Here is a 47,310-nt window from a genome sequence, read left to right on the forward strand (position 1 = left end):
AACCTCGTCCGGGGGCAGATCCGATCCCCGGGTCGCCGTGCGGCCGGTGCGGAACAGTTCGGCGAAGGTGCCGGGGTCGTGCCCGCGGTACTCGCTCTCGGCGAGCAGCGGTTCGTACTCCGGCGGAATCCGGTCGGGGCCGCTGGTCATGGAGCCGATCGTCAGGGACCGGGGATCGATCATCGCCCAGCACGTCAGGTCGCTGCGCACCGTCCGGCCGACGAGTTCGATGGCACGCTCGTGCACCTGCGTCACGTCGGCGCCGGCAGCGGCGAGCGCCACGACCTCCCGGCCCACCTTCTCCGCCCGGATCTCGAGCATGACCCCAGTATGCGCTGACGGCGGGGCTACCACCCATCCCCGTTTCCGGGGATGGGCCACCGTCCGGGCGCTTCCTAACGTGACAGACATGACCGACAACACCGAACTCTGCAGGATGGGCGAGGGCCGTCGTCTCACCCTGCCCGACGCCACCGTCACGGCCCTGTCCACCGGCGCACACGCCGGCGGGGCGTACGAACTCTTCCTCGTCGAGGCGCCGCGCACCGTGCCGGTGCCCATGCACGCCGAACCGTGGGCCAAGTCGTATCACGTTCTGGGGGGCCGGATCCTGGTCCGTTCCGGAACGGACGTCCACGAACTCGCGGGCGGGGACACGATCACGGTCGCGCCGGGAACGATGAACTCCTTCACCGTCCTGACCGACACCGCGACCTTCCTGCTGATCGCGGCCGGGACGTCGATGAGCGGCTTCTTCGGCGCACTCGACGGCCTCGACCCCGCGCAGGCGCCGGACGAGTCCGCCCGCGCTCTCCGAGCGGTCACCGAGAGGTACGGGGTCGCGCTCGCGGCGGAGGGGGGTGCACCATGATCACCCTCGCCCAGATCGCCGCGTCGGCGGCCGCGGCCGTGCACCTGCTCGCGTTCGTGTGGGAGACGCTGCTGTTCCGGCGGCCGTCGGTCCACGAGGACGTGTTCCGCATTCCCTCCGGCGACGTCGCGGCGGTGCGGATGTGGGCGTTCAACGTCGGCTTCTACAACCTGTTTCTCGGCGCCGGCGCGCTGATGGGGGTGGCCCTGTGGCGGGCCGGCGAGGACACGGTCGGACGCGCACTCGTGCTCTACACGTGTTCGTTCATGTTCCTCGCCGGGATCGCCCTGTTCGTCTCGGACCGTCTGGCCATGAGCCGGCCCCGCGGTGCCGGGCTCGTGGGTGCCGCGGCGCAGTGCGCGCCGGCGCTGATCGCGCTGATCGCGCTGATCGCGCTCGCGACGACCTGATCCGCCTCACGTCCGTGCGGCGACGTACCGCCGCAACGCCGCGTCGCGGTCGGCCGGTGCCCGGCGCGGACAGCTCGTGCACTTGTCGCTGTCGGTCGCGCAATAGATCAGGCAGCAGGAGCTGCGTCGCACGAAACGCCGTCCCGATTCCGGCGAGCCTGGCGCCGCCGTCACGGTCCCGGTCGGCCCCACGTCGACAAAACGCGGTGGCATCAGCGGCGGTACGGACAGCACGGCGGCAAGGGCGCATCCGTCCTCGGCGCGGTGGGCGGCACGCCCGGCGTCGAGAGCGCGATTGGCGATCGAGTCGGACGCGACGGCCCACAGCGCCCGCTCCGAGGCACCCGACACCCCCGCCAGCGGCGAGACGATCGCCGACAGCGCCGGCCCGAGAGCACGCGCGAAGGCCTCGGCCCCGGTCAGCAGGTGCGAGGACCGTACCGCGCCGAGGTAGCCGTCCGGCCGCAGCGTGCAGCGCCACCGGGCCGGGTCGGGGTCGGGGGCGCTGCCGGTGGCCAGGAGCATCGCGACGGGTCCGGCCACGAGTGTCGAACTGGCCGAGTACCACCAGAGCGTGCCGGCGACCCGGGGATCGGGGCAGTTCCATCTGCGCCCGGTGTCGCGGACCCGTTCGGCCAGCCAGTGCGGATCGGTCGTGACCGCACCCGGAACGACGACGGGCCCGAGGTCGACGGTGTGCGCGAAGTCGCCGAGCAGCGCCCGGGCCGCGGCGTAGGCACGCGCCACGGCGTCGGGGTGGCTGTCAGGCATCGGCCGGCCCCCGGACGTCGAGGGTGCGCCGGCCGTCGCGGTCCACACCCACCCGGCCGCGGACACCGAAGACCTCCGCGAGCAGTGCGGGTCGCAGCACGTCCTCCGGAGTTCCTTCGGCGACCACCGACCCGTGGTCCAGCACCGCCATGCGGTCGCAGTATTCGGTCGCCAGCCGCAGGTCGTGCAGCGTCACCAGGACGGCGAGCCCGTCCGAGGCGAGGCTGCGCAGTAGCTCCAGCACGGCCAGCTGGTGACGCAGGTCCAGGTGATTGGTCGGCTCGTCGAGCAGCAGCACCCGGGGTTGCTGGGCCAGGGCCCGGGCGATGGAGACACGTTGGCGCTCTCCCCCGGACAGGGCGAGTACGTCGCGGTCGGCGAGGTGCAGCAGCCCGAGCCGGCCGAGCACGTCCTCGACGACCGCCCGGTCGTCGTCGCCGAACGGCTCGAGCCAGCCGCGTCGGGCGGTGCGTCCCAGCCGCACCGATTCGCGGACGGTCGTCCCGCCGAGCGCGACCGGTTCCTGGACGCCGACCCCGACGAGACGGGCGAGGGAGCGGCGCTTGATGTCGGTGACGTCCCGGTCGTCGACGGTGATCGCGCCGGCCCCGACCGGCACCGCGCGGTAACAGGCACGCAGCAGGGTCGTCTTGCCGCTGCCGTTGGGTCCGACGAGGGCGAGTACCCGGCCCGCCGCCACGTCGAGGTCCACCCCGTCGAGAACGAGGCGTTCGCCCAGCCGGGCACGGACCCCGGTGGCGCGCAGGCAGGTCACAGGGCCCGCCCGTAACTGCGCCACAGCATGACGAGGAAGGCGGGTGCCCCGAGCAGGCCGGTGACGACCCCCACCGGTAGTTCGGTCGAGCTGCTGACCGAGCGGGCGACGACGTCGGCCAGGACCAGCGCGAGTGCTCCGGCCACCGCCGCCACGGGGATCGACCGGACGCTGTTGCGGCCGACGAGGTGACCGGCGACGTGCGGGATCAGCAGTCCGATGAAGCCGACGGTCCCCGAGACCGCCACTGCCGCGGCGGTGAGCAGCGAGACCGCGAGCAGGATCAGGATGCGGAACCGCCGCACGTTCAGTCCCAGCGCGGTCGCCCCGTCGTCGCCGACGAGGAGCAGGTTCAGCTGGCGGCCGCACAGCAGGACGCCGCCGCCGACGACGAGCAGGACCAGTGCGGGCACGGTCAGCATCGACCAGGTCGCATCTCCGAATCCTCCTGCCAGCCAGCGCATCACGGTGCCGAGCTGATGGTCGTCGCCGAGGACCAGCAGGGTGAAGGTGGTCGCCGCGGAGAACACCATCGACATCGCCACGCCGACGAGGACGATCGCGGTGACGGCGTGGGCGCGCACACTGACCGCGACCGCACCGGCCAGCGGGACCAGGGCTCCCAGGAAGGCCGCGAACGGCAGGGTGAAAACACCGAGTGCGCCGCCACCGACACCCAGGACCGTCACGAGCACCACCCCGAACCCGGCACCGGAGGACACGCCCAGCAGATAGGGATCTGCGAGCGGATTGCGGGTCACCGCCTGCGCCACCACGCCGGCGATCGCGAGCGCGGCACCGACGACGGCGGCCGTCAACGCTCGGGGCAGGCGGGAGTCGACGACGATCGCTTCCCGCGCCGCGGTCCACCACGGCGTGAAGGTTCCCGGTGCGAGGCGGTGCACGACGATCGCCCACACGTCGCCGAAGGGGATGTTCACCGTGCCCAGCGACACGGCGCCCGCCAGCGCCAGCACGAGCGCGGCGAGCAGCGGCGGCAGGATCAGCCACAGTGAACGATGTGGCGCGCCCCCGGCACTCTCCCGGACCGCCGGGGCCGGCGCGTGCGGCGACGAGGGGCCGGTCAGGGTGCCGGCGGAGGTCATTGCGCGTCCGGGAACGCGGCCGGGTGCAGTCCGCGGGCGATCGTCGCGACCGAGTCGACCATGCGCGAACTCTCGAAGAAGTCGTCGAGCGGCACGACGACGAAACGGTCGTTACGCACGGCGGGCGTGGTGGCCACGATCGGCTGGTTCTTCAGATAGGCGATCTTGTCCTGAGCGCTGGTCGCGCCGTAGTCGAGTACGACGATCGCCTCGGGCGCACGCTCACCGACGATCTCCCAGCCGGTGGTGAAGTACGGCTTCGGGCCTGCGGCGGTGATGTTGTCGGCGCCGGCGTAGTCGGCGATGAGGTTGCCGATGCCCACGCCACCGACCGAGAGCGGCTCGGCTTCGCCGGAGTCGTAGAAGAAGGTGCGCACGGGTGCGACGCCGGCCTGCTCCAGCCGGGCACGTACCGCGTCGAGTTCGGCGGTGATCGACTCGGTCAGTTCCGCGGCCTGCTCCTCGGCACCGAGCAGAGCGCCGAGCTGGGCGAAGTCGTTCTCCAGCAAGGCGATATCGGAGAACCCGGCACCGCAGTACTCGGAGAACAGGAACGTGTGGATACCCGCCTGCTCGAGCGTGTCCCGACCCCGGCCGGTCTTGTCGTCGAATGCGCTGCGCATCCCGCCGACGACCAGGTCCGGTTCGAGGTCGCGGATCTGCTCGTACGTCGGGTATTCGGCGGCCAGCGACGGGATCGCCCGGAACTGCTCGGCCGTCTCGGGGAGCGGGTCGTCCTTCTCGCCGTACCCCATGCCGACGATGCGGTCCCCCACACCCATCTGGATCAGGGTTTCGGTGACGTGGTCGTTCATCGACACGATCCGCTGCGGAGGCGCGTCGTAGGTGGCGGTACGTCCGCAATTGGTGACCGAGACCGGTTCGTCGAAGGCCGCGGCGGACGGGCCGGCGCCGGTGTCGGCACCACGCGAACAGCCCGTCAGGGCCGCAGTGGCGACGGTGAGGACGGCGAGAGCCGCCGCGGCATCGCGGGCGGGACGGCGGAAGTCGACGGGCATGGGACCTCGTGCTCTGCTCAGGTGGCACGAGGCAGACTCCGGCACGGCAGCGGCCCCGGACAGAGGTCACCGACTACCCTGCTGGACTCCATCTCGTAGACCACGACGAAATACCGGAGTCGCGCACGTCCATGCAGGCGATCGGGCTCACCGTCGGGCGGACGGTCTACCGTTGCGGGTCAGCGCCGGACTCGGACCGGACTTTCCCTGCATGGGCGTCAGCAACGCTGCGGTCATTATGCATGTCGACGATCGGCACGGATCGCAGGGCCGGTCCCGAATGCCCGGGTCCCCGGGACGGCGTCCGAGGCGCCGTCCTGTCGTCCGAGCCGGGTGCTCGAAATTCACCCTCGGTTTCACCCCGTTCGCGGGCCCTCACTCCGGCACCGCGGCAGGCTCCGATGCGTTGCACACGAGGGAGGCTGCCGGACAGGCCGCACTCTCGTGCAGCCGGAGCCGTCGCCCCGGCCCCTCCTCGGAGGGGAACGCGCCGGAACGTCGAATGGGGATGCGGACCGGCGGGGCCGGTCACCGCGCAGGGGGCGGTGGCCGGCGTCCGGGCGCGTGCATGCCTGCTCCACGAAACCCAGAGTTCAAAATGCGGCCATCTGCCGGAGACCCACCGCCGCGACACTGGACGCACAAAGTGTCAACGACGGACGGGGAGACACTGATGTCCGAGAACTTCGCCCACCGAACCGATCCTCTCTTCGCTCTGCCGCCCGCGACGGCGCCCCACCCGATACGCCTCGACGACCCGACCCCGGCCCGCACGACGCCCGGCCTGCGTCCGCGGCTGGGTAGCGTGCTCGGCACCGTGGTCTCCGCGGGGGCCGTCGCCACCATGGTCACCGGCTTCGTCGCGGTCGGTACCGCCGCCACCGTCTCCGGTCTGATCTCGGCGGTGCGGCTCGGTCCCTGAGCGTTCCGGCGAACTTCCTCAGTTGCCGAACTGCACGCTGTCGACGACGACGTCGGACCCGAACAGTTCGCGGGCACGGGTGAGGGCCGCGTGACGCACCTCCGGCTCCGACAGCCTGATGGGCAACGCCAGGGTCAGCAGCGCCGAACGACTGCCGGACCTGGGCTGGGTCCTGACCCGGCACACCCAGTCCACCGTTCCGCCCTCCCGGCGCGACGCCAGCTCGGTACGCGCGACGTCGCGGGCCGAACACGGCAGGGCAGGATCGGTTGTGCGTTCGAGCTCGGCCACGAGGTCCTCGAGACGATCGGTGCGCCACTGACGCAGTCCGGCTACGCGCGTTTCGACGTTCATCTCGGCACCCTTCGACGCCGGACGACCGTCGGTTGCGGTCTCGGGACCACACGGATCCGAGGTCTGCGGCGTCAGCGAAAACTGACTTCTACCGAGACCATCGCGGTGGGAGCCGCCCGCGTTTCACGAGCCCGGCAGCAGACTCCGCAGCGCCGGCAGCAGTTCCCGTTCGGCCCACCGGATGAACGGTTCCTGCCGGTCACCGCCGATCTGGACGAGGGCGACCTCGGTGAACCCCGCCTCGACGAACGGCCGGACCTTGTCGACGTACTCGTCGATGTCGTCGCCGCACGGAAGTTGCGCCCCGACCTGTTCGGGCGTCACGAACTGGGTCGCGGCCGCGAACGAGGACGGTGCGGGCAGATCCGGGTTGACCTTCCAGCCGAGGCCGAACCATCGGAACTGCTCGTGTGCCCGGTGCACAGCCGCGTCCCGGTCGGTGTCGTAGGAGACGGCGATCTGCCCGACTCGTGGTTTGCCCGCTCCCCCCGCTTCGTCGAACATCCGGGTCAGGTCCGGCTCGGGTTCGGTGGCGACCATGAGGTCGGCCTTCTCCCCGGCCAGGAAGCACGACCGCGGACCGGAGACGGCGATCCCGATCGGCACCCTGTCCTCGGGCAGGTCGTACAGGTGCGCGGACTCGACGTCGAAGTAGTCGCCGCGGAAGTTCACGTTCCCCCCGTCGAACAGTGCCGAGATGATCTCCACGGCCTCGGCCAGCATCTCGTGCCGGGTGCCGACGGCGGGCCAGCCCTTGCCGACGACGTGCTCGTTGAGGTTCTCCCCCGCACCCAGCCCGAGGCGGAAGCGGCCCCCGGACAGGATCTGCATCGTCGCCGCCTTCTGCGCCACCACCGCCGGGTGGTAGCGCAGGATCGGGCAGGTCACGTAGGTCATGAGCGGGATCCGCTCGGTGGCCTGCGCCGCGGCGCCGAGGACGGACCACGCGTATCCGGAATGTCCCTGTTCCTCCAGCCACGGGTTGTAGTGGTCGCTGATCACCGAGAAATCGAAGCCGGCCTGCTCCGCCATCTGCACGTCGTGGACGAGGTGGTCGGGCCGGGACTGCTCGCAGAGCATGGTGTAGCCGAAGTCGGTCACTGTTCGTTTCCTCCCGTGGTCGGTGTCGGGCGCCGCGCCGAGGCCGGCGATCCACCGGATACCCAGCGGCCGTCTCGGTACACGACAGTCGGGGAGGAGCTACCGGGATACCGGCTGCGCATCTCGGTAGGCACGCCCGTCCCGTTGCGGCGGCCCGGCCGGGTCGCCGCAACGGGACGTCGCTCCGGGGTCAGACGAGGCAGACCACGAACAGGGGCACTCCGACGACCGGAACGAAGATCAACGGAACACAGACGACACCGAGCGGACCCAGCACCGCCGGCTGCACGAACTCGGCGACGGGGGCGGGTGCGGTGGGCACGGCCGGTGCCGCGGTCGCGGCTCCGGTACCGAGGGCGATCATGGGGGCCATGGCGGTCGCTGCTACAGCCGCACGAAACGTATTCCTGCTCATCATGTTTCTCCTTACGTCTCATGCCGCGACCGGTGTGCGCCGACGGCACGGAGATGGATCGGCTGTGTATCAGAATTGCCGACGAACTCGGCGGCGGCGACGGGGAAAACCCTGCATCCCGGCGACATGTCGCCGCGTCCCGACGTCTCGGTGCCGGACCCCCGCTCCGCTCGATGCCACCTCGTTCGAGCCCCCTGCACACCTCCCCAGCGACGCCGAGCTCGGTGAGCGTCGTCCGGTACAGCTCCCGCGCCTCGTCGCCCGACGCGGTCTCACTCCGGCTTCACGGCCCCTGTCCTGCTCCGGGAGCGGATCGAACAGCGGTGTCCTTCACGGTTCCTTCTCTACTGAGGCGTTGCGGGGCTTCCGATGGAGTTCGTGATTGCCGACCTGGGACGCGGGGTAATCAGGGGTATATGCCCGCGCGCACCGACGCGTCCTACGCCCACATGCTCCGACGTCCGAGGCAGTGCGCGGCGACGACACACAGCAAGTGGGTTCGATCATGAAAATCGCGAAAACCAGAACCAGAGTCGAGGTTGCCGCTGCGGTCGGCGCCGGATACCTGCTGGGACGCACGCGCCAGTTGAAGTTGGCTGTGAAGATCGCCCGAGCGGGCGGGCGGTCCCCCAGTGGGCCTCAGGATCTGCTCGCAGAAGGAGCCGAGTTCCTCGCCTCGTCACCGGAGATCACGAAACTCGGCGACTCGGTTCGGGACGAGCTACTCGACACGGCGGCCGCCACGGTCGAGCCCACCGGCGAGCACGTCGGTTCGCTCCGCGACCGCCTCCGGTCGCGCGGTGCGAACGTCGTCGCCGGCGGCGGGCACCTGGCCGCGGGGGTGAAGAGGATCGGCCGTCGTGGGCATCCTCACCCGCAGCACACCGCGGACTCCACTGTCGGCGAGGAACCGGAGGACGGAAAAGACGAGGACGAGGAAACGCCGCACCACACGAACAAGAGCGAGGACGAGAAACGACCACAGCCGTCCAGGGGCCGGGCACGTTTGCGGCGGATCACGCCCACGCGCTGGACGATGCGTAACCAGCCACCGCCGGCCGAAACCACGCCGAAGGTGGTCGGGACCGAGGGGAACAGGTGACATCCGAACTGTGGTGCCGTCAGGTACTGCCGGGCGCAAGGCCGGCCGCCCCACCTCGTAACGACGCGCCGACAGCGGCGAGCGCGGGCCGCTTGACGCCGGAACCTGGGTGCAGGCGGGCGGGCACCTGGCGCGGCGGACCGGATCCGGGCCGGTCTCACACGCGTGCCGGCAGGGAGCCGAGGCCGCTGACGAACGCCGACAACAGCAGTTCGGGCTCGCCGACCGCGCGGATCCCTGGGTGGGCGGAGAGCAGTTCCTCGAGCATCACCCGCAACTCGGTGCGGGCGAGATGGGCACCGAGGCAGTGGTGGATGTCCTTGGCGCCGAACCCGAGATGTCTGCCGGCGTTCGGGCGGGTGATGTCGAACCGGTCCGGGTCCGTGAATACGGTGGAATCGTGGTTGGCGGACAGGTACCACATCACCACCTTCTCCCCCGCCCGGATGCGGGCGCCGCCGAGTTCGGTGTCGACGGTGGCGGTGCGGCGCATGTACGGCACCGGGCAGGCGTACCGGATCACCTCGTCGATCGCGCCGTCGATGCGGGCGGCGAAATCGGTGCGTAGCAGCCGCAGCTGGTCGGGGTGCGTGCTGAGCAGGTGCAGCGCCCAGGCCAGCGCTTGCCGGGTGGTGTCGAAACCGGCGGTGAGCAGCAAGATGACGAACGAGCCGAACTCGGACGGGGTCAGGGACTGTCCGTCGACGACGGTGGTCATCAACGTCGAGGTCAGGTCCTTACCCGGCTCGGTCCTGCGCCTCTCCCCCAGATCCAGGGCGTATCCGTAGATCTGGGCCAGTCCCAGTGCACCCCCGGGGGCGGTCGCGAAGTCCTCCCCGCCCCCGAGGATCACCTCGCCCGCCAGGTCGACGATCCGCGGCCGATCCGGCTCGGGGATGCCGAGCAACTCGCAGATCACCTGCACCGGCAACCGGCCGGCGACCCGGTCGACGAAGTCGAACACCTCCCCCCGCGGCAGATCGGCGGCGATCCGGCGGGCATGCCCGCGGATACGGTCGGTGATCGAGCGGACCGAGGCCGCGGTGAACGCCGATTGCACGATCGAGCGCAGGCTCCGGTGACGGGGATCGTCCATCGCGATCATCGACATCGCGAACTCGCGGATCTCGGCTGGGACGTCGTCGATGGTGAAACCCTGTGCCGAGGAGAACAGCTCCGGGTTACGGCTCACCGCGACCACGTCGTCGTAGCCGACCACCGACCAGAAACCCGGACCCGTGACTTCGGCGTGGAACTCGATCGCCGGCCGGGAACGCAGCGCCTCGAACAACGACAACCGCCCGGCGAAACTCCGGTCCCAGAAGGCACGAGTTCCCGGCGACATCATCTCGGACACCGACATGGGCCCCTCACTTCATGTCACAGCGCTCCCCGTTACCGCAGTGACCCTACTGTGCGTCTACCCCTCAGCCGGGCATCACACCCGGTATCAGGGCCTACGTATCAGGGCACGCGAACGAGCGCGCGGCAGACCTCCCCGCCCCGTACCGACGGGTCTCGTTTCGGTGGAGCCGGGCGTCCGGTGCTTCCATTTCGGTTGAGAAGAGGGGTTTCGGCCTCAGCCCGGCGCTACGGTGAATCTGTGCTGCTCGGGCGGGGACCGGAATGCGCACGCATCGATCGGCTGCTTGCCGCCATCCGGCAGGGAGCGGGTGGTGCGCTGGTCCTGAGCGGCGAAGCGGGCATCGGCAAGACCGCTCTCCTCGACTACGCCCGCGATCATTCCGGCGGACTCCGGGTGCCGGCGGTCTCGGGCGCGGAGGCCGAAACGTCCTTCCCCCTCGCGGCACTCGAACGGCTGCTGACGGTGATGCCGGCCCACGCGGTGCCGGCACCCCGGGCGCTGCGCGGCTCCGCCGAGCGTGAGATCCCCGACCCGGAGGACCGCTTCGCGGTGGGCGCCGCGTTCTTGCGGACGCTGACGGCAGCCGCCTGCAGCACGCCGCTGCTGGTGCTCGTCGACGATGCGCAGTGGCTGGACCGGCCGACTCTGGACGCCGTCGTCTTCGTCGCTCGGCGGCTGCGCACCGAGCGGATCGGGATACTGGTCGCCACCCGCGAACCGCGGGGTCCGGCCGGCCTCGAGACGTCGGTGGTGCGAGGCCTCGACGACGTCACGGCCGGGCAGCTGCTGGCCGCGGTCCTGGGGCGGCGGCTCCCGGACGACGTGGTGTCGGCGGCGGCCGCGCAGGTGGGAGGCAACCCGTCGGCACTCGTGGAACTGGCCGGCACCCTTTCGGCCGACGAACTCGCCGGAACCCGGCCACTGCGCCTCCCGGTCCGCGCCGGAACCGCCGCGACCGGCATCTTCGGCACCCGCATCGCCGCGCTGGACGGTGCGACGCGCCGCGCCCTCGAGGTCGCGGCCGTAGCCGCCGACGACGGGTTGCCGGTGGTGTCCGCCGTCCTGGCCGACCTGGGGATCGACCGTCGTGCCCTGGCGGCACTCGAGGACGCCGGGCTGGCCTCGTTCGGGGGCGGCCGGTTGTCCTTTCCCCATCCGCTGATCCGGAGCGCCGCGGTCTGCGATCTGTCCCCGACACGACGGCGAGCGCTGCACCGCGCGGTGGCCGACCGGCTCACCGATCCGGCTCGGCAGGATCGTCGTGCGTGGCACCTGACCGAGGCCACCCTCGCCCCGGACGAGGACACCGCCCGGGAACTCGAACAGTCCGCGCGGCTGACGTCGGAACGCCGCGGATGCGCAGCCGTCGCGGTCGTCATGGAACAGGCCGCCGCGTTCTCCGCCGACGAGCCGGGCACGGCCCGGCGCCTGTGCGCCGCAGCCGACGCGGCGCGGCGCGCGGGTCGCAGCACGACGGCGCTGCGACTGCTGGACCGATCCGAGGATCACACCACCGATCCGGAGCTGCGTGCCGTGGGCGCGAGCATCCGTGGACGGGTCGAACTGCACACGGGCGCAGCGTGTGTCGCACGCCGACTGTGGGAGACGAGTGCCGCCGACCTCGGGCCGGCGCGCGGTGCGTACCTGCTGGCCCTGGCGGCGGAGGGAGCGCTCGTCTGCGGCGAGCCGGAAGGGGCGCTGCGGCTCGCCCGCCGGGCGATCCGAGCCGCGCCACCCCGGGACACGGACACGGCACTGCTCGGCACGTTCGTGATCGGCAGCGCGCTGTCGATGTCCGGCAACACCTCCGACGGGGTGCGCTGGTTGCAGGATGCCGAGGCGCTGGCGCGGTCGGGTGCCGACGCCGACGTCGAATGGGTTCTGCTGACGGAGCTGGGCGCCGTGGCCTGGCACGGGGAGGACGGCGACCCGCGGCGGGTGCTCGAGCCGCTGGTGCACCGGCTCCGAGCCGAAGGCGCCTGGGGTCAGTTGCCCCTGGCTCTGTACGTCACGGCGCTGACCGACAGTCGCCTCGGACGTCTGCACTCCGGTCGTCGCGCGGCCACCGAGGCCGTCGAACTGGCCGCCCGAACGGGTGAGCTGCTCGTGCAGTGCGCGGCCCTCGGATGCCTTGCGGAACTCGAGGCGCAGCTCGGTGACGAACAGGCCTGCCGGACGCACGCCGCCCAGTCGTTGCGGATCCGCGAGCGGATCGGCCCGGGCGAGATGCACCGCGACGCCCTGGATGCGCTCGGGCTGCTGGAACTGAGCCTGAATCGGCCCGACCGCGCCCTCTCCCTTCTGCAGGAGGCGAACCGTCGGCCCTCCGGCGGCGCGGACGACCTCCTTCTCACCCGGGCGTCGTCCGCCGACCTGATCGAAGCGTACGTCCGGACAGGGCGAGAGGTCCCGGACGCGGTCCGCGAACAGCTGCGGCTGCTCCCGGACCTCGGGCTGCCCGACGCGCTCGGGGCTCTCGTCTGCCGGGCGCGGGCCCTGATCGGCGACGACGCGGAATGCAATGCGTGGTTCACCCGGGCCCTGCACCTGCACGCACGCTCGCCCTCCCCGTTCGACACCGCCCGGACCGCCCTGTGCTTCGGCGAGCGGTTGCGCCGCGCCGGGCGTCGGCGCGACGCACGCGAACACCTGGAGGCGGCATTCGTCGCGTTCCGGCACATCGGGGCCCGTACGTGGGCGGCGCAGGCCGCGACGGAACTCGGCGCCGTCGGCCGGCCGGTCGACGGGTCCGCACCCGCTGCCGGGCACCGGCTCACCCCGCAGGAACTGCAGGTGGCCCGGCTCGCCGCGCACGGCGGCACCAACCGGGAGATCGCCGAGGAGCTCTTCCTCAGCGTCAAGACCATCGAAATGCATCTGGGACGGCTGTACCGAAAACTCGGTGTCCGCTCCCGCACCCAGCTGGCGAACTACCTGCACGACAACGTCCTCGCCTGAACACGCCCCCGTTCCCCCGATGAGTTCGTCCGGCCCGCGGAGTCTCAACTCTCGCAGCACGAATTCGACGATCACCTTGCCCCACCGACTGAAAGGGAACCGACTGTGAACCTGCAATCCGGGGTAGCGCCGACGTACGGCGGCTTGGCCGACCTGCTCGCCTCCGTCCCCGCGGAGACCTGGGACGCGCCCTCGCTCTGCGCGAAGTGGCAGGTTCGCCACGTGGTCGCCCACGTGACCATGCCGGCGCGGCTCACACCCGGGCAGTTCGGAGCCGAGATGGCGGCGGCGGGCGGCGACTTCACCGTGCTGTCGGACACCGTGGCCGCCCGCGACGCCGTCCTGCCGGTCTCCGAGCACTTGGCCCAACTCCGGTCACCGCTGCTGCACTCGTGGCAGCCGCCGGGCGGCGGGGCGGCCGGTGCACTCAGCCACGCAGTGATCCACTCCCTCGACGTCACGGTCGCGCTCGATCGGCCGACGGTGGCGCCGGCCGAGGCCGTGGTAGCCGTCCTCGACCAGCTCACCGCCGCGAACGGCGCGCTGTTCGGTGTCGACCTGACCGAGGTCCGGCTCGAAGCCGACGACACCGACTGGGACTGGGGCAGCGGCGAGGTGGTGCGGGCCGACAGCGGACGCCTGGTGGCGCTGCTGAGCGGCCGAACCCTGCCCGACGGCCGCACCTTACGTCGTGGCTGAACGACCGGCCGACGCGACAGTACCCTCGCCACCGCCTGGTGTGACGGAGCAACGGCACCGGATCGGATGCCGGGTTCGACCCCGTCCGGTCCGCGGGGCGGGCACACTCACTGCATGGACCGTTCGGCCACCCGACGACGAACGACGCCGACCGGATGGGGATCGCCGCATCGCAGGCGTCTTCGGCCCGGGGCTCACCGATGACCGGAGCGTCACCCACGCCGGAGGGCCGTCATCCCGGATTCGACGACCTCGATATCGGCGATCTCGCTCGCCGGACCGGCGTCAAGTGGGCACGCGCCGTCCGTGCCGGCGCCCTCCCGGCCTGGGTGGCCGACATGGACTTCCCGATCGCCCCCGTGATCGGGGACGCGCTGTGCGACGCGGCCCGGTCGGGCGAACTCGGCTACCCCGACTGGGCCGGCGGCACCCCGCTCCGCGCGGAGTTCGCCCGGCGGATGCAGTCCCGGTACGGATGGACCGTCGACCCCGCCGACGTACGGGAGCAGACCGATCTCATCCAGGCACTGCAGTTGATCCTGCACCTGCACACCGAGCGTGGCGACGGCGTCGTCATCCAGACCCCGAACTACCCGCCCTTCCTGGCCACGATCGCGGCAATGGGCCGCAGGACCGTCGAATTCCCGTTCGTCGACACCCACGAGGGGTGGCGGCTCGACTTCGACACGCTCAGGCCCTCGCTCGTCGCCGAGCGCCCGAAAGTGCTCGTCCTGGTGGACCCGCACAACCCGACCGGACGCGTCCACACCCGTCCCGAACTCACCCGCATCGCCGAACTTGCCGCCGAGTTCGACCTGCTCGTGGTCAGCGACGAGATCCATGCGGAGCTGATCTACGCGCCCCACCGGCATGTCCCGTTCGCGTCGATCGGTCCGGACGCGGCGGCTCGAACGATCACCCTCACCTCGGCCGGCAAGGCATTCAACATCGCCGGACTGCGCTGTGCCGTCGCGCACTACGGGCCGAAGCAACTGCTCGCCGTGCGGGACCGAGAACCGCCCGACCTGTACGGCACCGTCTCGACCCCTGCGGTGCTCGGCACCCTGGCCGCATGGCGACACTGCCAGGACTGGCAGGACACCCTGCTCCGGGTGCTCGACCGCAACCGCCGGCGGGTCGACGCCGCGCTGCGCGAGCACCTGCCGGACGCCCGCCACCATCGGCCGGAGGGCACCTACCTCACCTGGGTCGATGTCTCGGCTGCGGCCGTCGACGATCCGGTCCGCCGGATCCGGGACCTCGGCCGGGTGCTGGTCGACGGCGGCAAACCCTTCGGACCTTCGGCAGAAGCGTTCGTGCGCATCAACTTCGCCACGTCGGCGGCCGTCCTCGAGCACATCCTCGACGGCATCTCGGCAGCGATGCACGGGCGGCGAGTCGACTCACCGCTGACCGGCCTCCTCGGCACCTGAGCAGTCGTGCGGCACCTCCCGTTCGAGTTCGTCGAGCCAGATGCGCGCGGACGCGTCCGAGGGCGCGCGCCAGTCCCCGCGCGGTGAGAGCGAGCCACCGGCAGCAACTTTCGGCCCGTTCGGCATCGCGGACCGTTTGAACTGACTAAAGGCGAAGAACCGCTGGACGAACACGCCGAGCCACCGCCGGATCTCGGGCAGGTCGTACGCGCGGCGGGCATGCGCGGGATGGCCGGACGGCCAGTCCCCGGCACCGGCCTCGTGCCAGGCCTGCCACGCCAGATAGGCGATCTTCGACGGCCGGAACCCGAAACGCAGCACCTGGAACAGGAAGAAGTCGTGCAGGTCGTACGGACCGATCGTGGCCTGGGTGCTCTGCGGTGTCTCCCCCTCCCCGACCGGGACCAGTTCGGGACTGATCTCGGTGCCCAGGACGGCCTCGAGAACGGCGCCGACCGCATTGCCGGCCGGCTCGCCGTCGTCGAACTGTCCGGAGGAGACGACCCAGCGGATCAGATGCTGGACGAGGGTCTTCGGCACCCCGGCGTTGACGTTGTAGTGCGACATCTGGTCCCCGACGCCGTACGTCGACCAGCCCAGTGCGATCTCCGACAGGTCCCCCGTCCCGAGCACCAGTCCACCGCGCTGGTTCGCGGCCCGGAACAGATAGTCGGTGCGCAGCCCGGCCTGGATGTTCTCGAACGTGATGTCGTAGACCTGCTCCCCGCGCGCGAACGGGTGCCCCAGGTCCTCGAGCATCACGTGTGCGGCACGGGTGATGTCGATTTCCTCGAGCGTCACCCCGAGCGCGTGGCACAGCCTGCGCGCGTTCTCCCGGGTCCGGTCGCTCGTCGCGAATCCCGGGAGGGTGAAGGCGAGCACATCCTCGCGCGGACGGCCGAGCCGGTCCATCGCCTTGACAGCGACGATGAGCGCGTGCGTGGAATCGAGTCCGCCGGACAAACCGATCACGACCTTCGGGCCGCCGGGCTTCGGACCACTCAACGCGCGCAGGCGCTGCTCGAGCCCCGCGACCTGGATGTTGTAGGCCTCGTAGCAGTCGTGCTCGAGGCGAGCCGGATCGGACGGCACGAAGGGGTAGCGCTCGACCCGGCGTCGCAGCCCGATGTCGGTGAGTGGGGGCGCGAGGGTGAACGCGATGCGGCGGAACGCGTCGAGCCGGTCCGCGTGGCGACGCCGGTTGTCGTCGAAGGTGCCCATGCGGGTGCGCTCGTTGCGCAGCAGCTCGAGATCGACGTCGGCCACCGCGTGCTGTTCGGCGCGCGGGAACCGCTCGGTCTCGGCGAGCAGCATTCCGTTCTCGTACACCATTGCCTGCCCGTCCCAGGACAGGTCGGTGGTGGACTCCCCCGCTCCCGCCGCGCAGTACACGTAGGCGGCCAGGCAGCGCGACGACGCCGAACGAGCCAGCAGATGCCGGTCCTCGGCGCGGCCGACGGTGATCGGGCTGCCCGACAGGTTCGCCAGCACCGTGGCGCCGGCCAGGGCGGCCTCCGCGCCGGGTGGGATCGGAACCCACATGTCCTCGCAGATCTCCACGTGCAGCACCAGACCGGGAACATCGGTGGCCTCGAACAGCAGGTCGGGACCGAACGGGACCTCGTGACCGGCGATCCGGACCGTGCCGCGCACGTCGTCGCCAGGCGCGATCTGCCGGCGCTCGTAGAACTCCCGATACGTCGGCAGATACGACTTGGGGGCGACCCCCAGGATTCGCCCGCGGTGCACGACCGCCGCCACGTTGTAGATCCGGTGCCGGTGCCGCAACGGCAGGCCCACCAGCAGGACGGGCAGCAGGCCCGCCGACCCGGCGACGATCTCCGCCAGTGCCCGCTCGGCCGCCTCCAGCACCGTGTCCTGCATCGACAGGTCCTCGACCGAGTACCCGGTCAGGGTCAGCTCGGGAAACACGGCGAGCCCGACCCCGTCGTCGTGGCAGACCCGGGCGGCTCGAAGCACCGTCGCCGCGTTCGCCGCCGGGTCGACGATCGCCGTCGGCGTCGCGCAGGCCGCGACCCGCAGGAAGCCGTGGCGGTAGCTGGACCGGAACTCGGCTCCCACCTCGGTGCCGGGGACGTCCCGAGTGCCGGCTTCCTCGGTCATCGCACAGCCTCCTTCTCCGTCGCTCGCGTCCGCGGCGCCCGGATCGCGTGATCGAATCCTAGGGACCCAGGCGCTCGGCGCCACTCGGGAACGTGCAGCGGCCCGGATCCGGACTTTCGCGGCATCATTGCGGCGTTCCGGGGAACACTTGAAGTACGACGGGATACGTCCGCGCGGCCCAGGGGGTGGTGATGGCCTACCGGCACGAGGAATTCGTCGCTGCACTGTCGAAGTTCGCGCAGCGCCTGCTGACCCCGTACGAGGTCGACGCCGCCCTCGACGCAGTCGTGCGCAAGGTGACCTCCGTGCTCGAACTGACGGGGGCCGGAGTGACTCTGCACGTGGACGGCCGCCTCCGGTTCGTCACCGCCGCCGGCGAACAGATCGAGGCGATGGAACGGTGCCAGGAGCGATTCGACGCCGGACCGTGCGCCCACGCGTTCAACCACGGCGAGACCGTCGCCGTCGCCGATGTCCGCGGCCGCGACGACCTGTGGCCGGAATTCGCCGCCGAGGCACGGCGGCTCGGGATCGCCGCCGTCGCCGGCGTCCCGATGCAACTCGGCGAGGTCAAGGTCGGTGCCCTGGACCTCTACTGCCGCGAACCCCGGGAATGGGCCGACGACGAGCTCGCCGCCGCGCAGGTGTTCGCCGACATGGCCACCGGTTACATCGTCAACTCCGACAAGCTGCGCCAGCAGGAACAGCTCTCGGCGCAACTGCAGACCGCGCTCGACACCCGCGTCGTCGTCGAGCAGGCCAAGGGCATCACCGCGCAGGCCCGCGGCGTCACTCCGGCCGCGGCGTTCGAACTGATCCGCTCCTACGCGCGCCGCCATCAGGCGCCGGTGCGCGCCGTCGCCCAGGCGATCGTCGAGGTCGGTCTGCGCATCTGAGCGCGTCAGATCTCCCCACCGATCTCCCGCACGAGAGCAACCAGTTTCCGGTGGTGCGAGCCCGCCCAGTAGATCCGGCCGCACTCCGTGCAGCGGGAGAAGTCCTCGTAGAAACGGCGAGTGAGCGGCTCGAGCTGCTCGAGCACCTCCTCCTTGGGCACCGCGACGAGTCTGCCGTTGCAGCGCAGGCACCGGGTGAACGGAGCGAACCGTGCCCCGAGATCGAGTCGGCGCACGACCTCGACGATCTGCTCGAGCGGACGGTCGGCGTGCACGAACAACCCGTGGGTGATCTCCCGGCGCTCGAGCAGTCCGCGGTCGCGGGTCAGCAGGATCCGCTGATGGGCACTCCCGATCCGCGCCAGTTCCGCATCGTCCATGTCGGACGTCCAGAGCACGTCGAACCCGAGCAACCGGAGCAGGCGTGCCAGCCGGCCCAGGTTCACGTCGACCACGAAGCGGGGGTCACGCAGCGGAGCCGGGCGCAGCCGGGTGATCGGTTCGATGTCGAGCGCTTCGAACAGCGGATAAACCGCGATGCGGGCACCCGGCCGCGGGCGGTACGCGAAGTCCACCGGCTCTCCGTCGACCACGATCAGGTCGATCTCGGTGTGGGGTATGCCCATCGCCTCGACGACGTCCTTGACCGTCTGGTGGCTCCGGAACGGTCGTCGCACCGCGACGCCCCGTGACTCGGGCGCAACGAAGTCGTTCAACTCGGCGTACGCCCGGACCTCGACATGGCCGGTCATCGAACGATGGTCGCGCGGAGCGTGGATCGGCACAACCTCCCGGAGCCCGACTATCCGGCACGCGCCCCCGGCGGCAGCGTGTGCCGGCGGATGTCGATCGACATCGAGCAGGTTGAATACACTGACCGGATATCGGTTCACGGCGCTGCCGGACAGAGAACCGAAGGGTGGTCGGGATCGCCCGCCCTTCGGCGGGGTGATCGTGCGCTGCCGACCGCCCGGGCTCGCGACCGGCTCGGGGCCTGGCAGCACGCCACCGACTCGGGATCCCCGACGATCACCACAGCAGGAGCACCCGATGACCACCGGACCGCACCGGATCGCCCCCGGCGTCCACCTGCTCCGGGCCGGGCGGACTGCCGTCGCCCCCAACGTCTACCTGCTCGGGTCGGGAACGCCGTGGGTACTGGTGGACGCGGCCTGGACCGGCAGCGCCGAGGCCGTCACCGCGGCAGCAGAGTCGTTGTTCGGCCGGGGGACGACACCGGCAGCGATCGTGCTGACCCACATCCACCCGGACCACTGCGGGGCGGCCGGAGCGCTGGCCCGGACCTGGCGAGTGCCGGTGTACGTGCACCCCGCGGAGCTGCCGATGGCTGCGGGCCGCTACCTGCCGGAGTATCCGATGCCGCTGGACCGGTGGCTGGTGGCCCCACTGATGCGACTGCTGCCCCGGCGGACTCGGGCGCGGATCGAGCAGGCAGGCGACATCACCGACGTCGTGCGTCCGCTGGAGCCGGGGGGCGGGGTGCCGGGACTGCCGGACTGGCAATGGGTTCATACCCCCGGGCACACCCCTGGGCACGTGGCCTACCTGCGGCGCAGCGACGGCGTACTGATCACCGGGGACGCCGCGGCGACCGTGGACCTGAACTCGGTCACCGGGGCGCTGACCGGCCGGCAGCGGCCGGCCGGGCCACCCCGGTACACCACCTGGAACTGGCCGGCGGCCGTGCGGTCCGTCGCTGCCCTGGCGGCACTGGAGCCGCGGATACTCGCCCCCGGGCACGGGCTGCCGCTGACCACCGGGACGACCGGGGCGCTGCACCACCTGGCCCGGCAGCTCGACCGCCCCCGGGCCGGCCGGTTGCGCAGGCTCCGGACCGCCGTGGCCGCGCCCCGCTACGGCGGAGCGCGCCGGTACCGGCCCCCACCGCCGCTGTACGCGCGGCTGCAGTGGCTCGGCCACGCGCTGACCCGGCTGCGACTCAGTCCGAGGAGTGTCGTGACGCTCGAGGTCCCCGGCCGCCGCTCCGGTGTCGTGCGCCGGACCAACCTGGTGCTGCTGGACCACGACGGCGAGCAGTACCTGCTGTCGCTGGCCGGGCAGTCCCAGTGGGCCCGCAACGTGCGGGCTGCCGGCGGGCGCGCGGTGCTGGCCCGCGGTCGCCGACGCCGGGCGGTCACCCTGGTCGAGGTACCGGTCCCCGCCCGTGCCGACATCGTCCGCGCCTATCTGCTGCGGGGCGGGCGGCAGCCCGGTCACCGGAAGATCGCTCGGGAGGCGGACATGTACTTCGGCCTGACCGGTGAACCCACCCCGGCGGAGCTCGCGGCCGTGGCCCCGCCCTACCCGGTATTCCGCGTCACCGATACCGCCCCCCACCAGCCGTGATATCGGTCACTTCCTGTCGCGCACCGCATCGGCGCGCCGACGGCGGTTCCGTCGCCCAACTGGGGGTTTCTCCGGGTCGATCGGGTCCATAGATGCAGGCTATCAATGGCATGGGCTCGACCGATTGGCCTTATCTATCGAAACTCGTTAGTGTTCGAAAGGTCAGATTCCCCATCGACCGAACAGAGGTTCAACGTGGCCCTGATCAACAAGCAGATCAAGCCCTTCTCCGCGACCGCCTACCAGGAGGGTGGTTTCATCTCCGTCTCCGACGAGGACATCAAGGGCAAGTGGGCGATCTTCTTCTTCTACCCGGCCGACTTCACCTTCGTCTGCCCGACGGAGCTCGGTGACCTTGCCGACCACTACGAGGAGCTGCAGAAGCTCGGCGTCGAGGTCTTCTCGGTCTCCACCGACACTCACTTCACGCACAAGGCGTGGCACGACTCCTCCGAGACCATCGGCAAGATCAAGTACGCCATGATCGGCGACCCGACCCTGCAGATCAGCACCGACTTCGAGGTGCTGCGTGAGAACGAGGGCCTGGCCGACCGCGGCACCTTCCTCGTCGATCCCGACGGCATCGTCCAGTTCATGGAGGTCACCGCCGAGGGCATCGGCCGCAACGCCGCCGAGCTCGTCCGCAAGGTCAAGGCCGCCCAGTACGTGCGGTCGCACCCGGGCGAGGTCTGCCCGGCGAAGTGGGAAGAGGGCGCCGAGACCCTCGCCCCGTCGCTGGACCTCGTCGGCAAGATCTGACACCTCCGGATCCGACATTCCTGCGGCGCGGGGCCCGGCCCACATCGGGCCCCGCGCTCCCGGAGCGCCGAACCACCCGGCGCCGTGCCGCCTTCCGATCACCGCTTCCCACCCGTCGATGGAGTAGATACCCATGCTCGAAGCCTCGCTCGCCGGCCAACTGAAGTCCCTCCTCGAGCGGCTGACCCTGCCGATCGAGCTCGTGTCCTCCCTCGACGACGGACCCAAGTCCGCCGAACTCGCCGCCCTCCTCGACGAGATCGCGGCGATGTCGGACAAGATCACCCACGAGCGCCGCGACGACGACGCACGGCGCCCCTCCTTCGCCATCCGCCGAGTCGGCGCCGACGTCGAGGTCCGCTTCGCCGGCATCCCGCTCGGTCACGAGTTCACCTCCCTCGCACTCGCCCTCCTCCAGGTGGGCGGTTACCCGTCGAAGGAGCCGGAGGAACTGCAGCAGCAGGTCCGCGACCTGGACGGCGAACTGCACTTCGAGACCTATTTCTCGCTCTCCTGCCAGAACTGCCCGGACGTCGTGCAGGCCCTGAACCTGATGTGCGTGCTCAATCCGCGCATCAAGCACGTCGCCATCGACGGTGCCCTGTTCCAGGACGAGGTCGACGGGCGCCAGGTGATGGCCGTACCGACGGTGTACCTCAACGGTGAGCTGTTCGACTCGGGCCGCATGAGCCTCGAGCAGATCGTCGGCAAGCTCGACACCGGCGCCGCAGACCGCGCGGCCGCCGCGATCGCCGAGAAGGACCCGTTCGACGTACTCGTCGTCGGCGGCGGACCGGCCGGCGCGGCCGCCTCGATCTACGCCGCCCGCAAGGGAATTCGAACCGGTCTCGCTGCCGAGCGCTTCGGCGGCCAGGTGCTCGACACCATGGCGATCGAGAACTTCGTCTCCGTGCCCTACACCGAGGGTCCCCAGTTCGGCGCCGCGCTCGACAATCACGTCCGTCAGTACGACGTCGACGTCATGAACCTGCAGCGCGCCGCGAAGCTCGTGCCCGCGACCACCGAGGGCGGCCTCGTCGAGGTCGAACTGGACAGCGGCGCCTCCCTGCTCGCCCGTACCGTGATCCTGTCCACCGGCGCGCGGTGGCGCTCGATGAACGTGCCCGGCGAGACCGAGTACCGCAACAAGGGCGTGACCTACTGTCCGCACTGCGACGGACCGCTGTTCAAGGGCAAGCGCGTCGCCGTGATCGGCGGCGGCAACTCCGGCGTCGAGGCCGCGATCGATCTCGCCGGCGTCGTCGCGCACGTCACGCTCATCGAGTTCGACTCCGTGCTGCGCGCCGACGAGGTGCTGCAGCGCAAACTGCGCAGTCTGCCCAACGTCGACATCGTCGTCAGCGCGGCGACCACCGAAGTCCTCGGCGACGGAAACAAGGTCACCGGCCTGACCTACCTGGACCGCACCACCGAGACGTCGCACACGCTCGAGCTCGAAGGCGTCTTCGTCCAGATCGGCCTGCTGCCCAACACCGAGTGGCTCGCCGGCACGGTCGAGTTGTCGCCGCGCGGTGAGATCGTGATCGACGACCGCGGCCAGACCTCGGTGCCGGGTGTGTTCGCCGCCGGCGACTGCACGACGGTGCCGTACAAGCAGATCGTCGTCGCCGCCGGTGCCGGCGCGACGGCGGCGCTCGGCGCGTTCGACCATCTCATCCGTACCAGCGCCCCGGCCGAGGACTCGGTCGCCGCGACCGTCCGGTAGTTCGTCCGTCGTGAATCTGCGTGATCTCGAGTACCTGGCCGCAGTGGCGCACCATCGCCACTTCGGCCGGGCGGCGGAGGCCTGCTTCGTCAGCCAGCCGACGCTGTCGACCCAGATCCGCAAGCTCGAACAGGAACTCGGCGTCGAACTCGTCGAGCGGAGCCCGCGTCAGATCACCCTGACCGGCGCGGGCACGCAGATCGTGGAGCGCGCCCGGATCATTCTGAGCGAGACCGCGAACATCCGCGAGATCGCCCGGCAGTTCTCCGACCCGGAGTCGGGCACGCTCCGCATCGGCCTGTTCCCGACCCTCGCCCCGTACCTGCTCCCGCACGTCGTACCGTCGGTACGGGCGAGGTTCCCCGACCTCGAACTGCTGTTGATCGAGGAGAAGACCGAGGACCTGCTCGAGCGGCTCCGCCGCGGCGACCTCGACGTCTGTGTGCTCGCACTGCCGATCGACGACGACCACCTGCACCAGGAGTACCTGTTCTCCGAGGACTTCGTGCTCGCCGTCCCGGCCTCCCATCCTCTGGCTGCCACCCCCGAACCTGCCCCGCTGTCGGTGATCGCGGACGAGAGCCTGCTGCTGCTCGAGGACGGTCACTGCCTGCGGGACCAGGCCCTCGAGGTGTGCCGGCTGACCGGAGCCGCCGAACGCAACGGCTTCCGGGCGACGAGCCTCGAGACCCTGCGGCAGATGGTGATCGCAGGGGTGGGGGTGACCCTGCTGCCGCGCCTGGCCGTCACCACCCCGGTCGCGCAGCCCCCGGAGATCCGGCTGCTGCGGTTCGCCGATCCCGTCCCGCGTCGCCACATCGGCATGTTCTGGCGCAAGACCAGCGGCTTCCGCGACTTCCTGCCTCAGCTGGCCGAGATGTTCCGCCGCCTCCCCGAGGGCCTGGTCGACACGACGCCGCCCGCCTGAGCGGCAGTCCGCGGCACCGGCCGTTCCGGCCCGCGGGCACGTGCTGCAGGATGGGCGGGTGCCCGAACCCATCCGTCTCGTCGCCGACGTCGACACCGGTATCGACGATGCGCTCGCCCTGCTCTACCTGCTGGCGAGTCCGGAAGCGGAGATCGCCGCGGTGCTCTCCACCGCGGGAAACGTGCCCGTCCCGCAGGTGACCGCGAACAACCTGGCGTGGCTGCAGGTGTGCGGCAGGCCGGACATCGAGGTCGCCGTCGGCTCGGAGGCGCCGCTCGTCGCGCCGCTGATGACGACCGAGGACACGCACGGCCCGCTCGGCGTCGGCTACGCCGACCTGCCCTCCCCCGGTCACGGTCCGTCGGGCCGCAGTGCCGCCGAGGCGTGGGTGGAACTGACCCGCGCCCACCCCGGCGAACTCGTCGGCCTCGTCACCGGTCCGCTCACCAACCTGGCGCTGGCCGTCCGGCTCGATCCGCAACTCCCCCACCGGCTGCGCCGTCTGGTCGTGATGGGCGGGGCGTTCAACTACCCGGGCAACACCACCCCCACCTCGGAATGGAACGTCGCGGTGGATCCGGAGGCCGCGAAGGCGGTGTTCGACGCGTTCTCCGTCGTGGCGCCCGACCGCCGGCCGATCGTGTGCTCCCTCGAGACCACCGAGTCGATCGCTATGCGGCCCGAACACCTGCGACGTCTCGCCGAGACCGCGGGAAGCGTCCCGGCCGAGATCCTCTCGCCGGACGATCCGCGCGGTCTGCGCTCGCAGGAGTCCAACCCGATCGTGCGGCACCTGTCCGATGCGCTGCGCTTCTACATGGAATTCCACCGCGACCAGGGTCAGGGCTTCCTGGCACACGTCCACGATCCGTTCGCGGCGGCGGTCGCCCTCGGAACGGTGCCCTTCACCACCCGCCCGGCGACGGTCGACGTCGAACTCGACGGCCGGCTCACCCGCGGCACCACCGTCGCCGACTGGTCCGGCATGTGGGGCCGCCCGCCGAACGCCGAGATCGTCGTCGCCACGGACCCGCCGGCCTTCTTCGATCACCTCGTCGAACGGGTCGGTGCGCACGTCGCGGCCCTGTTCCGTCCAGCCTGACACGCGTGCGTGTATGACCGAATGTCACACCGGTTCGATCAGATCGAACCGGTGTGACATTCGGCCACAAGGGGTTCCGCCAGCGGGACCCCGTCAGGCGCGCGCCAGGACCTTCGCTTCCTCCTTCTCGACCACGACGGCAGGCTGCGCGGCGGCCGGGCCGTGGTCGTCGACCATGGTCTCCTCGTCGAACGGGATGCGGCCGGCGAGGACGTCGCGGACGCGACCGCGGTCGACGGTTCCGGTCCACGTTCCCACCAGCAGGGTGGCGACGGCGTTGCCGGAGAAGTTGGTGACGGCGCGCGCCTCGGACATGAACCGGTCGATGCCGACGATGAGGCCGACGCCGTCGAGCAGCTCCGGACGGTGGCTCTGCAGGCCGCCGGCGAGCGTGGCCAGGCCCGCCCCGCTCACCCCGGCCGCACCCTTCGACGCGACGATCATGAACACCAGCAGGGAGAGCTGCTCGGCCAGCGACAGCGGCGAACCGAGCGCGTCGGCGATGAACAGCGAAGCCATCGTCAGGTAGATGGCGGTGCCGTCCAGGTTGAACGAGTACCCGGTGGGCACGACGACACCGACGGTGGTGCGCTCGACCCCGACATGCTCCATCTTCGCGATGAGCCGCGGCAGCGCGGACTCGGACGAGGACGTCGCGAAGATCAGCAGGTACTCGCGGGCCAGGTACTTGACCAGCTTGAAGATCGACACCCCGGACACCATCCGCAGCAGGGAGCCGAGCACACCGAACACGAACAGCACGCAGGTGAGGTAGAACCCGATCATCAGGGTGCCGAGCTGGACGACCGCGCCGAGACCGGTCTGCCCGACCACGTTGGCGATGGCGCCGAAGGCACCGATCGGAGCGAGCCACAGGATCATCGACAGGATCTTGAACACGAGCTTCTGCACGTAGCCGATACCGCGCAGGACCGGCTCGCCGGTCTTGCCGAGGCCCTGCAGCGCGAAGCCGACCAACAGAGCGACGAACAGGGTCTGCAGCACGCTGCCCTCGGTGAGCGCCGACAGCAGCGACGTGGGGATGATCGACGCGATGAAGTCCATGGTCCCGCCCGTGGCGTGGGCCTTGTCGGCCAGCGCGGCGCCGGCGCCGGCGGTCTCCGGGGACAGGTTCAGGCCGCTGCCCGGATCGAGCAGGTTGCCCACCACCAGGCCGATGCCCAGCGCGACGGTGGACATGCCGAGGAAGTACACCATCGCCAGGCCGCCGACCTTGCCGACGCTGGCGGCAGCCCGCACCGAGCCGATGCCGAGGACGATCGTGCAGAAGATGACCGGGCTGATCATCATCTTGATGAGGTCGACGAACATCGTGCCGAGGACGCCGAACGACTTGCCGACGTCCGGGGCGAGCCAGCCGACGAGGACGCCGGCCACCACTGCCACGATGACACCGACGTAGAGCCAGTGCGTGCGGTCTCTGCGCTTGGCCGGTGGCGTGGCGCCGGGTGCCCGGGAGTCTGGTGACGTGCTCATGGCGGATCCTCTCGGATGGGCGTTTCGGGGGCTTCGTGATCGCGGTCACGTTCCTGATAGAAATGGTGGTGTCGCAGCCTCACCCGGTGAAGATTGCGTTCATTTCGTTCAGGTGATGTCGCGCTCACGAGGCGGACCCACCGGCATCCGGAAGGAGTACGCCCGTGCCGCCGACCGCGCACCGGCCGTCGATGAGCGTGGCGCGTCAGCTGCTGGTACTGCAGCTGGCCGTGCTCGCCCTGGTCATCGGCGCCGGCACCGTCCTCGTCGGGATCGACGAGCGCCGCGACAGCGACGACGCCACCCGCCGCACCGTCGTCGCAATCGCCGAATCCCTGGCCGGGTCCGACTCGACGGCGGCGGCGTTGCGCACACCGGACCCGTCGGCGGTGCTGCAACCGCGCACCGAACGCATCAGGGAGGCGACGGGCACCGATTTCATCGTCGTGATGGCGCCCGACCGGACCCGGTACACCCACACCGACCCTGCGATGATCGGTCTGCCGTTCAGCGGCAACATCGAACCGGCGCTCGCCGGCACCGTGTTCACCGAGACCTATGCCGGCTCGCTGGGCCCGTCCATCCGGGCCGTGGCGCCGATCGTCGACGACGGACAGGTCGTCGGCCTGGTCGCCGTCGGCGTCACCCGCGCGAGGGTCGCCGACCAGTTCGCCCGCGGTCTGCCCGCTCTGCTCGGTCTGTCGGCCGCAGCTCTGGCCGTCGCGACCGGCGGCGCCGTGCTCGTCAGCCGGCGCCTGCGCCGCCAGACCCTCGGACTCGCGCCGGACGAGTTGCGCCGGCTCTACGAGCACCACGACGCGGTCCTCCACGCGATCGGGGAGGGCCTGATCGTGATCGGCACCGACGAGCCCGCACGCGTGGAGGTCGTCAACGACGAGGCGCGGCGCCTGCTCGGTCTCGGCGACGGCCCGGTCACGACGGACGATCTGCCCGAGGCGCTGCGCGTGACCGGCCCGGACGCGGACGCCCGCGGCGACGTACTCCTCACCGAGGACCGCGTCCTGGTCGTCGACCGGAGTCCGGTGCAGTGGGAGGGCCGGCGGATCGCCACGGTGACGACGTTGCGGGATCGCACCGAACTACGTACGGTGCTGGGCGAACTGGACTCGGTTCGCGGTTTCGCCGACGCGCTGCGCGCGCAGGCGCACGAGTCGGCGAACCGGCTGCACACCATCGTCACGATGGTCGAACTGGGACGTCCCGAGGAGGCGGTCGCGTTCGCGACGGAGGAACTGCGCCTGTCGCAGCAGCTCATCGACCGGCTCACCGCGTCGGTGCAGGAACCGGCACTCGTCGCCCTGCTGCTGGGAAAGATCAACGACGCCGCCGAACGCGGCGTCGAACTGACCGTCACAGACGACACCGCACTGGGCTCGACCCCCCTCGGCACCCGCGACCTGGTGACACTCGTCGGCAACCTGGTGGACAACGCCATCGACGCCGCCCGGGCCGTCGACGAACCGTGGGTGGAAGTGACGATACGACAGGATGATTCGAACATGATCGTCGAAGTTGCGGACAGTGGACCGGGCATGTCGCCGGAGGTCCTCGCCCGCGCCATGACGCGGGGCTATTCCACGAAGGCAGACCACCACGGACTGGGATTGGCACTGGTCGCGCAGGTGGTGGCGCGCCACGGCGGCACCCTGCGGACCGAGCCGTCGCTGGGCTCGATGGTCGTCGCCGAGATCCCCTTGCAAACCGAGCACGCAGGCAGCGCACAGTGATTCGCGTCCTCGTCGTGGAGGACGAGTCCCGCATCGCCGACGCGCACCGCGCGTACGTCGATCGCCTGCCGCAGTTCACGGTGGTCGCCGTCGCCGACACCGGCCGGAACGCGCTGCGTGCCGTCGCCGAGGCCGCGAAGGCAGGAGAGCCCGTGGATCTGGTGCTGCTGGACATCGGACTGCCCGACATGAGCGGCCTCGACGTCGCCGCGGCGTTGAGCGGGACTCGTCCGAGCCCGGACATCATCGCTGTGACCTCCGCGCGCGACCTCGAGGTCGTCCGCACCGCCGTCGCCCGGGGTATCGTGCTCTACCTGCTCAAGCCGTTCACCTTCGCTGCCCTGAGCGACAAACTCGACCACTACCTGGCCTACCGCAAGGCGCTGGGTGAGTCCGGCGCGGCCGCCGGCCAGCACGACATCGACCGGGCGATGGCGGCGCTGCGGACCTCCGATCCGCGCGCCTCGTCCCCGAAGGGCGTCGCGCCGCACACCCTCGATGCGGTCGCCCGGTGCCTGCGGGAAGCGCCGGGGCCGCTCACGGCCGCCGAGGTGGGCAGCGCGGTGGGCGTGTCGCGAGTGACGGCGTGGCGGTACCTCGAACGCCTGGCCGACGACGGCGTCGCCGCCCGGCACACCGAGTACGGCCGCGCCGGCCGGCCGCAGATCCGCTACGCCCCGCGCTGAGCGGGCGGCCTGTGGGACCGAATGTCACATCGCGTCGATGTCATCGACGCGATGTGACATTCGGCCACCAGGCACTCGGCCACAACACCTTTCAGGGACGGTATGCGCCCGATGTCTCGAGGACCCACGCGAACTCGAAGGCCACCTCGCGCCACTTCTCGTAGCGACCGGACACGCCGCCGTGACCGGCGCTCATCTCCGTCTTGAGCAGCAGCGGCGAGTCGCCGGTCTTCGTGGCGCGCAGCTTGGCTACCCACTTGGCCGGTTCGACGTAGAGCACCCGGGTGTCGTTGAGGCTGGTGATCGCGAGGATCGCCGGGTAGTCCTTCGCCTCGACGTTCTCGTACGGGCTGTACGAGCGCATGTACTCGTACACCTCGGGGTTGTCGAGGGGGTTGCCCCACTCGTCCCACTCGATCACCGTCAGCGGCAGCGACGGGTCCAGGATCGACGTGAGCGGGTCGACGAACGGCACGTTCGCAAGGATTCCGGCGAACAACTCCGGTGCGAGATTCGCCACCGCACCCATGAGCAGTCCGCCCGCGCTGCCGCCGTCGGCGACGAGGCGGTCCGGCCGGGTCGCACCGGTGTCGATCAGGTGCCGGGCGCAGGCGACGAAGTCGGTGAAGGTGTTCTTCTTCGCCAGCGTCTTGCCGTTTTCGTACCAGTGCCGGCCCATCTCGCCACCGCCCCGCACATGGGCCACCGCGAAGACCATGCCCCGGTCGAGGAGCGACAGCCGCGCCACCGAGAAGCCGGGGTCGATGCTGGCCTCGTACGACCCGTACCCGTAGAGCAGCGCCGGCGCGTTCGCGGGCGTACCCTTGCGGGCCACGATCGACAGCGGGATGCGCGTGCCGTCCTCGGCCACCGCCCAGTCCCGGCGCTGCTCGTAGTCCGACGGATCGAAGTCACCGAGCACCGGCTGGGCCTTGCGCAGCAACAGCTCTCCGGAGTCGACGACGTAGTCGTAGACGCGGCTGGGCGTGATGAACGACGTGAACCCGAGCCGCAGCATCGGCTGGTGCCATTCCGGGTTCGCGCCCGGACCCACCGCGAACAGTTCCTCGTCGAACTCGAGTTCGGTCAGCTCGCCGTAGCCGTCGGCGGTCAGCGGCCACACCGCGAGCCGGGTCAGCGCCTCCCGCCGGTAGCCGAGCACGAGGTGCCCGGCGAACGCATCGACGTCCTCGAGGCGCACGTCGTGTCGGTGCCCGATGAGGGTGCGCAGGGCAGACGGATCGTCCACGGGCGCCTCGGCGAGAACGAAGTTCTCCGCCTTCTCGCGCGTGACCGCACCCGTCGCGTCGTCCACCATCTCGACGACGTCGTTGTGCATGACCAGGAACCGGTCCTCGCCGCCGACGACGGCATGCTCGGCGCCGTACTCGACACCCTCGCGCCGCGGCAGCAGCACGCGGAATTCGCCGGTGGGGTCCGCGGATTCGAGCACCCAGCCCTCGGTGGTGATCTTCGATCCCACCCAGATCATCAGGTACTTCTCGCTGCGGGTGGTGCCCACCGACACCCAGAACCGTTCGTCGGACTCGTGGAAGACCTCGACGTCCTCGGTGTGCGACGTTCCCAGACGGTGCCGCCACACGGTGTCCGGCCGCCAGGACTCGTCCACGGTGAGGTAGAAGATGTGGCTGTTGTCGATCGCCCACGTCGCGCCGGGTGCGGTCCCGGGGACCTCGTCGGCGAGCAGCTCACCGGTGCCGAGGTTCTTGAATCGCAGCGTGTAGCGCTCGTCGCCGACGACGTCGACCGAGTAGGCGAGCAGCGTCCCGTCGTGGCTGATCGAGAACGCACCGAGGGAGAAGAACTCGTGCCCGGCGGCCTCGACGTTGCCGTCGAGCAGCACCTGCTCGCCCGGCAGTTCCACACCCGGTGCCAGCTCCGGCGGGTTCCAGTCGTCGGGGTCGGAGACCGGGCAGCGGCACTGGATGCTGTACTGCTTGCCCTCGACGGTCCGGGCGTAGTACCACCAGTCCCCCATGCGGGTGGGTACCGACATGTCGGTTTCCTGCGTGCGGGACTTGATCTCCTCGAAGATCTTCTCCCGCAGCGGCGCCAGGTGCGCGGTCTGCTTCTCGGTCCACGCGTTCTCGGCCTCGAGGTGCGCGACTACCTCGGGGTTCTCCTTGTCGCGGAGCCACTCGTACTCGTCGACGAACGTGTGTCCGTGATGAACCCGCTCGGACGGGACCCGCTTGGCGATCGGCGCGGTCATGCGCTCGGCCCCAGCCAGTCGGAGAACGACAGACCCGAGATCCGTTCGTAGGCTTCGATGTACCGCTCACGGGTGGCATCGACGATGTGCTGCGGCAGTGGCGGCGGCGGGGTGTCGGAGGCACGGTCCCAACCGGACTCGGGACTCGTCAGCCAGTTGCGGACGAACTGCTTGTCGAAGCTGGGCTGCACCTTGCCGGGCTCGTAGCCCTCGGCGGGCCAGTACCGCGACGAATCCGGGGTGAGCACCTCGTCGGCGAGGACGAGGTTGCCACCGTCGTCGAGACCGAACTCGAACTTCGTGTCGGCCAGCAGGATGCCCTTGTCCGCCGCGTACATCGCGGCGCGGCCGTAGATATCGAGGGTGTCCTCGCGCAGCTTCACGGCGAGATCCTGGCCGACCTTGTCGACGACCTCGTCGAAGGTGATGTTCTCGTCGTGGTCGCCGATCTCGGCCTTGCTCGCCGGAGTGAAGATCGGATCCGGCAGGCGGCTGGCCTCCACGAGGCCGTCGGGCAGCGGGACGCCGCACACCGCGCCGGTCTGCCGGTAGTCGATCAGGCCCGATCCGGTGAGGTAACCGCGGGCGACGCACTCGATCGGCACCATCTTCAGCCGTTTGACGACGAGGGCGCGGCCGAGGACCTCGGCGGGGATGCGCTCGTCGTCGGGCTCAGCGGCGAGGTGATGGTTCACCTCGAGCAGGTTGAAGAAGAACACGCTCATCGCGGTGAGCACCCGGCCCTTGTCGGGAATCGGGGTGTCGAGCACGTGATCGTATGCCGAGATCCGGTCGCTGGCCACGAGGAGCAGGTGCTCGTCGTCTATGACATACAGGTCCCGGACCTTGCCGCCGGCGAGGTGGGGGTAGGACTCGAGTGATGGACGCACGGTGCCACCCTAGTGCGCCGCCCGGACCTGCACGGCACCCCCGCCCGATCCCGGGATCGTTCACTATGACAATGATCGTGACCGGAACCCCACCCCGAACAGGAGCGTGATGTCGGCGGCACCCCGGATCGACGTGGGTCTGCGCTCGGAACGCGGACCGATTCTCGCGGCCTTGATGCTCGCCACCGCGCTGGTCGCACTCGAGAGCACCGTCCTGGCCACCGCCGTCCCGACCATCGTCGCGGACCTCGGCGGCTTCACGCAGTTCCCGTGGCTGTTCTCGAGCTATCTGCTCACCCAGGCCGTGCTCGTGCCGGTCTACGGCAAGCTGTCGGACGTGTACGGGCGCAGACCCGTGCTGGTGTTCGGCATCGCGCTGTTCGCCCTGGGTTCGGCGCTGTGTGCGCTGGCGTGGAGCATGCCGGCACTGATCGCGTTCCGCGCGGTACAGGGGCTGGGTGCGGGGGCCGTGCTGCCGATGGCGCAGACCATCGCCGGCGACATCTATACCGTCGCCGAGCGCGCGAAGGCCCAGGGTTACCTCGCGAGCGTGTGGGGCATGTCGGCGATCGTCGGCCCCGCCGTGGGCGGGGTCTTCTCCGACTACGTGTCGTGGCGGTGGATCTTCTGGATCAACCTGCCGCTGTGCGCGCTGGCAGTGGCGGTGCTGCTGAAGGCGTTCACCGAGTCACGGCCGTCCGGGCCGCGGCGGCCGGTGGACCGGGCCGGTGCCGCGACCCTCGCCGCAGGCTCGGGACTGCTGATCCTGGGCCTGCTCGAGGGCGGACAGGCCTGGGCGTGGGTGTCGGCGCCGAGCGCCGGGGTGTTCGCGGCCGGTGCGACGCTGTTGCTGCTGTTCGTGTGGGTGGAGCGGCGCGCGGCGGAGCCGATCCTGCCGCCGTGGGTGTTCGCCCGTCGGGTGGTGCTGACCAGCAGCGCGGTCGCGGCCCTCGTCGGCGCCGTGGTACTGGGCCTGACCTCCTACGTGCCCGCGTTCGTGCAGGGGTCGCTGGGCACCACGGCCCTCGTGGCGGGATTCACCCTGTCGACGATGACGATCGGGTGGCCACTCGCGGCGGCGCGCTCCGGCTGGTTCTACCTGAGGATCGGATTCCGCAACACCGCGATGATCGGATCCGTCCCGGTGCTGGCCGGCACCGGTCTGCTGACGTTGCTCGACGAGCGGTCCCCGGCGTGGCAGGTCGCGGGGTGTTGCGTACTCGTCGGCCTCGGAATGGGCCTGATCGCGAGCCCGGCGCTGATCTCGGCGCAGTCGAGCGTGACGTGGGCCGAGCGTGGTGTGGTGACCGGGGCGTACTCGTTCGCCCGATCGATCGGCAGCGCCGTCGGGGTCGCGGTGTTCGGGGCACTGGCGAATTCGGCGCTGGCCGCGCACGGTGCCGCCGGATCGGGACCTCTCGAGCCGGAGCGGCTCGCCGACGCGGTGGCGCCGGTGTTCGTCGCCCTTCTCGTGGCCGCGGTGGTCCTGGCCGTGACGGCTGCCACGATGCCGAACCGGCCTGCGGAACCACCCGACCCCACTTAGGTTGGAAAGGCTCACCTAAGGTGTGAGGCATGTCGAACGAAGACGGGCTGCTGCCCAGCGTCATCGAAGTCGCGAAGGTCGAGGACATCACCCCCCGCATGCGCCGCGTCACGTTCGCCGGCCGCGGCGTCGAGGTCTACGCGAGCGACCCGACCCGGGTGCCCAACATCAAGCTGATCTTCCCGCGGGAGAACGGAGACCTCGACCTGCCGGTCAACACCGGCGGCCGGCGCCTCGAGTGGCCCGACCCCACGCTCAAGGCGCAGGTCCGCACCTACACCGTGCGGCGACTCGACCCCGCGGCCGCCGAGATGGACATCGACTTCGTCCGGCACGGTGACGAGGGCCTGGCCGGCGCCTGGGTGGAGCGGGCCCGTCCCGGCGATCGCATCGCGGCGGCCGGCGGCGGCGGGATCGTCGCACCCCCGGCCGACTGGTACCTGATCATCGGCGACGAGACGGCGCTGCCCGCGATCGGCCGCATGCTCGAACGCCTCCCCGAGGGCGCGAAGGGCACCGCCGTCGTCGAGGTCGCCGACGAGGGCGAGCACCAGGACCTGCGCTCCCCCGCCGACATCGAGATCCGCTGGGTGCACCGCGACGGCGCCGCCGCGGGCACCACCACGCACCTGGCCGACGCGGCGACCGCCGTGCCGATCCCCGACGGCGAACTGAAGCGATTCGCGTGGGTGTCGGCCGAATCGAAGACCGTGCTGCGGATGCGCAGCTACCTGCGCAACGAGGCCGGTTTCGACCGCAGGTCCACCCTTGTCATCGGCTACTGGCGCCGCGGCATGACCGAGACCGGGTACGGCCGTACCACCGACCACGACCGGGACTTCACCGAGCACGACGTCTGAGCCTGGAACCACTGCGGGTGTGACTGTGCGAGCGCGCCGTAGAACGCGAGAGCCCCTGTAGGGCATGAGAATCTGAGATTCCACACAAAGATACCGGCACCAGAACAGAGGCATCTCGGAGGTGAATGCATCTCACACCGTCACGCCCGTTTTCGATGATCCGAACCTCGTGTCGGCCGCAGGGCTTCCGGTGATGCGACTGGCCGAGACAACCGGTCTGCACGAGCTGTTCGGCCGGCATCCGAGCGTCGGTTCACCGAACCTGGCGGTCTGGTCCGCGAGCATCGTCGCGGGGATGCTCGCCGGCGCCGACAGTATCGACGACCTCGATGTTCTCCGCCACGGGCGATGACCCGACTGTTCGGCGGGGTGCGGGCGCCGTCGACGCTCGGCACCTACCTGCGGTCGTTCACCTCACCGCACGCGGGCGGTACCCCCAGGGCATGTTCAGCCGCTCGACGCCGTGGCGGTGCGCCTGACCACGCGGCTGCCGGGCTTGCTCGACGAGGCGGAGGAGATCGCGTTCGTCGATATCGACGCTCCCCCCCGAGCACTTCGTGCAGGGCGGTACCCCCACCATCGGTCAGGTCCACGGTTACGCCGAGCAAGCTGTGGCGTTCGGGTACTCCAGGGTCCGAGGACTGAACACGCAGGTCGCGGTGCTCTCGACCCCGCCTCGGCTCCGCCGCGTCGCACACGGGGCGCGGGCGCCTGCTCACCCAGGCCATCGGCTGCGCCCGCTCCGCCGAGGCGAGCGGGCAGATTTACGCGCGGGCGGACTCGGCGTACTTCTGTCACGCGTTCGTCGTCGCCGCGCAGCGGGCCGGAGCCTGGTTTTCGGTGACCGCCCGGATGAACCCGCAGATCCGGGTGGCGATCGCCTCGATCGACGAAACCACGTGGACGACGATCGACTATCCCGACGCCGTCTACGACGAGCTCGTATCGAGTCAGCCGCATCGACACACACGAGTCCATCTGCCGTTTCACCACCATGGCGCCACCGCGCTCGGTCGAGAACGAACCGGCCGTACCCGCGACAAGTCATCGACATCGCGGGCCGCGTTCTTCCCGCGCCGGATCAACAGGTACGCCGCCGCAACCATCGACAACGTGACGTGTCGGTACCACGCCCGGTACACACGTACCTGGTAGTCCCCGAGGCCGGCTTCTTCCCGGACGGCTCGGAGACACTCCTCGATTGCCCGTCGCCCCTCGGCGACTCGGGCGAGTTCGGACAGGATGCAGCCGGCCGGGCCGAAGCACAGGTAGTAGGTGACGTCGGACGGATCGGTGATCGACCGTCCGGCAAGCAGCCAGTTCGCATACTGTCGTCCCGACCTGTGAAGGTCTACCCCGGCCCAGTCTCGGACACGATGCCCCATCATATCGTCACCGTGACTGAGACGGTGCCACACCGTTTCCGACAATTCGTCAATCACCTCGCCGGCGGTGCAGACCCGCAGGTGTGCCGTGGTCACCCGGCAGTCGCCCGGAATCTCGAGGACATGGGGGACGCTCCACTCCTCCAGCAATCTCCGCAGATTCTCCGACCGCCCATAGAGGACGCCGGCCGTGACCCAAGCGAACGGCACATCTGCATCGAGAGCTCGGCCGAGCATTGTCTCGGCCAGATCAGCGGGGCTCCGGTACCCCACCGAGTCATCGATGCCGGCCGCATGGCACCGGTCCCGATCGTCCATCCACTCTTTTGGCAGGTACAGCTCCCGGTCGATCAGGCCCCAACCTCTCTCGGATGCGTACGCCAGGAATATCCCGGTCTGCGCGTTTTCGGCCCTCCCCGCGTCCGATACCCAGGGCCCCACCCCAGCAGACCGGTCACCTCGCTTCGGGAAACATTGGTCACCGACAATCAGCAGGCCCCGCCAGACATCACCGACCACCTGGACCACCAGGTCACGCACATCGTCGCGCACGCCATTCTCATCCCACGATGCTGTATTCAACAACCGTTGCATACCCTCCGGGCCGGTCTCGCCCGCCGCCTCCGCCAGGGTCCAGCCGTTCTTGCGCTCGACACCGCCCAAGAGTCCGTGGACGTAAGCCGACATCCGCCGGCGCGGTTCGACACGGGGGAATCGATGTGCGAACCGGGCGCAGAAGACCGCGAATGCGGACGCAGGCGATCGCCCCTCCCCACCGTCGACCCCGTCAACCGAGTGCGTGCGATCCGATTCGTTGGTCACGATCTGTCGTTGTAGAGCATCCCAGTCGGCGCGAGAACACTCGACCGCTACAGGAGATGTGGACCACTCCTGAGTACTGATGGTGGCTTCGGCGGCCCAAAACGCCCTCGTCTGCTCCGCGGATCCTGCGTTATCCGCCCCCTCACGGACAATGCCACGGGACGCGCTTTACCGTATCCGTCGTTGAACAGCAAGTATATTGCCGAACCACGCTGTCGACCCCCACAGCCTGCTCGTGTCCCGGAGTACCGGATGGGGCGGACATGTCGTTGTTCTGCCGTTCCGGCCCTTCTTATCGTTCGCGGTGACGTCGTCACCTCCGCTGGGGCCTCCCCCTCCGCGATCAACACCTCAGAAGGTTCAGATGACCATGGACAACCACCGCCGGCGGAACACCGCCGCACAACCGAGCGATTCCGAGCCCCAGAGTCCGGAATCCACCATCTCGCGGAAGATCTCGTTCCGGATCGTTCCGATGTTGTTTCTCGCTGCACTGCTCAGTTACGTGGACCGCACGAATATCGGCGTAGCCAAGCTCGAGATGCAGGCCGATCTCGCCCTGTCCGAGGCTGCCTTCGGTCTCGGCGCCGGAATCTTCTTCATCGCGTACGTACTCTTCGAGGTCCCGAGCAACATAGCACTTCACCGAGTCGGCGCCCGAGTCTGGATTGCTCGCATCATGGTGACGTGGGGCCTGGTGACTGCCTTGATGTCACTGGTCGACAACGTCTGGATGTTCTACGGCATGCGGTTCCTCCTGGGTGCCGCGGAAGCGGGCCTGCTCCCCGGCGTGGTGTACTACCTCACCCGATGGGTTCCGTCGGCGAACCGCGGGCGAATCCTCGGACTGTTCTTCCTTGCCATCCCCGTCGCCTCGGCCATCGGCGCCCCTCTGACCAGCACCCTCATGTCGTTCCACCCCTGGGGCCTTCACGGATGGCAATTCATGTTCATCGCCGAAGGACTACCGTGCCTGCTCCTTGCCGCGGTCATCCTCAAGTTCCTCCCGAACGAGCCGAGCGATGCGCGATGGCTCGATGCTTCGGAAGCGCAATGGATCACCGACACAATTCACCGGGAAAACTCCGACATCGCCGGGGATAAAGCCGGTCACTCCTCGTGGACGGACGGATTGAAGAATGGCCGCGTGCTCGCGCTGTCGGCCGTGTACTTCTCGATGGTCGTACCGATCTATCTCATGGGGTTCTTCCTCCCCTCGATCATCAAAGAGATGACCGGCGGCACCGTCGGCACAACCGGCATCGGCTACATCGCTGCAGTACCGTACATCTTCACCGGAATCGCCATGGTCGCGATCTCCCGCAGTTCGGACCGAACTCAGGAACGAATGTGGCACTTCGCTGTTCCCACGTTGATCGGCGCATGCGGGTGGGTGGTCGCCGCCGCCACCGTATCCTCGAGCCCATTCGTCGCCGCCGTCGCGATCTGCATCGGCACAGTCGGCGCGATGGCCACCATTCCGACGTTCTGGACCACCGCCCCGAAAGTCGTTTCCGGTGCGGCCGCCGCATCCGGAATCGCGTTGATCAGCAGTATCGGAAACATCGGCGGATTCGTCTCCCCATACATGTTCGGCATCATCCGCGACGCGTTCCCCGGCGAGGCCGGCAACAGCCTCTCCTTTCTCGTCGGTGCAATCGTCCTCGGGATCGGGGGCCTGCTCATGATCGCCCTGTCCAAGACCCTCCCGACAACCACACCGAAGAGCACGAAAACTGCCCAACTTCAGCATGACTGACATCGACGACCCATCAGTCCCACCGAATTCCACCGCGAGGAAACCTATGATCAACTACACCGACACCGAATTCCACCCCCGCGACCTCACCGACCGGACCTGGACCGAAACCACCGTCCTGATCATCTCCGTCCCCGAAGCAGGAATCCTGGGCAACGCCTATGTGCTGGCCCGCCCCAACCTCGGCGTCACCCTCTCCTCGGTCATCCTGGGCCAAGGATTCTGCCGCCAACCCTACGAGGTCGACTTCACCGATCCCCAAATGCACCTACCGTGCCCCGAATCGTTCAGCAACTATTCCCTAGAGAACGGATTGACCGTCTCCTCGGACGGTCCGCGCAACTACCGAATGCAATACAAGAACGCCCTCGGCGCAGCAAGCTTCGACCTCACCTTCGAAGGACTGCACGACCCGTTCGACCCTCACGACCCGGACCAGAACCCGCTACTCGAAATCGATCGGGCCACGTCGAACGACTCCCGCAAGGGCGACGAATGGGAGAACGGCCACTTCGAAGTCAAAGGCCGCATCCGCGGTGAGCTGGAACTGCGGGGCAAGACTTACCAGGTTGAATCCTACGAGGGAATGGACCACAGTTGGGGACCACGCTCGGAAATCGGCACCCGCTCGGTCTCGTGGGTATCGATCAACTTCGGTGAGGAATTCGCCATGCACATGGCCGTCCCGATGAGGATCGAGCGAGGCCAGGTCTTCTACGACAAGATCCGCTTCGGCTACGTCGTCGACCACGGCGAAGTCCACGGCCTGGTCGACGGGACGATTCGAGCCGAGCGCGTCGACATGCTCGCGTTCAGCAACCACGTCACCGCCACCGACGTCCGCGGCAAGAAGCACGAGTTCTTCGGCAGCGCGATCGCGGGCCACCCGTGGTACACGTTCAACCCGTCCCATGTCTGCTATCAGTCGCTGTTCCGATACGAGCGTGGCACCGCCGTCGGCTACGGCGAGATGGGTGACATCTTCGGCCTGGACTATCTGGCCGAGCGGATGTCCCGCCACGGCCGGGAGAAGTAGGAGCCATCACGAATGACCAGCGCAATCCTGCCCCTGTCCGACCGGGACTGGGCCGACGACCCGACCGACGCCCACATCGAACATCTCCGCGCGCTGTACCCGACCGAGCCCGAAGTGGACCGGACACTGACCCGCAAGTTGAAGCGCCGCGCGCTCGGACCGTACCGGCGGATGGGCCTCGACGAGTTCGTCCGGTGTGTCGAGTCCTTCCTCTCCGCCCGCATCGACGCTCCCTTCCGAGTGTCGGACGCACGATGGTTCACCGGCGGTGTGTCCAAGGTGCAAATGGGATTCACTCTGCACCGCAAACATTCCGGGTCCTGGGTGAGTGAGCGGATGGTGGTCCGGATGGATCCTGCCGAAGGGTCGAATGCCACCAGCCGCCTCCGTGAGTTCGAGCTCGTCGGTGCCGTGCAGGGCACGGTCCCCGTCCCGCGTCCACACTTCATCGACGTCGATGGGGAGTTCTTCCCCGAACCCGCCTTGATCTACTCCTATGTCTCCGGGGTCACCAAACCGTCGGCGACCACCACCGGGAAGATCAGCGGACTGGGCACGAACTTCGGCACCGGCACCCGCGAAGCACTCGCCGACCAGTTCTTGTCCTATCTTGCTGCCCTGCATACCTTTGATCTGTCCGCAGCGACGTTCACCAGCCTCACCCGACCCCGGATCGGGACCGTCGACGCGGCGCTGTGGCTGCTCAACCAAGCTCGGCGCACATGGGAGGAGGACCGGGCGGGGGACCTGCCGCTGATGGACGTGGCCGAACAGTGGATGCGTCACCACCTGCCCGTGCTCGACCACGTCGGGATCGTCCACGGTGACTACCGCAGCGGTAACTTCCTCTACGACGAATCCACCCTCGAAATCACGGCCTGGCTCGACTGGGAACGCGGCCATCTCGGTGACCGGCACCGAGATCTCGCGTGGACCACGCAGTCGACCTTCGGCCACTATGACGAGGACGGCCGCTACCTGGTATGTGGCCTGATCCCCGAAGATGACTTCTACCGACGTTACGAGCAGGCCACCGGACTGGCCGTGGACCCGGAGAAGATCACCTTCTACAAGATTCTCAATGCCTATCAGATCGTGGTCTCTACCCTGGCCTCGGCGCACCGGGTCGCCAAGTTGGGCAAGTCACATCAAGACGTCGTGCTGTGCCGGGTCAAGGGCATGGCTGCGGTCGCAGCCGACGAGCTGAACACTCTGCTGAGCGAGGTGCTGTAATGGATCACTCGCGCAACACTCTCGGAGCTCTGCGCAAATCACTGCTCGACGCCGTTGCTCCAGCGGTGGACCAGTCCGACCCCCTCGCTGCCGAGCAACTCCCCCTCGTCGTCGACTACCTGGAATTCCTGTGTACGCGGATCTACCGGATTCACGAACGGTCCCGATTCGAACTCGGCGAGTATCTCCGAATGGCCGAGGGCCTGCTGGCACGGCTACCCCGGTCGGCGACCGCGGCGACCGGAACCCTCGCCAAATACATCGACGCCGGCAGGACCGCACGCGAGTCCGCGTCCACGGGCACCACTGAGCTCATGCAGTGGGGCGCTGCTCTTGCCACCACGGTGAGCACAGTCGTGCAAGACGAGTCACTTCCGGACGACGTCCGTCGAGCACTGGGCCGGTGGGTCGTCGAATCCTCCCGTCCGCTCCTTGCCTTCCAGCGGTCCTGGTACGCCCCGTTCGGATTCGAGGCCGACCGTGGTCGGCTCCGGAGCATCGACGAATATCTGTAGCAAGATCCGGTACAAGCCTGCCCAAGGTGACGACCTGGGCTCGTCATTCGCGATGTGACGAGCCCAGGTCCCGCCGTACGACGGCGCCTACTTCGTGCCTCGGGCCCCGATCCGCAACGGCGATGTGGCTGTCACTTCTGCCCGTCCCGAGGGCACTTGCCAGAACCCTTCTTTGGACTTATGGTCAGTCCATTGCTATTGAAAGGGGCGGTATGGTGGTCCGCGTCGGTTTGTCGGTCACAGATTCTCTGCTGGTCCCGGACCCGCTCGCACGGCGGCGACTGCTCGCATCCGCCGCCGATGCCGGGTTGGACCACATCACGGTGGGTGACCACATCAGTTTCCACGGCGGTACCGGCTTCGACGGGATGGTCTCCGCCACCTCAGTGCTTGCCGCCCACGACACACTCTCGGTCGTCATCGGAGTCTATCTACTGGGACTCCGTCACCCGATGCTCGCAGCGCGCCAGATCTCGACCATCGCACAGCTCGCCCCGGGCCGATTGGTTCTCGGCGCGGGAGTCGGCGGCGAGGACCGCTCCGAGATCTCCAACTCCGGGGTGGACCCCCGTACCCGGGGTCGCCGCTTGGACGAAACACTCGAGGTCCTCCGAGCGTTGATGTCCGGCGACGAGGTCACTCACACCGGAGAGTTCTTCACCCTGGACCGGGCCCGGATTTTGCCCGCGCCCCAACCGGCCGTGCCGATCGTCATCGGTGGCCGAGGCGACGCCGCGATCCGCCGAACCGCGAAGTACGGCGACGGATGGCTCGCCATCTTTTCGACCCCTCGCCGATTCGGCGAAACCCGCACCGCGATTCTCGAGGCCGCCGCCCGGGAGAACCGCACCCTGAGCACCTTCGGTGTCAACGTCTGGTGCGGTCTCGACGACGATGCCGCCACGGCCGATCGGCTGGTGGGCGAGCAGATGCAGGCGCTCTACCGCCTGCCACGGGACAAGTTCCGGCATCTGGCACCGGCCGGCACACCCGAACAGGTGGCGGAGTGGCTGCGCACGTTCGTCGACGCAGGAGCCGACACCATCACGCTCATCCCGGCCGCCGCCTCGATGGAGGCGTCCGTCGAACACGCCGCCGCCGTGCGGAAGCTGCTCGTCGAGAGCTGATCGCACTGCACCTCGGGATCCGATTCCGCACACACCGGCCTCCCAGCGCAGCTCGTCGGCGAAGCCGACCAGGACGACAAGGAGACGAGCGCCATGCCCCCGCCTCTGCCGGCCTCAGCTGCCCCCCTCCGGCTGCTCAGCGGGTTGCTTGCCCAGGCGGCCACGCACGCCGGCTTCGCGTCCGCCGGCGTGCTCGTCGCAGACGACTCCCGCGGCGTACTCCTTCCCCTTCCCGGCACCAGATCCGCGTCGACACCGCACCGCGTTCGCTCGGACTGCCCACTCGTGCGTCGAGCACTGAACTCCTCCGACGCTGTCCACGCCTCGGGCCGATCGCTGTCCGGAACCGACCTCGACGGCCCCGGCATCGCCCGGGTGGGTCTACTACGCTTGTCGGACGACGGTGAAGCACCCGCTCGCCTCCTCGTCCTGACCGATGCCGATCCCACAGCCGAGTTCACAGGCCGGCAGAGAACTACTCTCCTCACGGTCCGCACACTGCTCGACGACGCCGCCACCACCGTCCTCGCCACGGAGGAACACCATCGGCGGTGGCGGGACCTCGAGCAGAGCCGGCAACTGGCCGCCGAGCGAACCCTGGTCGACGAACATCTCGACGACGCCGTCACCGCGGTCGATTGCATGTCTGCAATCGTGCGCGCCTGTTCCACACTCGCCGGCAAGACCGTGCTGCTGTTCGACCGACGCGGCCGCACCATCGCCGCCGCGACCCCCGACACGGCCGGCCACGTCGCCGCACCGGCGTTGACGGACATCCTCCGCGCACACAGCGCCGGGACAGCCACCGCCCCCGACCCCGTCGTACTTGCAGCCGGCCCCACCACCGGATTGACCCGCCGCAAGATCCTCACCCCTGTCATCGAACGCGGCGAACACTTCGGATGGCTCGTGATCGACGAACACCCGTCACCACTGAGCCCGACGGACGAGTACGCCGCAGCCCGCAGCGCCCGCCGCATCGGCGCCCAGTTCCTCGTCCAACGCCGCATAGCGCGGGTCGCCTGGAACGCAAGGTCCTCCCTCACCCGTCAACTCGTACGCGGTACCGGAGCACTGGACGATCTGGCAGCCGGCGGCGAGTACCTCGGAGTGAACATCCACGCACAGCGTGTACTGGTGTACGTTCTGGCTTCCCATCACGACCTCGCCCATTCGGAGCGCGTGCTCGCCGAGTGGATGGAACGAGATCTCGGCGTCGAAGTCCTGTCCACCCGGGGATCGGAAGGCATCCTGCTCTTGGTCGAAGCCAGCGAGAATGTCGGCGCCGTCGCGACCGTCGCCAAGGTCAAGGATGCCTTGGCGCGCGCTGCGAACGCACTGTTCCGGGCGCAGGAGTTCATCGCCGGGGTGTCCTCCGTCAGCGAGCCCCCAGCGCTGGCCCGCGCATACCGTGAGGCGCGCGAGGTCGTGCTCTGCATCGACCGATTCACCGGGCGTTCGTTCCACCGCATCCTTGCCGTCGACGACTTGGGACCAGCACGCCTGTTCCTCGCCCACGGCGAGATCTCGGCGGTGCGGCACTTCGTCGACGACGTACTGGGACCACTTCTGCGCGGAGCACCCGGAACGGTCGATCTGCTCCGCACACTGCAGTGCTGGTTCGACACGGCACGCAACGTACGGGGTTCGGCACAGCGACTCGGCGTTCACGAGAACACGGTGCGCCTGCGGCTGGCACGCGTCCACGCACTCACCGGACTCGACGTCGCCGGCGACGCATCCGACCAATTGAGCGTCCAGACTGCGCTGCTCGTCCTCCGCCTCCAAGGCCACCCCGTGCTCGATACCCACGCGGGCAACGGAATCACCGCGGAAGCGGATACCGAACCCGAAGGGGCACAACCGCACGACCGGGCCGCGACCGGCGGTGGCCCGGCAAAGGAACGGAGACCGGCATGACCGACCGACATCGACTCAAAGCGCTCGTCACCGGCGCCGCCCGCGAAGGCAGCATCGGCAAGGCGATCGTCGCTCGTCTGGAGTCCGACGGAATGGACGTCGTGACCCTCGATCGAGAACCCGGCTGCACCTTCCAGGCGGACATCGCCGCGGGCGAGTTGCCGGAGCTCGACGACATCGACGTCTACGTGGCGAACGCCGGACTCACCACCGTGTTCGGTGCCGCACACAGTATGTCGCTGCAGAAATGGTGCAAGGACCTGGATGTCAACCTCACCGGAACCTTCCGGGTCCTGCAGCGCTGCCTGCCGGGGATGCGCGAGCGCCGATTCGGCCGGGTCGTCGTCATCTCCAGCACGGCCGGCACCCTCGGCATGCCTGCCCAGATCTCCTACAGCACGTCGAAAGCCGGACTCCTGGGATTGACGAAGACCGTTGCCGCCGAAAATGTTCGGTTCGGCATCACCGCGAACGCCGTGTTGCCCGGCATGACCGCCAGTTCCGGAATCCTGTCCATGCCCCAGGACATCCAGGACGCATGGCTGGCATCCCTGCCCAACGGATTCGTCGACCCCGACGACATCGCCGACGCGGTGTCGTTCTTCGCCTCCCCGACCGCCCGCAGCGTCACAGGACAGCTGCTCACCGTCGACGCCGGCGACGGCCTCAACACCCGCTCGGTCACCTCCTCGGTCACCACGTCCACAAAAGCGCAGAGCTGATGCGCACCTACGCCAAGAAGCGTGTGGTGTTCGACAAACCCCTGCACGAGCATCCGGGCATCCCATGGCAGCTCGTGGAGTTGCACACCGACGCCGAGCTGAGCCGACCGGGCGATCCAGATCCACGGGGGCGTCGGCTATACCCGGCAGTTCGAGCACATCTACCGGCGCCATCGGCGCTACCACATCACCGAGGGCACCGACGAACTGCAGTTGCGCCGTATCGCCGCCAGGATGTTCGACTTCGGTGCGCGCCGCTCCTGAGCGCCACGGCATCGTGTCGGCTCGGATCCCGTGCGCTCGATCCGCACGGGATCCGACCGGCGAGCAGCGGTCCGCGGATACCGCCGGCGGCGGTCAGCTGCGGAAGGCGTCGAGTCCCTCGTTGGTGAGACGGACGATCAGCTCGGCCAGTCCGGGGGTACGGCTGACCTTGTTCGGCCAGTAGGCGATCGAGAAGATCGTGCCCAGACAGGTCTGGGTCGCCACGGCAACCTCCGCCGGCGTCGCTGTGGGGAGGCACCGGGCCACCGCAGTTTCCCAACAACCGACGTAGAGCTTGCGCCGGCGGTTGACCTTGCGACGCCAGGGGTCCACCAGTGACCGGTCCTCCCGCTGGGTCACATTGACCAGGTGCCGGTGCCGGACCGCGAACTCGACATGATGGCGGACCAGACGCTCGAAGTCGGTGTCGGCATCCTCCTCCACGGGCTGCGCGGCGCGGATCAACTCGTCCATCGCCTCGTCGAACAAGGTGGCCAGAATTTCGTCCTTGCCGGAGAAGTGCCGGTAGATCGCCGGCCCGGTGAGCCCGGCGCGAGCACCCAGTTCGTCGACGCTTGTACCGTGGAATCCCTTTTCGTAGAACAGTTCCGCGGCGATATCGAGAATCTTCCGGCTCCTGTCCACTCGGCGAGTTTAGCACGAGGTGTGAACGATCGTTATACTGCGGGAACGCTGTCGGCCATGCGGCGCCGACCCGAGCGGCCGGAACGGTGCTGCCGACAGACGTGCCGAGGAGAGTTCGCTGCGCCGGCAGCCGATTCCTTTCACAATGCGCCCGTCAGGAGACCCATGACCGCCACCGTCACGCTGCCCACCTACGACCAGGTCGTTCGTCTTCCCCGCGAGTTCGGCCCGCTGGTCGTGCCACCGGAATTCGAGGACGCAAACGGTCACATGAACATCCGGCACTACCTGGACCTGGGAGCCGAAGCCATCGACACCGCATTCCGCCGGATCGGCCTCACCGACGACTACCGAGCAACACGCAAACAGGGCTTCTTCACCGCCGAACATCACCTGAAGTACTACACGGAAGTGCACGTCGGCCACCAGATCTCGGCCTACTTCCGGATCGTCGAACGCTCCGACAAGATCATCCACGGCATGGCTCTGCTCGTCGACGACACGACCGAGATGCTCGCGAACACGCTCGAGGTCGTCGCACCCCATGTCGACCTCACCACCCGGCGAGTCGTTGCGTTCGCCTCGGACATCGCCGAGGCGGTCGATCGGGAACTCGCCGTAACCGAGCAGGTCGGCTGGCCGGCGCCGGTGTGCGGGGTGATGGGGATCAGGTCGCGGCGCGATGGAGCCGGTCGATGACCGGCGCGTACTTGTCCGCGATCACACTCCGGCGCCGCTTCATCGTGGCCGTGACCTCGTCGCCGCCGGGCCGCCACTGGTGATCGAGCAGCGTCCACGCGCGCACGGTCTCCGGGCCGGCCAGCCGCTCGTTCGCCGCAGCGATCGCCCGGTCGGTCTCCGCTCGCACCGCCGGGTGCCGGACGAGGTCGCCGATGTCCCCGGACAGGCCGTGTGCGGCGGCGAGTGCATGTAGCTGCTCGTGCTCGGGGACCAACAGCGCCGGGACGTACCGGCGGCCTCGGCGGCCGCGACGACCATGATCGAGCAGCCGGGTCTGTTCTTTGTTTGCGTTCTCCACGAGGGTGGGGACGACGTTCTTTCCCGGCGCGGTGATCAGGATGTCCTTCTTGCGCCCCACCAGCCGTAGGTACCCGTCCGCGTCGATCTCCCCGAGATCCGCGGTGCGCAACCAGCCGTCGGCGTCGAAGGCGTGGGGGGTGTCCCTATGTTTGCTGTCAAGCCGCTGCAGCAGCGGGG

42 protein-coding genes, 2 pseudogenes and 1 riboswitch (1 of these 45 cut by a window edge) are annotated in these 47,310 nt (G+C 69.3%); of the genes and pseudogenes, 27 read left to right on the forward strand and 17 right to left on the reverse strand.

Annotated elements, in window-relative coordinates:
• A protein-coding gene (locus tag QYS60_RS09075) for a LuxR C-terminal-related transcriptional regulator (protein WP_371382960.1) crosses the window boundary here: on the reverse strand, positions 1 to 321 show its 5' end (the start). Its footprint begins 747 nt before the window's first position; only the first 321 of its 1,068 coding nucleotides appear in the window; the start codon lies at positions 319 to 321; its stop codon lies beyond the left edge, outside the window.
• Between the two features lie 88 nt (positions 322 to 409).
• On the opposite strand from QYS60_RS09075, the gene QYS60_RS09080 reads away from it, so the two are divergent.
• Both QYS60_RS09080 and QYS60_RS09085 read left to right on the forward strand, forming a co-directional pair.
• A complete protein-coding gene (locus QYS60_RS09080) occupies positions 410 to 871 on the forward strand; it encodes a hypothetical protein (protein WP_003936710.1) in 462 nt (153 codons plus the stop codon).
• On the forward strand, positions 868 to 1,281 hold the full coding sequence (locus QYS60_RS09085) for a DUF1304 domain-containing protein (protein ID WP_371382961.1): 414 nt from the start codon (positions 868 to 870) through the stop codon (positions 1,279 to 1,281). Before QYS60_RS09080 ends, QYS60_RS09085 begins: the two co-directional genes overlap by 4 nt.
• Before the next feature lie 6 nt (positions 1,282 to 1,287).
• Here the strand turns inward: QYS60_RS09085 and QYS60_RS09090 are convergent, their stop codons facing one another.
• Genes QYS60_RS09090 through QYS60_RS09105 form a run of 4 tightly spaced genes read right to left on the reverse strand, consistent with a single transcriptional unit; the run spans position 1,288 to position 4,952 of the window.
• Positions 1,288 to 2,118: a hypothetical protein gene (locus tag QYS60_RS09090; RefSeq protein ID WP_371382962.1), complete on the reverse strand. Its 831-nt coding sequence runs from the start codon at positions 2,116 to 2,118 to the stop codon at positions 1,288 to 1,290.
• Positions 2,045 to 2,827 carry an ABC transporter ATP-binding protein gene (locus tag QYS60_RS09095; RefSeq protein WP_371382963.1) on the reverse strand — a complete coding sequence of 261 codons (783 nt, stop codon included), beginning with the start codon at positions 2,825 to 2,827 and terminating at the stop codon, positions 2,045 to 2,047. The genes QYS60_RS09090 and QYS60_RS09095 overlap by 74 nt, the downstream gene beginning before the upstream one ends.
• A complete protein-coding gene (locus tag QYS60_RS09100) occupies positions 2,824 to 3,933 on the reverse strand; it encodes a FecCD family ABC transporter permease (RefSeq protein ID WP_371382964.1) in 1,110 nt (369 codons plus the stop codon). The genes QYS60_RS09095 and QYS60_RS09100 overlap by 4 nt, the downstream gene beginning before the upstream one ends.
• Entirely contained in the window at positions 3,930 to 4,952 is a 1,023-nt protein-coding gene (locus tag QYS60_RS09105; RefSeq protein WP_371382965.1) for an ABC transporter substrate-binding protein, read from the reverse strand. Before QYS60_RS09105 ends, QYS60_RS09100 begins: the two co-directional genes overlap by 4 nt.
• 118 nt (positions 4,953 to 5,070) lie before the next feature.
• Positions 5,071 to 5,190, reverse strand: a riboswitch (cobalamin riboswitch).
• Positions 5,191 to 5,625: 435 nt separating this feature from the next.
• On the opposite strand from QYS60_RS09105, the gene QYS60_RS09110 reads away from it, so the two are divergent.
• Positions 5,626 to 5,874, forward strand: a complete 249-nt coding sequence (locus tag QYS60_RS09110) for a hypothetical protein (protein ID WP_371382966.1) — start codon at positions 5,626 to 5,628, stop codon at positions 5,872 to 5,874.
• A gap of 18 nt (positions 5,875 to 5,892) precedes the next feature.
• Here the strand turns inward: QYS60_RS09110 and QYS60_RS09115 are convergent, their stop codons facing one another.
• The 3 genes from QYS60_RS09115 to QYS60_RS09125 all read right to left on the reverse strand — a co-directional run bounded on the left by QYS60_RS09115 (position 5,893) and on the right by QYS60_RS09125 (position 7,747).
• Complete coding sequence (locus tag QYS60_RS09115; protein WP_371382967.1) at positions 5,893 to 6,228, reverse strand: hypothetical protein; 336 nt, start codon at positions 6,226 to 6,228, stop codon at positions 5,893 to 5,895.
• A 123-nt stretch (positions 6,229 to 6,351) separates the two neighbouring features.
• On the reverse strand, positions 6,352 to 7,329 hold the full coding sequence (locus QYS60_RS09120; protein ID WP_371382968.1) for an LLM class F420-dependent oxidoreductase: 978 nt from the start codon (positions 7,327 to 7,329) through the stop codon (positions 6,352 to 6,354).
• 190 nt (positions 7,330 to 7,519) lie between these two features.
• Positions 7,520 to 7,747 (reverse strand): hypothetical protein, encoded by a 228-nt coding sequence (locus tag QYS60_RS09125; RefSeq protein ID WP_152975314.1) that lies wholly within the window; start codon positions 7,745 to 7,747, stop codon positions 7,520 to 7,522.
• 502 nt (positions 7,748 to 8,249) lie between these two features.
• Between QYS60_RS09125 and QYS60_RS09130 the strand changes: the two genes are divergently transcribed.
• Positions 8,250 to 8,846 carry a hypothetical protein gene (locus tag QYS60_RS09130; protein WP_371382980.1) on the forward strand — a complete coding sequence of 199 codons (597 nt, stop codon included), beginning with the start codon at positions 8,250 to 8,252 and terminating at the stop codon, positions 8,844 to 8,846.
• Between the two features lie 157 nt (positions 8,847 to 9,003).
• Here the strand turns inward: QYS60_RS09130 and QYS60_RS09135 are convergent, their stop codons facing one another.
• Entirely contained in the window at positions 9,004 to 10,209 is a 1,206-nt protein-coding gene (locus QYS60_RS09135) for a cytochrome P450 (protein WP_371382969.1), read from the reverse strand.
• A gap of 240 nt (positions 10,210 to 10,449) precedes the next feature.
• Between QYS60_RS09135 and QYS60_RS09140 the strand changes: the two genes are divergently transcribed.
• The 3 genes from QYS60_RS09140 (at position 10,450) to QYS60_RS09150 (ending at position 15,302) form a co-directional block, all read left to right on the forward strand.
• A complete protein-coding gene (locus tag QYS60_RS09140; protein ID WP_371382970.1) occupies positions 10,450 to 13,170 on the forward strand; it encodes a LuxR C-terminal-related transcriptional regulator in 2,721 nt (906 codons plus the stop codon).
• A gap of 105 nt (positions 13,171 to 13,275) precedes the next feature.
• Positions 13,276 to 13,869, forward strand: a complete 594-nt coding sequence (locus tag QYS60_RS09145) for a maleylpyruvate isomerase family mycothiol-dependent enzyme (protein WP_289380680.1) — start codon at positions 13,276 to 13,278, stop codon at positions 13,867 to 13,869.
• A 200-nt stretch (positions 13,870 to 14,069) separates the two neighbouring features.
• Positions 14,070 to 15,302, forward strand: coding sequence for a MalY/PatB family protein (locus QYS60_RS09150; RefSeq protein ID WP_289380679.1), 1,233 nt, complete (start codon positions 14,070 to 14,072; stop codon positions 15,300 to 15,302).
• On the opposite strand, the gene QYS60_RS09155 is transcribed toward QYS60_RS09150, so the two are convergent.
• Positions 15,273 to 17,426, reverse strand: coding sequence for an NAD(+) synthase (locus tag QYS60_RS09155; protein WP_371382971.1), 2,154 nt, complete (start codon positions 17,424 to 17,426; stop codon positions 15,273 to 15,275). The genes QYS60_RS09150 and QYS60_RS09155 overlap by 30 nt on opposite strands.
• A gap of 191 nt (positions 17,427 to 17,617) precedes the next feature.
• On the opposite strand from QYS60_RS09155, the gene QYS60_RS09160 reads away from it, so the two are divergent.
• Complete coding sequence (locus tag QYS60_RS09160) at positions 17,618 to 18,322, forward strand: GAF and ANTAR domain-containing protein (RefSeq protein WP_289380677.1); 705 nt, start codon at positions 17,618 to 17,620, stop codon at positions 18,320 to 18,322.
• A 5-nt stretch (positions 18,323 to 18,327) separates the two neighbouring features.
• On the opposite strand, the gene QYS60_RS09165 is transcribed toward QYS60_RS09160, so the two are convergent.
• Positions 18,328 to 19,074 carry a Mut7-C RNAse domain-containing protein gene (locus QYS60_RS09165; protein ID WP_289380676.1) on the reverse strand — a complete coding sequence of 249 codons (747 nt, stop codon included), beginning with the start codon at positions 19,072 to 19,074 and terminating at the stop codon, positions 18,328 to 18,330.
• Between the two features lie 298 nt (positions 19,075 to 19,372).
• Here QYS60_RS09165 and QYS60_RS09170 point away from each other — a divergent pair, with 298 nt between their 5' ends.
• The 5 genes from QYS60_RS09170 to QYS60_RS09190 all read left to right on the forward strand — a co-directional run bounded on the left by QYS60_RS09170 (position 19,373) and on the right by QYS60_RS09190 (position 25,204).
• Entirely contained in the window at positions 19,373 to 20,689 is a 1,317-nt protein-coding gene (locus QYS60_RS09170; RefSeq protein WP_371382972.1) for a nitroreductase/quinone reductase family protein, read from the forward strand.
• A 195-nt stretch (positions 20,690 to 20,884) separates the two neighbouring features.
• Positions 20,885 to 21,448, forward strand: a complete 564-nt coding sequence (gene ahpC / locus QYS60_RS09175; RefSeq protein ID WP_003936729.1) for an alkyl hydroperoxide reductase subunit C — start codon at positions 20,885 to 20,887, stop codon at positions 21,446 to 21,448.
• Positions 21,449 to 21,581: 133 nt separating this feature from the next.
• The gene (gene ahpF / locus QYS60_RS09180; RefSeq protein ID WP_289380698.1) at positions 21,582 to 23,174 is read left to right on the forward strand and encodes an alkyl hydroperoxide reductase subunit F; all 1,593 of its coding nucleotides are present in this window, start codon (positions 21,582 to 21,584) and stop codon (positions 23,172 to 23,174) included.
• 10 nt (positions 23,175 to 23,184) lie between these two features.
• The gene (locus tag QYS60_RS09185; protein ID WP_003936731.1) at positions 23,185 to 24,102 is read left to right on the forward strand and encodes a LysR substrate-binding domain-containing protein; all 918 of its coding nucleotides are present in this window, start codon (positions 23,185 to 23,187) and stop codon (positions 24,100 to 24,102) included.
• Positions 24,103 to 24,160: 58 nt separating this feature from the next.
• Positions 24,161 to 25,204 carry a nucleoside hydrolase gene (locus QYS60_RS09190; protein WP_371382973.1) on the forward strand — a complete coding sequence of 348 codons (1,044 nt, stop codon included), beginning with the start codon at positions 24,161 to 24,163 and terminating at the stop codon, positions 25,202 to 25,204.
• Between the two features lie 93 nt (positions 25,205 to 25,297).
• On the opposite strand, the gene QYS60_RS09195 is transcribed toward QYS60_RS09190, so the two are convergent.
• Entirely contained in the window at positions 25,298 to 26,701 is a 1,404-nt protein-coding gene (locus tag QYS60_RS09195) for a C4-dicarboxylate transporter DctA (protein WP_003936733.1), read from the reverse strand.
• A gap of 191 nt (positions 26,702 to 26,892) precedes the next feature.
• Between QYS60_RS09195 and QYS60_RS09200 the strand changes: the two genes are divergently transcribed.
• Together QYS60_RS09200 and QYS60_RS09205 are read left to right on the forward strand one after the other, a co-directional pair.
• A complete protein-coding gene (locus tag QYS60_RS09200) occupies positions 26,893 to 28,449 on the forward strand; it encodes a sensor histidine kinase (protein WP_289380699.1) in 1,557 nt (518 codons plus the stop codon).
• Positions 28,446 to 29,135 carry a response regulator gene (locus QYS60_RS09205; protein ID WP_371382974.1) on the forward strand — a complete coding sequence of 230 codons (690 nt, stop codon included), beginning with the start codon at positions 28,446 to 28,448 and terminating at the stop codon, positions 29,133 to 29,135. The genes QYS60_RS09200 and QYS60_RS09205 overlap by 4 nt, the downstream gene beginning before the upstream one ends.
• A 91-nt stretch (positions 29,136 to 29,226) precedes the next feature.
• Here QYS60_RS09205 and QYS60_RS09210 read toward each other — a convergent pair whose 3' ends face one another.
• Complete coding sequence (locus QYS60_RS09210; protein ID WP_289380695.1) at positions 29,227 to 31,368, reverse strand: S9 family peptidase; 2,142 nt, start codon at positions 31,366 to 31,368, stop codon at positions 29,227 to 29,229.
• Positions 31,365 to 32,258 (reverse strand): phosphoribosylaminoimidazolesuccinocarboxamide synthase, encoded by an 894-nt coding sequence (locus tag QYS60_RS09215; protein WP_003936737.1) that lies wholly within the window; start codon positions 32,256 to 32,258, stop codon positions 31,365 to 31,367. Before QYS60_RS09215 ends, QYS60_RS09210 begins: the two co-directional genes overlap by 4 nt.
• A 109-nt stretch (positions 32,259 to 32,367) precedes the next feature.
• On the opposite strand from QYS60_RS09215, the gene QYS60_RS09220 reads away from it, so the two are divergent.
• From QYS60_RS09220 to QYS60_RS09230, 3 genes are all read left to right on the forward strand, one after another.
• Positions 32,368 to 33,804, forward strand: a complete 1,437-nt coding sequence (locus tag QYS60_RS09220; RefSeq protein WP_289380693.1) for an MDR family MFS transporter — start codon at positions 32,368 to 32,370, stop codon at positions 33,802 to 33,804.
• Between the two features lie 29 nt (positions 33,805 to 33,833).
• Complete coding sequence (locus QYS60_RS09225; RefSeq protein ID WP_210062600.1) at positions 33,834 to 34,664, forward strand: siderophore-interacting protein; 831 nt, start codon at positions 33,834 to 33,836, stop codon at positions 34,662 to 34,664.
• 169 nt (positions 34,665 to 34,833) lie between these two features.
• Positions 34,834 to 35,016 carry a hypothetical protein gene (locus tag QYS60_RS09230; protein ID WP_289380692.1) on the forward strand — a complete coding sequence of 61 codons (183 nt, stop codon included), beginning with the start codon at positions 34,834 to 34,836 and terminating at the stop codon, positions 35,014 to 35,016.
• Positions 35,017 to 35,650: 634 nt separating this feature from the next.
• Here QYS60_RS09230 and QYS60_RS09235 read toward each other — a convergent pair.
• A complete protein-coding gene (locus QYS60_RS09235) occupies positions 35,651 to 36,871 on the reverse strand; it encodes an IS701 family transposase (protein WP_371382975.1) in 1,221 nt (406 codons plus the stop codon).
• A 364-nt stretch (positions 36,872 to 37,235) separates the two neighbouring features.
• Here QYS60_RS09235 and QYS60_RS09240 point away from each other — a divergent pair, with 364 nt between their 5' ends.
• From QYS60_RS09240 to QYS60_RS09275, 8 genes and pseudogenes are all read left to right on the forward strand, one after another.
• Entirely contained in the window at positions 37,236 to 38,630 is a 1,395-nt protein-coding gene (locus tag QYS60_RS09240) for an MFS transporter (protein WP_102031025.1), read from the forward strand.
• A 46-nt stretch (positions 38,631 to 38,676) separates the two neighbouring features.
• Positions 38,677 to 39,666: a hypothetical protein gene (locus tag QYS60_RS09245; protein ID WP_119699447.1), complete on the forward strand. Its 990-nt coding sequence runs from the start codon at positions 38,677 to 38,679 to the stop codon at positions 39,664 to 39,666.
• A 12-nt stretch (positions 39,667 to 39,678) separates the two neighbouring features.
• The gene (locus QYS60_RS09250; RefSeq protein ID WP_119699446.1) at positions 39,679 to 40,899 is read left to right on the forward strand and encodes a phosphotransferase family protein; all 1,221 of its coding nucleotides are present in this window, start codon (positions 39,679 to 39,681) and stop codon (positions 40,897 to 40,899) included.
• Complete coding sequence (locus tag QYS60_RS09255; RefSeq protein ID WP_119699445.1) at positions 40,899 to 41,414, forward strand: hypothetical protein; 516 nt, start codon at positions 40,899 to 40,901, stop codon at positions 41,412 to 41,414. The genes QYS60_RS09250 and QYS60_RS09255 overlap by 1 nt, the downstream gene beginning before the upstream one ends.
• Before the next feature lie 212 nt (positions 41,415 to 41,626).
• Positions 41,627 to 42,541: an LLM class flavin-dependent oxidoreductase gene (locus QYS60_RS09260; protein ID WP_119699444.1), complete on the forward strand. Its 915-nt coding sequence runs from the start codon at positions 41,627 to 41,629 to the stop codon at positions 42,539 to 42,541.
• A 285-nt stretch (positions 42,542 to 42,826) separates the two neighbouring features.
• Positions 42,827 to 44,461, forward strand: coding sequence for a PucR family transcriptional regulator (locus QYS60_RS09265; protein WP_371382976.1), 1,635 nt, complete (start codon positions 42,827 to 42,829; stop codon positions 44,459 to 44,461).
• The gene (locus tag QYS60_RS09270) at positions 44,458 to 45,183 is read left to right on the forward strand and encodes an SDR family NAD(P)-dependent oxidoreductase (RefSeq protein ID WP_119699443.1); all 726 of its coding nucleotides are present in this window, start codon (positions 44,458 to 44,460) and stop codon (positions 45,181 to 45,183) included. The genes QYS60_RS09265 and QYS60_RS09270 overlap by 4 nt, the downstream gene beginning before the upstream one ends.
• 8 nt (positions 45,184 to 45,191) lie before the next feature.
• Positions 45,192 to 45,447, forward strand: a pseudogene (locus QYS60_RS09275) (acyl-CoA dehydrogenase family protein); the annotation flags it as partial.
• Between the two features lie 93 nt (positions 45,448 to 45,540).
• On the opposite strand, the gene QYS60_RS09280 reads toward QYS60_RS09275, so the two are convergent.
• Positions 45,541 to 46,092 (reverse strand): TetR/AcrR family transcriptional regulator, encoded by a 552-nt coding sequence (locus tag QYS60_RS09280; RefSeq protein ID WP_371382977.1) that lies wholly within the window; start codon positions 46,090 to 46,092, stop codon positions 45,541 to 45,543.
• A gap of 165 nt (positions 46,093 to 46,257) precedes the next feature.
• Here QYS60_RS09280 and QYS60_RS09285 point away from each other — a divergent pair, with 165 nt between their 5' ends.
• Entirely contained in the window at positions 46,258 to 46,791 is a 534-nt protein-coding gene (locus QYS60_RS09285) for a thioesterase family protein (RefSeq protein WP_119699441.1), read from the forward strand.
• Here QYS60_RS09285 and QYS60_RS09290 read toward each other — a convergent pair.
• Positions 46,760 to 47,310 (reverse strand): annotated as a pseudogene (locus QYS60_RS09290) (long-chain fatty acid--CoA ligase); the annotation flags it as partial. The gene QYS60_RS09285 and the pseudogene QYS60_RS09290 sit on opposite strands and share 32 nt — an antisense overlap.

It is taken from the genome of Rhodococcus sp. GXMU-t2271 (assembly GCF_041414735.1).
Taxonomy (GTDB): Bacteria; Actinomycetota; Actinomycetes; order Mycobacteriales; family Mycobacteriaceae; genus Rhodococcus; species Rhodococcus indonesiensis.

What these genes read in the sequence shown, in the direction of transcription:
- QYS60_RS09200 (WP_289380699.1), top strand. Translation starts at nt 26,893, where the DNA reads ATGAGCGTGGCGCGTCAGCTGCTGGTACTGCAGCTGGCCGTGCTCGCC.
- QYS60_RS09160 (WP_289380677.1), top strand. Translation starts at nt 17,618, where the DNA reads ATGGCCTACCGGCACGAGGAATTCGTCGCTGCACTGTCGAAGTTCGCG.
- QYS60_RS09135 (WP_371382969.1), bottom strand. Translation starts at nt 10,209, where the DNA reads ATGTCGGTGTCCGAGATGATGTCGCCGGGAACTCGTGCCTTCTGGGAC.
- QYS60_RS09220 (WP_289380693.1), top strand. Translation starts at nt 32,368, where the DNA reads ATGTCGGCGGCACCCCGGATCGACGTGGGTCTGCGCTCGGAACGCGGA.
- QYS60_RS09115 (WP_371382967.1), bottom strand. Translation starts at nt 6,228, where the DNA reads ATGAACGTCGAAACGCGCGTAGCCGGACTGCGTCAGTGGCGCACCGAT.
- QYS60_RS09085 (WP_371382961.1), top strand. Translation starts at nt 868, where the DNA reads ATGATCACCCTCGCCCAGATCGCCGCGTCGGCGGCCGCGGCCGTGCAC.
- QYS60_RS09150 (WP_289380679.1), top strand. Translation starts at nt 14,070, where the DNA reads ATGACCGGAGCGTCACCCACGCCGGAGGGCCGTCATCCCGGATTCGAC.
- QYS60_RS09250 (WP_119699446.1), top strand. Translation starts at nt 39,679, where the DNA reads ATGACCAGCGCAATCCTGCCCCTGTCCGACCGGGACTGGGCCGACGAC.
- QYS60_RS09100 (WP_371382964.1), bottom strand. Translation starts at nt 3,933, where the DNA reads ATGACCTCCGCCGGCACCCTGACCGGCCCCTCGTCGCCGCACGCGCCG.
- QYS60_RS09255 (WP_119699445.1), top strand. Translation starts at nt 40,899, where the DNA reads ATGGATCACTCGCGCAACACTCTCGGAGCTCTGCGCAAATCACTGCTC.
- QYS60_RS09260 (WP_119699444.1), top strand. Translation starts at nt 41,627, where the DNA reads ATGGTGGTCCGCGTCGGTTTGTCGGTCACAGATTCTCTGCTGGTCCCG.
- QYS60_RS09245 (WP_119699447.1), top strand. Translation starts at nt 38,677, where the DNA reads ATGATCAACTACACCGACACCGAATTCCACCCCCGCGACCTCACCGAC.
- QYS60_RS09195 (WP_003936733.1), bottom strand. Translation starts at nt 26,701, where the DNA reads ATGAGCACGTCACCAGACTCCCGGGCACCCGGCGCCACGCCACCGGCC.
- QYS60_RS09080 (WP_003936710.1), top strand. Translation starts at nt 410, where the DNA reads ATGACCGACAACACCGAACTCTGCAGGATGGGCGAGGGCCGTCGTCTC.
- QYS60_RS09125 (WP_152975314.1), bottom strand. Translation starts at nt 7,747, where the DNA reads ATGATGAGCAGGAATACGTTTCGTGCGGCTGTAGCAGCGACCGCCATG.
- QYS60_RS09155 (WP_371382971.1), bottom strand. Translation starts at nt 17,426, where the DNA reads ATGACCGAGGAAGCCGGCACTCGGGACGTCCCCGGCACCGAGGTGGGA.
- QYS60_RS09285 (WP_119699441.1), top strand. Translation starts at nt 46,258, where the DNA reads ATGACCGCCACCGTCACGCTGCCCACCTACGACCAGGTCGTTCGTCTT.
- QYS60_RS09240 (WP_102031025.1), top strand. Translation starts at nt 37,236, where the DNA reads ATGACCATGGACAACCACCGCCGGCGGAACACCGCCGCACAACCGAGC.
- QYS60_RS09210 (WP_289380695.1), bottom strand. Translation starts at nt 31,368, where the DNA reads ATGACCGCGCCGATCGCCAAGCGGGTCCCGTCCGAGCGGGTTCATCAC.
- QYS60_RS09165 (WP_289380676.1), bottom strand. Translation starts at nt 19,074, where the DNA reads ATGACCGGCCATGTCGAGGTCCGGGCGTACGCCGAGTTGAACGACTTC.
- QYS60_RS09270 (WP_119699443.1), top strand. Translation starts at nt 44,458, where the DNA reads ATGACCGACCGACATCGACTCAAAGCGCTCGTCACCGGCGCCGCCCGC.
- QYS60_RS09110 (WP_371382966.1), top strand. Translation starts at nt 5,626, where the DNA reads ATGTCCGAGAACTTCGCCCACCGAACCGATCCTCTCTTCGCTCTGCCG.
- ahpF (WP_289380698.1), top strand. Translation starts at nt 21,582, where the DNA reads ATGCTCGAAGCCTCGCTCGCCGGCCAACTGAAGTCCCTCCTCGAGCGG.
- QYS60_RS09225 (WP_210062600.1), top strand. Translation starts at nt 33,834, where the DNA reads ATGTCGAACGAAGACGGGCTGCTGCCCAGCGTCATCGAAGTCGCGAAG.
- QYS60_RS09130 (WP_371382980.1), top strand. Translation starts at nt 8,250, where the DNA reads ATGAAAATCGCGAAAACCAGAACCAGAGTCGAGGTTGCCGCTGCGGTC.
- QYS60_RS09105 (WP_371382965.1), bottom strand. Translation starts at nt 4,952, where the DNA reads ATGCCCGTCGACTTCCGCCGTCCCGCCCGCGATGCCGCGGCGGCTCTC.
- QYS60_RS09170 (WP_371382972.1), top strand. Translation starts at nt 19,373, where the DNA reads ATGACCACCGGACCGCACCGGATCGCCCCCGGCGTCCACCTGCTCCGG.